The organism is Lysinibacillus sp. UBA5994, assembly GCF_002429725.1.
GTDB classification, from domain to species: domain Bacteria; phylum Bacillota; class Bacilli; order Bacillales_A; family Planococcaceae; genus Lysinibacillus; species Lysinibacillus capsici.
Window position 1 is genome coordinate 57,672 of the sequence record NZ_DJAU01000031.1, and the last position, 57,671, is coordinate 115,342.

Annotated in this window: 51 protein-coding genes and 1 riboswitch (2 of these 52 cut by a window edge); of the genes, 20 read left to right on the forward strand and 31 right to left on the reverse strand. The window is 38.0% G+C overall.

The window, feature by feature from the left end; translation table 11 throughout:
- Positions 1-114: the 5' end (the start) of an amino acid permease gene (locus B3D98_RS11035; protein WP_048393384.1), read on the reverse strand. 1,299 nt of this gene lie to the left of the window's left edge; 114 of the gene's 1,413 nt are visible here — the first part of the coding sequence; its start codon is at positions 112-114; the stop codon falls past the left edge of the window.
- Between the two features lie 233 nt (positions 115-347).
- On the opposite strand from B3D98_RS11035, the gene B3D98_RS11040 reads away from it, so the two are divergent.
- Entirely contained in the window at positions 348-1,916 is a 1,569-nt protein-coding gene (locus tag B3D98_RS11040) for a PucR family transcriptional regulator (protein ID WP_288582989.1), read from the forward strand.
- A gap of 52 nt (positions 1,917-1,968) precedes the next feature.
- Here the strand turns inward: B3D98_RS11040 and B3D98_RS11045 are convergent, their stop codons facing one another.
- Positions 1,969-2,763 carry a carbon-nitrogen family hydrolase gene (locus B3D98_RS11045; RefSeq protein ID WP_288582991.1) on the reverse strand — a complete coding sequence of 265 codons (795 nt, stop codon included), beginning with the start codon at positions 2,761-2,763 and terminating at the stop codon, positions 1,969-1,971.
- Between the two features lie 96 nt (positions 2,764-2,859).
- On the opposite strand from B3D98_RS11045, the gene B3D98_RS11050 reads away from it, so the two are divergent.
- Positions 2,860-4,029 carry a pyridoxal phosphate-dependent aminotransferase gene (locus B3D98_RS11050; protein ID WP_288582993.1) on the forward strand — a complete coding sequence of 390 codons (1,170 nt, stop codon included), beginning with the start codon at positions 2,860-2,862 and terminating at the stop codon, positions 4,027-4,029.
- Positions 4,030-4,071: 42 nt separating this feature from the next.
- On the opposite strand, the gene B3D98_RS11055 is transcribed toward B3D98_RS11050, so the two are convergent.
- A complete protein-coding gene (locus B3D98_RS11055; RefSeq protein WP_288582995.1) occupies positions 4,072-4,575 on the reverse strand; it encodes a PPC domain-containing DNA-binding protein in 504 nt (167 codons plus the stop codon).
- A gap of 122 nt (positions 4,576-4,697) precedes the next feature.
- A riboswitch (SAM riboswitch) is annotated at positions 4,698-4,802 on the forward strand.
- Positions 4,803-4,890: 88 nt separating this feature from the next.
- Between B3D98_RS11055 and B3D98_RS11060 the strand changes: the two genes are divergently transcribed.
- The 6 genes from B3D98_RS11060 (at position 4,891) to B3D98_RS11085 (ending at position 10,679) form a co-directional block, all read left to right on the forward strand.
- Complete coding sequence (locus B3D98_RS11060) at positions 4,891-5,721, forward strand: MetQ/NlpA family ABC transporter substrate-binding protein (protein ID WP_066037029.1); 831 nt, start codon at positions 4,891-4,893, stop codon at positions 5,719-5,721.
- 107 nt (positions 5,722-5,828) lie between these two features.
- Positions 5,829-6,854, forward strand: a complete 1,026-nt coding sequence (locus B3D98_RS11065; RefSeq protein WP_066037030.1) for a methionine ABC transporter ATP-binding protein — start codon at positions 5,829-5,831, stop codon at positions 6,852-6,854.
- Positions 6,847-7,518 (forward strand): methionine ABC transporter permease, encoded by a 672-nt coding sequence (locus B3D98_RS11070; RefSeq protein ID WP_048393370.1) that lies wholly within the window; start codon positions 6,847-6,849, stop codon positions 7,516-7,518. Before B3D98_RS11065 ends, B3D98_RS11070 begins: the two co-directional genes overlap by 8 nt.
- 13 nt (positions 7,519-7,531) lie before the next feature.
- Positions 7,532-8,311, forward strand: a complete 780-nt coding sequence (locus B3D98_RS11075) for an enoyl-CoA hydratase/isomerase family protein (RefSeq protein WP_054549103.1) — start codon at positions 7,532-7,534, stop codon at positions 8,309-8,311.
- Positions 8,312-8,325: 14 nt separating this feature from the next.
- Positions 8,326-9,486 (forward strand): alpha-hydroxy acid oxidase, encoded by a 1,161-nt coding sequence (locus B3D98_RS11080; protein WP_288582998.1) that lies wholly within the window; start codon positions 8,326-8,328, stop codon positions 9,484-9,486.
- A complete protein-coding gene (locus tag B3D98_RS11085; protein WP_048393363.1) occupies positions 9,483-10,679 on the forward strand; it encodes a CaiB/BaiF CoA transferase family protein in 1,197 nt (398 codons plus the stop codon). Before B3D98_RS11080 ends, B3D98_RS11085 begins: the two co-directional genes overlap by 4 nt.
- A gap of 133 nt (positions 10,680-10,812) precedes the next feature.
- Here B3D98_RS11085 and B3D98_RS11090 read toward each other — a convergent pair whose 3' ends face one another.
- The 14 genes from B3D98_RS11090 to B3D98_RS11155 form a co-directional block, all read right to left on the reverse strand.
- On the reverse strand, positions 10,813-12,012 hold the full coding sequence (locus B3D98_RS11090) for a glycine C-acetyltransferase (RefSeq protein ID WP_016992223.1): 1,200 nt from the start codon (positions 12,010-12,012) through the stop codon (positions 10,813-10,815).
- A 58-nt stretch (positions 12,013-12,070) separates the two neighbouring features.
- Entirely contained in the window at positions 12,071-13,147 is a 1,077-nt protein-coding gene (locus B3D98_RS11095) for a nucleotide kinase (RefSeq protein WP_288583000.1), read from the reverse strand.
- Positions 13,148-13,248: 101 nt separating this feature from the next.
- Positions 13,249-13,884 (reverse strand): YczE/YyaS/YitT family protein, encoded by a 636-nt coding sequence (locus B3D98_RS11100; RefSeq protein ID WP_288583001.1) that lies wholly within the window; start codon positions 13,882-13,884, stop codon positions 13,249-13,251.
- Between the two features lie 119 nt (positions 13,885-14,003).
- Entirely contained in the window at positions 14,004-14,498 is a 495-nt protein-coding gene (gene ybaK, locus B3D98_RS11105; protein WP_288583003.1) for a Cys-tRNA(Pro) deacylase, read from the reverse strand.
- Positions 14,499-14,522: 24 nt separating this feature from the next.
- Positions 14,523-15,248: a hypothetical protein gene (locus tag B3D98_RS11110; protein ID WP_288583005.1), complete on the reverse strand. Its 726-nt coding sequence runs from the start codon at positions 15,246-15,248 to the stop codon at positions 14,523-14,525.
- 325 nt (positions 15,249-15,573) lie between these two features.
- Entirely contained in the window at positions 15,574-16,227 is a 654-nt protein-coding gene (locus B3D98_RS11115) for a VanZ family protein (RefSeq protein WP_048393357.1), read from the reverse strand.
- A 45-nt stretch (positions 16,228-16,272) separates the two neighbouring features.
- Positions 16,273-17,811: an acyl-CoA carboxylase subunit beta gene (locus B3D98_RS11120; protein ID WP_004225528.1), complete on the reverse strand. Its 1,539-nt coding sequence runs from the start codon at positions 17,809-17,811 to the stop codon at positions 16,273-16,275.
- Between the two features lie 53 nt (positions 17,812-17,864).
- Complete coding sequence (locus B3D98_RS11125) at positions 17,865-18,647, reverse strand: enoyl-CoA hydratase (protein WP_066037037.1); 783 nt, start codon at positions 18,645-18,647, stop codon at positions 17,865-17,867.
- On the reverse strand, positions 18,644-19,561 hold the full coding sequence (locus B3D98_RS11130) for a hydroxymethylglutaryl-CoA lyase (protein WP_259949349.1): 918 nt from the start codon (positions 19,559-19,561) through the stop codon (positions 18,644-18,646). The genes B3D98_RS11125 and B3D98_RS11130 overlap by 4 nt, the downstream gene beginning before the upstream one ends.
- Positions 19,562-19,575: 14 nt before the next feature.
- On the reverse strand, positions 19,576-19,788 hold the full coding sequence (locus B3D98_RS11135; RefSeq protein WP_004225532.1) for an acetyl-CoA carboxylase biotin carboxyl carrier protein subunit: 213 nt from the start codon (positions 19,786-19,788) through the stop codon (positions 19,576-19,578).
- 67 nt (positions 19,789-19,855) lie between these two features.
- Positions 19,856-21,214: an acetyl-CoA carboxylase biotin carboxylase subunit gene (locus B3D98_RS11140; protein WP_115674313.1), complete on the reverse strand. Its 1,359-nt coding sequence runs from the start codon at positions 21,212-21,214 to the stop codon at positions 19,856-19,858.
- Between the two features lie 15 nt (positions 21,215-21,229).
- Positions 21,230-22,864, reverse strand: a complete 1,635-nt coding sequence (locus tag B3D98_RS11145) for an AMP-binding protein (protein WP_048393347.1) — start codon at positions 22,862-22,864, stop codon at positions 21,230-21,232.
- Positions 22,865-22,907: 43 nt separating this feature from the next.
- Positions 22,908-24,050 carry an acyl-CoA dehydrogenase gene (locus B3D98_RS11150; protein ID WP_036078132.1) on the reverse strand — a complete coding sequence of 381 codons (1,143 nt, stop codon included), beginning with the start codon at positions 24,048-24,050 and terminating at the stop codon, positions 22,908-22,910.
- 120 nt (positions 24,051-24,170) lie between these two features.
- Complete coding sequence (locus B3D98_RS11155; protein ID WP_036078131.1) at positions 24,171-24,788, reverse strand: TetR/AcrR family transcriptional regulator; 618 nt, start codon at positions 24,786-24,788, stop codon at positions 24,171-24,173.
- Positions 24,789-25,162: 374 nt separating this feature from the next.
- On the opposite strand from B3D98_RS11155, the gene B3D98_RS11160 reads away from it, so the two are divergent.
- Positions 25,163-27,352 carry a DNA topoisomerase III gene (locus tag B3D98_RS11160; RefSeq protein WP_288583016.1) on the forward strand — a complete coding sequence of 730 codons (2,190 nt, stop codon included), beginning with the start codon at positions 25,163-25,165 and terminating at the stop codon, positions 27,350-27,352.
- Between the two features lie 235 nt (positions 27,353-27,587).
- Here B3D98_RS11160 and B3D98_RS11165 read toward each other — a convergent pair whose 3' ends face one another.
- The 5 genes from B3D98_RS11165 to B3D98_RS11185 form a co-directional block, all read right to left on the reverse strand.
- Entirely contained in the window at positions 27,588-28,658 is a 1,071-nt protein-coding gene (locus tag B3D98_RS11165) for a glycosyltransferase family 2 protein (RefSeq protein WP_054549091.1), read from the reverse strand.
- 155 nt (positions 28,659-28,813) lie between these two features.
- Complete coding sequence (locus B3D98_RS11170) at positions 28,814-29,566, reverse strand: hypothetical protein (protein ID WP_115674308.1); 753 nt, start codon at positions 29,564-29,566, stop codon at positions 28,814-28,816.
- A gap of 1 nt (position 29,567) precedes the next feature.
- On the reverse strand, positions 29,568-33,350 hold the full coding sequence (locus B3D98_RS11175) for a DEAD/DEAH box helicase (protein ID WP_288583019.1): 3,783 nt from the start codon (positions 33,348-33,350) through the stop codon (positions 29,568-29,570).
- A 112-nt stretch (positions 33,351-33,462) separates the two neighbouring features.
- Positions 33,463-34,017 carry an NADPH-dependent FMN reductase gene (locus B3D98_RS11180; protein ID WP_054549088.1) on the reverse strand — a complete coding sequence of 185 codons (555 nt, stop codon included), beginning with the start codon at positions 34,015-34,017 and terminating at the stop codon, positions 33,463-33,465.
- Positions 34,018-34,145: 128 nt separating this feature from the next.
- Positions 34,146-34,976, reverse strand: a complete 831-nt coding sequence (locus B3D98_RS11185; protein WP_269897408.1) for an oxidoreductase — start codon at positions 34,974-34,976, stop codon at positions 34,146-34,148.
- Positions 34,977-35,292: 316 nt separating this feature from the next.
- Between B3D98_RS11185 and B3D98_RS11190 the strand changes: the two genes are divergently transcribed.
- The 5 genes from B3D98_RS11190 to B3D98_RS11210 all read left to right on the forward strand — a co-directional run bounded on the left by B3D98_RS11190 (position 35,293) and on the right by B3D98_RS11210 (position 39,638).
- Positions 35,293-36,339: a PseG/SpsG family protein gene (locus B3D98_RS11190; RefSeq protein WP_048393328.1), complete on the forward strand. Its 1,047-nt coding sequence runs from the start codon at positions 35,293-35,295 to the stop codon at positions 36,337-36,339.
- Positions 36,340-36,531: 192 nt separating this feature from the next.
- Positions 36,532-36,717 (forward strand): SE1832 family protein, encoded by a 186-nt coding sequence (locus B3D98_RS11195; RefSeq protein WP_004225556.1) that lies wholly within the window; start codon positions 36,532-36,534, stop codon positions 36,715-36,717.
- Positions 36,718-36,751: 34 nt separating this feature from the next.
- Positions 36,752-38,323: an ABC-F family ATP-binding cassette domain-containing protein gene (locus tag B3D98_RS11200; protein ID WP_054549086.1), complete on the forward strand. Its 1,572-nt coding sequence runs from the start codon at positions 36,752-36,754 to the stop codon at positions 38,321-38,323.
- 440 nt (positions 38,324-38,763) lie between these two features.
- On the forward strand, positions 38,764-39,168 hold the full coding sequence (spx, locus tag B3D98_RS11205) for a transcriptional regulator Spx (RefSeq protein WP_004225558.1): 405 nt from the start codon (positions 38,764-38,766) through the stop codon (positions 39,166-39,168).
- Between the two features lie 23 nt (positions 39,169-39,191).
- Complete coding sequence (locus B3D98_RS11210) at positions 39,192-39,638, forward strand: MarR family winged helix-turn-helix transcriptional regulator (protein ID WP_009371643.1); 447 nt, start codon at positions 39,192-39,194, stop codon at positions 39,636-39,638.
- Between the two features lie 106 nt (positions 39,639-39,744).
- On the opposite strand, the gene B3D98_RS11215 is transcribed toward B3D98_RS11210, so the two are convergent.
- Positions 39,745-40,293 carry an RNA polymerase sigma factor gene (locus tag B3D98_RS11215; protein WP_036078118.1) on the reverse strand — a complete coding sequence of 183 codons (549 nt, stop codon included), beginning with the start codon at positions 40,291-40,293 and terminating at the stop codon, positions 39,745-39,747.
- Between the two features lie 293 nt (positions 40,294-40,586).
- Entirely contained in the window at positions 40,587-41,717 is a 1,131-nt protein-coding gene (locus B3D98_RS11220; protein ID WP_288583026.1) for a LuxR C-terminal-related transcriptional regulator, read from the reverse strand.
- Between the two features lie 192 nt (positions 41,718-41,909).
- On the opposite strand from B3D98_RS11220, the gene B3D98_RS11225 reads away from it, so the two are divergent.
- From B3D98_RS11225 to B3D98_RS11235, 3 genes are all read left to right on the forward strand, one after another.
- Positions 41,910-42,665, forward strand: coding sequence for an SDR family NAD(P)-dependent oxidoreductase (locus tag B3D98_RS11225; RefSeq protein WP_048393320.1), 756 nt, complete (start codon positions 41,910-41,912; stop codon positions 42,663-42,665).
- A 20-nt stretch (positions 42,666-42,685) separates the two neighbouring features.
- Entirely contained in the window at positions 42,686-43,429 is a 744-nt protein-coding gene (locus B3D98_RS11230; protein WP_054549084.1) for an SDR family NAD(P)-dependent oxidoreductase, read from the forward strand.
- A 277-nt stretch (positions 43,430-43,706) separates the two neighbouring features.
- Positions 43,707-45,089, forward strand: a complete 1,383-nt coding sequence (locus tag B3D98_RS11235) for a dipeptidase (protein WP_054549083.1) — start codon at positions 43,707-43,709, stop codon at positions 45,087-45,089.
- A 57-nt stretch (positions 45,090-45,146) separates the two neighbouring features.
- Here the strand turns inward: B3D98_RS11235 and B3D98_RS11240 are convergent, their stop codons facing one another.
- Both B3D98_RS11240 and B3D98_RS11245 read right to left on the reverse strand, forming a co-directional pair.
- Positions 45,147-45,719, reverse strand: coding sequence for a nitroreductase family protein (locus B3D98_RS11240; protein ID WP_048393315.1), 573 nt, complete (start codon positions 45,717-45,719; stop codon positions 45,147-45,149).
- A gap of 97 nt (positions 45,720-45,816) precedes the next feature.
- Positions 45,817-46,311 carry an amidase domain-containing protein gene (locus B3D98_RS11245; protein WP_004229655.1) on the reverse strand — a complete coding sequence of 165 codons (495 nt, stop codon included), beginning with the start codon at positions 46,309-46,311 and terminating at the stop codon, positions 45,817-45,819.
- A 182-nt stretch (positions 46,312-46,493) separates the two neighbouring features.
- Here B3D98_RS11245 and B3D98_RS11250 point away from each other — a divergent pair, with 182 nt between their 5' ends.
- The gene (locus B3D98_RS11250; RefSeq protein ID WP_054549082.1) at positions 46,494-47,516 is read left to right on the forward strand and encodes a DUF2804 domain-containing protein; all 1,023 of its coding nucleotides are present in this window, start codon (positions 46,494-46,496) and stop codon (positions 47,514-47,516) included.
- 91 nt (positions 47,517-47,607) lie between these two features.
- On the opposite strand, the gene B3D98_RS11255 is transcribed toward B3D98_RS11250, so the two are convergent.
- A complete protein-coding gene (locus tag B3D98_RS11255) occupies positions 47,608-48,324 on the reverse strand; it encodes a glycerophosphodiester phosphodiesterase (protein WP_115674303.1) in 717 nt (238 codons plus the stop codon).
- 157 nt (positions 48,325-48,481) lie between these two features.
- Between B3D98_RS11255 and helD the strand changes: the two genes are divergently transcribed.
- Complete coding sequence (helD, locus tag B3D98_RS11260) at positions 48,482-50,707, forward strand: RNA polymerase recycling motor HelD (RefSeq protein ID WP_288583032.1); 2,226 nt, start codon at positions 48,482-48,484, stop codon at positions 50,705-50,707.
- A 266-nt stretch (positions 50,708-50,973) separates the two neighbouring features.
- On the opposite strand, the gene B3D98_RS11265 is transcribed toward helD, so the two are convergent.
- The 4 genes from B3D98_RS11265 to B3D98_RS11280 form a co-directional block, all read right to left on the reverse strand.
- Positions 50,974-51,843, reverse strand: coding sequence for a GNAT family N-acetyltransferase (locus tag B3D98_RS11265; protein WP_288583034.1), 870 nt, complete (start codon positions 51,841-51,843; stop codon positions 50,974-50,976).
- Between the two features lie 346 nt (positions 51,844-52,189).
- Positions 52,190-54,022, reverse strand: a complete 1,833-nt coding sequence (locus tag B3D98_RS11270; RefSeq protein ID WP_066038238.1) for an ABC transporter ATP-binding protein — start codon at positions 54,020-54,022, stop codon at positions 52,190-52,192.
- Entirely contained in the window at positions 54,022-55,743 is a 1,722-nt protein-coding gene (locus B3D98_RS11275) for an ABC transporter ATP-binding protein (RefSeq protein ID WP_288583037.1), read from the reverse strand. Before B3D98_RS11275 ends, B3D98_RS11270 begins: the two co-directional genes overlap by 1 nt.
- Before the next feature lie 66 nt (positions 55,744-55,809).
- Positions 55,810-56,706: a DMT family transporter gene (locus B3D98_RS11280; protein WP_048393305.1), complete on the reverse strand. Its 897-nt coding sequence runs from the start codon at positions 56,704-56,706 to the stop codon at positions 55,810-55,812.
- A gap of 186 nt (positions 56,707-56,892) precedes the next feature.
- Between B3D98_RS11280 and B3D98_RS11285 the strand changes: the two genes are divergently transcribed.
- On the forward strand, positions 56,893-57,671 hold the 5' portion of the coding sequence (locus tag B3D98_RS11285) for an EAL domain-containing protein (RefSeq protein WP_281217010.1). The gene runs 1,243 nt beyond the window's last position; 779 of the gene's 2,022 nt are visible here — the first part of the coding sequence; it begins with the start codon at positions 56,893-56,895; its stop codon lies off the right edge, out of view.

Genomic DNA, 57,671 nt, shown 5'->3' on the forward strand with positions numbered 1-57,671 from the left:
GTTAATGACCGAGCCACTCCCCATAAATAGTCCAGCACCGATTACACCGGCAATCGCAATCATCGTCATATGCCGCTTCTTTAATCCTCTTTGTAAATGCGTTTGTTGTCCCATATCTGTCACCCCTTTTAGTAGATTGCTTGATCGCTTACAAAAATCTTACATCTTTCATAACGTTGAAGTAATAGACAAACTGTAAAATTCTATACTTTTGTTTTATACATAATGTAAAATAGACTAAATATTCTTAAAATAATTTTTAAACGATTTTATGAGTAAATTTTTAGCACCAAGCAGAAATTATTGAATTCTAACCACAGACACGTATGTCAAAAGGAGGGGCAAAAATGAGCCCATTTCAACTAAAAGTACTAGACGTTTTACAGAATAAATATTTTCTAAATGCAGAGGTAGTTGCAGGTCATGAGGGATTAACAAGGAGCGTTAAATGGGTACATGTACTAGAAATCATACATGTTGATAATTTTTTAGTTGGTGAAGAGTTAGTATTAACTACAGGGCTTAGTCTCCAACATAGTATTGAGGACTTTGTATCCTTTATAGAAGCCATCATTCAAAAAAATTGTGCTGCCCTTTGTATTGAATATGGCACCTCTATTCAAGCAGTTCCTGAAGCGATTTTAACACTTGCCAACCGCCACCAGTTTCCTATTATTGTTTTCCATGAAGCAGTTCCTTTTGTTCGTATTACACAGGATTTACATAGTCAAATTATCAATCAGCAATATCTATTGATTTCTTCACTAGAAGCTTACTCACAAACATTGAACAAAAATGCAGTATTGGGACAAAATACGGACGATATTTTACAAAATATGTATAATGAATTGAAAATACAAATTATGTTTTCCATTAAGGGAAGAGAACCTGTCTTTTTCCCGAATATGGTTCATAAAAAGCGGCAGCAATTCCTAACATTGAATACATCGTCTCAGCAATTTAAACATGAGCCTATTTTTCTATTTGATCAACATTATGCCGATTTATCAATTTATCGAGAAGATGGGCTTTTCTCCGAATTTGAATTATTAATATTAGATCGCACGGCAACAGCGTTGGCACAGCTTTTAATGCGAGAGTTCTATATTGAGGAAAAAAAGAATATTGAGGATGCTTCGATTTTAGCTGATTGGATTGATCAAAAACTATCTAAGGAGGAAATCTATAAATTTATCGTTACACATTATACTAACTATACACAATCCAGTGGCACTGTCTTTATTTTGGCTTCTCCTAATACGTTGACAAAGGCACAGGAGGATGTAGTCTATAGTAAGCTTTATTATCGTAATCTCTTTGAGCAACATGGCTTTATTCCATTTTTATTTGAAAGAAAAAGCTATGTTATTTTTATTTTACTGCATACAAAAGATAGTAAAGCCATTCGTGATATGCTAAACAACATGTTTTCCTCTTTGGTCAAAACTGAATTTTATAAAAAGCAGCAGGCACAAGGTTATCAGATAGCTATTGGGAAGGTCGTTTGTGATGTAGATGAAATTCCTAAAAGTTATCAAACTGCACTAGAAACCTTATATATTTGTCGAAAAGTACAAACGTCCTCGTTCTTTTATGATGATCTGCATTTATATCATTTAATCTATAAATTACAAATGCAGGTGGATTTACAGGAAGTGATTTACGACTATTTACAGCCCGTTATTGAATACGATGAAAAATATAATAGTAAGCTTCTCGAAACATTGCAGGTGTATTTACAAACAAATGGCTCTAAACAGCAAACAGCGAATCAATTGTTTATTGTTCGTCAAACACTCTATCACCGCTTAAAAAAGCTTGAAAGTTTACTTGGTAAAAATTTTATGAACGGGCATAACCGCATTACACTTGAATTTATGCTACTAGCCAATTCATTGATCGAGGATAAGAGCTAGAAAAAAGTTGGCACGCTTAAAAGGCTATCTCCCCTCCTAAGCGTGCCCTTTATTACCCTTTCACAACTACATCGTGATACAATCCAGGTCTACGATCATCGTAAACAGGAATTCTTCTACGTACTTCATCGACAATAGAAAAGTCTACATCGATCACTGCTACTTCCTCGTCCTCAGCACCTACCCATAATACTTCTCCCCAAGGCTGAATAATCATAGACTGCCCATTAAAATTTTCTACCTTTTTCGAAATACGATTTACTGCAATCACAAAGCATTGATTTTCAATTGCACGAGCCTGTAGCAACGTTTTCCAATGGTCAATCCTCGGAGTTGGCCACTGCGCTGGTACAAATAATACCTTTGCTCCTTGTAATGCATGTGCACGTAACCATTCTGGAAAGCGAATATCATAGCAAATGACACCAGCAGCTTCAATATCATCTAAAGCAAAACGATTCATTTCATCCCCTGCTTCCAAGTAAAGATGCTCGTCCATTAAACGGAAAAGATGTGCCTTGCTATATTCCCCAACTAGTTCTCCATTACGATCAAAGGTATACATCGTATTATAAAATTTATCGCCTTTCTTTGTTGAAACAGAGCCCCCTACAATATGTACATCAAGTTCCTTAGCAAGTTTAGCCAAAAAGGCCTTTGTCCGCTCACCATTGATATCTGCTAGCTCAGGTAGTTTCTCTAAAGCATAGCCTGTATTCCACATTTCAGGTAACACTATGATTTCTGCCCCATTTTTTGCAGCTTCACGAATCTTATCCTCGGCACGTTCAAAATTTTCTTCAACTTTGTCAAAGCCAATATTTAATTGAATACAACCGATTTTCATCTCTATTCCTCCTCTAGACAATTAACAGAAAAAGTAATACTATTTGCTTCATATTCTTCAATAATAATTATTATATTCTGAAAAAGGTGATCATGCATGGAATTCTCTAAAAAACTACAGCAACTACCCACTCAATTTTTTGCAGCACTCGTTCAAAAAGTAAATTTGGCTCTAGAAGAAGGGCGTGATGTCATTAACCTTGGGCAAGGAAATCCCGATCAGCCAACGCCTATTCACATCATTCAAGCATTACAGGAAGCAGCTGAAAATCCTCACAACCACAAATATTCACCATTTAGAGGTCTCGCTGAATTACGCCAAGCTGCTGCGGACTTTTATCAACGTGAATATCAGGTAGAACTAAATCCAGATACAGAGGTAGCGATTCTTGGTGGAACAAAAATTGGTCTAGTTGAGCTACCTTTAGCTGTGTTAAACCCTGGTGACACGATGCTCTTACCAGATCCTGGATATCCAGATTACCTATCAGGTGTTGTACTAGGAGACGTCAATTTTGAAGTAATGCCCCTTTTTGCTGAAAATGATTTCTTACCTGATTATCATGCATTACCTGATGAAGTGAAAGAAAAAGCAAAGCTTCTTTACTTAAATTACCCGAACAACCCTACAGGTGGTACAGCATCACTTGCGTTTTTTGAAGAGACCGTTCGCTTTGCGAAGGAGCACAATATTATCGTATCACATGATTTTGCTTATGGGGCAATAGGATTTGACGGTAATAAACCAGTTAGCTTCCTTCAAGCAAAGGGTGCAAAAGAAGTAGGAGTTGAAATGTATACATTATCGAAAACCTATAATATGGCTGGCTGGCGTATAGGCTTCGCTGTAGGAAATGCTGAGATTATTGCTGCTATTAATCTAATTCAGGATCATCTGTTTTGTAGTCAATTCCCTGCCATTCAACAAGCTGCAGCAGTAGCACTGACGGCTTCCCAGCAATGTACGGATGAACTACGAGCTACTTATGAGCGTCGCCGCAATGTACTCATTGAAGAAGCTCGAAGAATTGGCTGGCATGTTACGGCTCCAAAAGGCTCCTTCTTCGCATGGCTCCCTGTACCACTAGGCTATACAAGTGAACAGTTTGCTGATCTTTTGCTCGAAAAAGCTGATATCGCTGTAGCAGCAGGTAATGGCTTCGGTCAATATGGTGAAGGCTATGTACGCGTAGGATTGCTGGTTAGTGAGGAGCGCTTACGTGAAGCAATCCATAGAATCGAGCAATTACAATTGTTTAAAAGATAATGACGCCGTATCCTGTAGCTATCACTAGCTACAGGATTATTACTATTTTTCAATTTTCCTTGGTTGCCCTAAACCATTTTCTAATGGATAAAATTGAACATGACCTGTTTCATCATCCCATTTTCGAATATGTTGAATTCCTTGTACCTCTGCCAACACGATGTCAGCAGTAATAACAGGGTTGCCCCCTTTTATTAAATGCCCACCTGATACAACACCCCATTGATCGCTCATAGAACCATGGATATGTGTCTCATATCCACCATCTCGTTTACACACCACACCTGAACCTTGAATAAATTCTAATGGTCCCTCTTTTTCAATCACATCACTAAAACGAACATGAATTTGAGCTGTTGCATCTGGCACTAAATAAACAAAGCTGCTTTTTTGAAAGCTGCCAATACAGCTTACAATTGTTGCTGACTCTATGCTATTCTCTTCGCAAAGCGCTTCAATCCCTTCAATGATATCTGTTCCCGTTAGAAAACGAGCACTAATAACCTTACCAAATGAACCTATACCATAATTAACTCTTATAGACATTGTAATCCCTCTTTTGCGTCGAAATATTATAATTATATAAAAAATTTAAAAATTATTTATTGACTTACTATACCCTATAAATTATATTAGTTCTATCGGAATTACAAAAAAATATTATAAATCTCTTATCAAGAGTAGCTGAGGGACTGGCCCTATGAAGCTCGGCAACCTCCTTTTTAAAGGAAGGTGCTAAATCCTGCAAACGAAATTCGTTTGATAGATAAGAGAGGACATCTTTTCATGAGCCTCTCTTAATTTGTAAGAGAGTTTTTTTATTTTCAAAAAACCGATAAAAACAATCTTGGAGGTATTATCATGAAAAAGAAAAATAAATTTTTAGTAGGATTAGCAAGTCTAACATTAGTAGCAGCTTTAGCAGGCTGTGGCTCTAAAGAAGATAGTAAAAGCCAAGCTGAAGGAATTGATGAAAAGAAAATCGTTGTAGGCGTCACTTCTGGTCCACACGAACAAATTGCAGAAGTAGCCGCTAAAGTAGCAAAAGAAAATGGGCTAGAAGTTGAACTAAAATCATTTTCTGACTATGTTTTACCTAATACATCCTTAGCTGAAGGTGATCTTGATGCGAACAGCTATCAACACGAGCCTTTCCTAGATACATTTAATAAAGACCATGATACAGATTTAGTACCAGTGGGCAAGACGATTTTAAATCCAATGGGTATCTACTCAGAAAAATATAAATCCTTTGATGACATTCCTGAAGGTGCAACGTTTGGCTTACCAAACGACCCAACGAATGGAGCGCGTGCCCTCTTTGTTTTACAGGAAGCTGGCTATATTAAGTTAAAAGAGGGTGCAGACTTAACAGCCTCGATCCGTGATGTAGAAGAAAACAAAAAGAATTTAAAATTCATTGAATTAGAGGCGGCTCAAATTCCTAAACAACTTAGTGAGGTAGATGTAGCAGCTATTAATACAAACTTTGCATTAGAAGCTGGTATTAATCCTAAAGATGACTCTATTTTATTGGAATCTACTGATTCTCCATACGTGAACTATATTGTTGTACGTGCTGAAAATGAAAATGATCCAACAATTAAAAAGTTCGTTGAGGCTTACCAATCTGACGAAGTGCGTCAATTCATCGAAGAGGAATTCAAAGGTTCTGTAATCCCTAGCTGGTAATATGTTCAGAAAGCTTCTATAAAGCCGAAGAATCTGCTGAAATTCCCCAATGGGAAGACGAGCAGATTCTTGCTTTTTAGAAGGTTGAGAAAGGAGCAAACAATTGCATGATTCAATTACAAAATATCTCAAAAGAATTTAAGTCGAAAAAAGGCATCATAAAAGCTGTGGATGGCATCAATCTTCACGTAAAAAAGGGACAAATTCATGGTGTAATAGGCTATAGTGGTGCTGGTAAAAGTACACTCATTCGTTGCGTTAATCTACTAGAACGTCCTACAGCAGGAAAAGTAGTGATAGACAATGTAGACATTACGACCCTTTCTCTTCACGAATTACGTCAAACACGCCAAAAAATCGGGATGATCTTCCAGCACTTTAATCTCTTAAAAACAGCAACAGTTTACAATAATATTGCAGTTCCCTTAAAGCTACTAGGCTATAAAGAGGCGGAAGTAAAAAACCGAGTAGCTAAGTATGCTGAAATTGTCGGTTTAACAGATAAACTAGATAGTTACCCAAATCAACTTTCAGGTGGTCAAAAACAGCGTGTGGCTATTGCACGTGCCTTAGCACAGGAACCAGAGATTTTACTTAGCGACGAAGCAACAAGTGCACTTGATCCAGAGACAACGGAAGCCATTCTTGAATTGTTGTTAAAAATTAATCGTGAATTAGGCATTACGATTCTGCTCATCACACATGAAATGAATGTAATTCAAAAAATTTGCGATGAGGTTTCTGTTCTAGAATCAGGGAAAGTTGTGGAATTTGGCACAGCGATTGAACTTTTTGCGAAACCGAAGCACCCTACAACGCGAAAGTTTTTGAATACAATTTCACAACGTAATTTATCCCCTTCTCTTATTGAGCAATTAAATGTTTCAGGAAGTGTAATCCGTTTAACATTCCTTGGTGAAAGTACTGGTAAGCCATTATTAGCAGAAGTCACTAAGGTATATGATGTGCAACCAAATATTTTAACAGCTAATATTATTGAATTAAAAAACGGTATTGTCGGCAATATTGTGGTGCATTTACATGGCGAAACGCAGATTGTCCAAAAGGCGTTAACGTATTTTTCAGAAAATGGCGTGGCAGTGGAAGAATTAGGAGGTGCGTTCAATGAGTAGTATCCAAAGCTTCTTTACAGATTGGTCAGATGTTATTGGCAAAGCAATTATCGAAACATTTCAAATGGTCGGAATTTCATTATTTTTCTCCATTCTGATTGGCATTCCATTAGGGCTATTAATCGTTTTAACACGACCAGGACAATCCTTTGAAAATAAATTTTTCTATCAGTTTTTTAATCTATTTATCAATATTGTTCGCTCTGTTCCATTTATCATTTTACTATTCTTCATCTTACCTTTTACCAAGTTAATTGTAGGTACAACAATTGGTGTTAAAGGTGTAATCGTTCCACTAGTTGTTTACACAGCTCCTTATATTGCACGACTGATGGAGTCTGCGCTTTTAGAAGTGGATTCCGGAGTAGTAGAAGCCTACACAGCCATGGGTATTAAACGTCGCCATATCATTTGGCATGTCCTATTACGTGAAGCGCGACCATCTATTATTTTAGGCTTAACAATTGCCACAATAGGATTAATTGGTGCAACAGCAATGGCAGGAATGGTTGGTGCTGGCGGTTTAGGTGACCTTGCCTATCGTTATGGTCATTTGCGCTATGAGGTTGATGTGATGTATGCAACTGTCTTTATCTTAATCATCCTTGTGCAGAGCATTCAATCCATTGGTAACCGCTTCGCCGCGAAGTTGAAAAAAGATTAAGAGGAGAATGAAGATGACAAACGAAATTTATGTAGAGAAAAGTGGCTATATTGCAACGTTAGTATTAAACCGCCCGGATAAACGGAATTCTTTATCAAGGGCAATGTTTCAAGCCATAGTAGACCAACTAGAGCTGCTCCGTATAGATTCTTCCATCAAACTTTTAATTGTTCGCGGTGTCAATGAAGTAGCCTTTTCTTCCGGTGCAGATATTAGCGAGTTTTTAGATGTTCGTTATGCTACAGACAATGCTAAAGCCTATAATGAATTGGCTCTAAAGGCGATCGATACTCTCTATAAATTTCCACACCCGACAATTGCTATGATTCAGGGCTTAGCAATTGGTGGTGGCTTAGAGTTAGCAAATGCTTGTGATTTTAGAATAGCAACGCCTAAGAGTAAGCTAGGCATTACCGCTGCAAACATAGGTATTGTCTATAATTTAGAAAGCACGAAACGTCTCATCAATATTGTTGGTGTCGCTAAGGCAAAGGAAATTTTGTACACAGCTACTATTTTTACAGCTGAAGAAGGAAAAAATATTGGTTTAATTACGGCCCTACACGAACCAGAGGAAATTGATGAGGCGACATTGCAATTCGCTGAACATTTATTAAGTAAATCATCCATTGCAAACGCAGGCATCAAAAAAATTATCCAAGCAATTGTTGATGGTGAAATTGAAGAAAACGATGAGCTGGCACAGTTAGTTTTGGATTCATTTAGTTCAGACGATTATAACGAAGGTATTCAAGCCTTTTTAAATAAAAGAAAGCCTATTTTCAATAAATAAGTGAGGTAGTAACGATGACAAACATAACTGATGGCGATCTACTCTTAAAAAATATAACTGCACAAGCCTCCTTCCCCATTTGCTTTGCAGATTTAGAAAAGGCCGTAGCGGAAAAAATCGAAGCTGGCCCTTTTGGCTACATCCGTTCAGGTGCTGGCGGTGAACAAACACTGCGCAATAATCGTGCAGCTTTTGAGAAGTATTCCATTGTTCCCCGATTTTTAAATGATGTGTCAAACGTTGATACATCGGTTCATTTGTTTGGTAAAACATATCCAACTCCTTTGCTTTTTGCTCCTGTGGGCATGAACGGAATGGTTCACGATGAAGGTGAGCTTGCCGTTGCACGTGCCGCCCAGTTTTTAAATATCCCTTATATACAAAGCACTGTGTCCACTTTTGCTCTTGAAGAAGTTGCTCAAGCTGCGCCTTCTGCAACAAAATGGTTTCAATTATATTGGTCTACTAATGAAGAAATTGCTTTTAGCATGGCTGCACGTGCGGAGGGAGCTGGATTTGAAGCGATCGTTTTAACTGTCGACACCGTAATGCTAGGCTGGCGTGAAGAAGATGTACGCAATCAATTTTCACCATTGAAGCTAGGCTATGCAAGAGGAAATTATATGAATGATCCCGTTTTTACAGCCACTTTACCTGATGATTCATTCGAGTCCTACGTACAAGGTGTCTTGCAAAATGTCTTCCACCCAACACTTAATTGGGAACATGTTCGAGAGCTAAAAAAACGTACCAACCTTCCTATATTATTGAAGGGAATTTTACATCCTGAAGATGCAAAACATGCTATCGACAATGGTATTGATGGCATTATTGTATCAAACCATGGTGGCCGTCAATTAGATGGTGTGATTGGTTCACTTGATGCCCTTCCTGCTATTGTGAAAGTTGTGAATGGACAAATTCCTATTATATTAGATAGTGGTGTATATCGTGGCATGGATGCCTTAAAAGCACTTGCTTTAGGAGCGAATGCAGTTGCAATTGGACGTCCTTTCGTCTATGGACTAGCCCTTGAGGGACAACAAGGTGTCGAAAAGGTGATGACCAATCTTTATGATGAATTAAAGGTTTCTATCGCATTAGCCGGTGCTACCTCTGTCAAAGGATTACGCAACATCACATTAGTCAAACAGGATGGGACTGAGGGTAAATGAAACAAGCATTACAAGGATTAAAGGTTATCGATTTATCACAAGTCTTAGCAGGTCCCTATTGCACCATGGTATTAGCAGATATGGGTGCAGAAGTTATCAAAATTGAAAAATACCCAAATGGAGACGATACCCGTACAATGGGTCCATTCGTTAATGAAGAAAGTCATATGTATATGATGGTTAATCGTAATAAAAAAGGTGTCTGCATCAATTTAAAAACGACTGAAGGACTGACTTTATTTAAAGAATTGATTCAATCTGTTGATGTACTTGTGGAAAATTATCGACCAGGTGTCACGAAAAAGCTTGGTATTGATTATGACACATTAAAAGCCATCAATCCTGGCCTAATTTACTGCTCTATTTCTGGTTATGGTCAAACAGGTCCTTATAGTCAAAAGGGTGGCTATGATATTATGGCTCAGGGTCTGAGTGGCTTAATGCATATGACAGGTGAAGCAGATGGACGACCTGTAAAAGTTGGCTTTGCGGTGAATGATATTGCTGCTGCACAAACAGCCTTACAATCGATTTTAATGGCCTATATTTATAAGCTTCGTAGTGGTGAAGGTCAATATATTGATGTGTCCTTAGTGGAGTCAGGTCTTGCGTGGACTGTTTGGGAGGCCGCTGCTTACTTCGGAAAGGGTGAGTTACCTGAGCGAACAGGAACCGCCCATCGTGTGTCTGCGCCCTATCAAGGTTTCAAAACACAGGATGACTATATTCTAGTAGGTGCTGGCAATCAAAAGCTATGGGAGATTTTTGCGGCAAAGGTTGTCAATCGACCTGATTGGTTAGACAATCCTCTCTTTGCTACCAACTATTCACGTGCCCAACATGTGAGGGAGCTGGAAGCAGAAATTGAAAGCGAGCTAATTAAGCATAAGGCTATCTACTGGCTCGAACTATTAGATAAGCATGGTGTACCATCTAGTCCAATCTATTCTTATGACCAAACATTGAATGACCCTCATATACTAGAGCGTGGCATGGTACTGTCCTATGAGCATCCGACTGCTGGACCAATGAGAACATTGGGCTTCCCAGCTAAGTTTTCACAAACACCTGGACAGCTAACAAGTGCAGCACCCACTTTAGGACAACATAATGAAGAAATTTTACAGGCATTAAATATTTCTGATCAAGCTATTCAACAGCTCAAGGCAGGCAAAATAATTGGGTCAAAATAAAGTGATTGTCTATTTTTAGATCGCCCTATCAGTTAGATTTAAGCTTCTATCGGTCACTTTTTTGATTCTATCCTTCACTTTTTCTTTTCTATCATGCAAAAAAGGCTTCCCCATTCATGAGGAAGCCTTTTTCTTATTGAATAACGCCTAATTCACGACCAACCTTCTCGTAAATCGCAATTGCATCATCAAGCATTTCTTTTGTATGTGCCGCTGTTGGCATATTCCGAACGCGACCTGTACCTTTTGGAACTGTTGGGAAGACAATTGATTTTGCATAAACGCCTTCTTCAAATAAACGTTTTGAAAATTCCTGTGTTAACTTTTCATCCCCAATGATGCATGGTGTAATTGGTGTCTCAGACGCACCAATATTAAAGCCAAGCTTCTCAAGCCCCGCTTTTAAATAATTTCCATTATCCCACAGCTTATCGTGTAGCTCTGTTGAATCAATCAGCATTTGCACGGCTGCTGTAATAGCGGCTACATCACCTGGTGGTAATGCTGTTGAGAATAGGAATGGGCGTGAGCGAACTTTTAGCCAATCAATTAAATTTTTCTTACCTGCTACATAGCCACCTACTACACCAATGGCTTTTGATAATGTACCAATTTGGAAATCAATTTCTTTTTCTAATCCAAAATGCTTCACAGTTCCTTTTCCTTTACCTGTTACACCCGAACCATGTGCATCATCCACATACGTGATTAAATCAAACTCTTTAGCTATTTCCACAATTTCAGGTAATTTAGCAATATCACCATCCATTGAGAAGACACCATCTGTGATAACCATGATTTTATTGTATAAACCTGATTCCTTTGCTGCCTTTGCCTTTGCACGTAAATCCTCCATATCAGAGTGATTAAACGCGATGATTTTTGCCTTTGATAAGCGACATCCATCAATAATAGAGGCATGGTTTAATTGATCAGATAGAATGGCATCATTTTTATCCATTACAGCCGAAATAGCTGCCATATTACAATTAAATCCAGATTGATAAGAAATAGCCGCTTCTGTTCCTTTAAATTCAGCAAGCTTTTCTTCTAATTTTACGTGCAAGTCAAGTGTCCCGTTGATTGTACGAACAGCACCTGCTCCAACACCGTATTTATCAATTGTCTCTTTGGCAATACGCTTTAATTCTTCATTTGTTGCTAAACCAAGATAGTTGTTAGAGGATAAGTTAACAAGATTTTTGCCACGGACCTGAATAATTGGGCCATTTGCTCCCTCTACTGGATCGATTTCATTGTATAAGCCCTGTTCATGTAAGGCTTGTAGGTTTTCATCTAAAAATGCATTCAATACTTTTGACAAGCGTATCATCCTTTCCTAGGAAAACTGTTCTCGCTCCTAGTTTAGCACATGCAAGCCATTAGCTACATTACTTTGTTAATCTTTCGAATAGTGGCGCTGTTTTTTCGCGCCATAAAGAAGCCGATAGACAATTATCTAATAAACGACGAACGGTATATTCAGCTTCTGCATATCGTTTGGAATGGCCCATCGCATCCTGTATAGCTTCTTTGTATTGTGCTCGCACTGCCTCGATCGCAGTTTCTGCTTCCTCTGACAGCGCACAATGTTGACCAATATCAAATATCTTATCTCCTAACCTACCATCCTCTGGATCAAAGATATGAGGCTCTGTGCTATCAAAAATACAGAAATTAAGCTCTGGGATAATGACCATATCTACAGATCCCGCATCTAAGCCACACCAAACAATTTGTGCATCAAGCCCTCTTGCATTTGCTTCATCGGCTAAGCTTTTCATTAGTGAAGATTTGCCTGTACCTGGCTTACCTTTAATCATGAAGCGAGTCGTGATACTTTTGGTGATACTATCCACTGTATTTTCCGCACCTCTAGGAGTTAGCGTTCCCAGTAAACGATGTGTCCGCATACCTGTTTTATTCAGAATAATAGATTGGAACACTTCCGACTTTAAATTTTCCACCTGTTCATTTAATGCCTGCCAGTTCATACAGCTTTGTGTGATAACCTCCCAGTCATCATGTAGCTTGATTGCTTGATCCAGTTTCGCTATGCATTTTTCACGCCATGTTGCACGCTCATGCATCGCCTCTGCAAGCTGTTCTCCAACCTTTTTAAGCTGTATGTCTTCTAAGCATTCATAGAAAGACATGACACGATGCTTTGTACCGAGTAAAGTTGGCTCGATATTCCACTCAGATGCCCATACAAAAAGTCTGTTACAGCCTTTTATATAAACGGCCTCAACAACCTCCTCTAATAAAGCATGCTTAAACCACTCGACAGCAAAGCCCTGTTTCACATAGAAGTATCCTAGTTCTTTTAACAGTTCTGAACCTTTAAATGTGGCAGGCCCTTGCAAAAAATAAACGAGAGACGCCTCTTCCATCATTTCTTTATATAAATGCTTCACACCTTGGCCAGTCAATGCGTGTCCAAAATAATACGTTACATTTCCGTTCAAATGTCGTTCCTCCTTTAGCTTGTGCCCTGCATTATATGAAAGAACGCTAAAAAAAATGAAAAGCTACTTCTATCCTTTACAGATATAAGTAGCTTCTTAGTTTAATAGAATGGCTTCATGCCCTCTATATTTCCAATACATTTCATCAATATTTTACGACAATACGGTAATGAATATTGCACAATATAGCCTGAAGTTAAGGCGATCAATACCGTCCCTACTCCAACTGGTCCTCCTAGAAGCCAGCCAACAATGGTTACAAGTACTTCAATTCCCATTCTTGCTGTTTTAATAGATCCACCAAACTTTTCGACAAGTATCATCATTAAGGTATCCCTTGGTCCTGCGCCCATATTCGGTGCAATATACATCCCACAGCCAAAGCTCAAAACAAATAAGCCAATAATAAAATATGTAATTTGTAAGCCATATACATCCGTTGAGGGCAACATCCAATTAAATACATCAATAAACGAGCCAATTAACAGCATATTGAGCCAAGTACCTAACTTTGGCCATTGACGCAATACAATGGATGTTGAACCAACTATAAAGAATCCTGTTACAATAGACCATGTGCCAATACTTAACCCAAAATTTTGAAATAGACCTATATGTAAAACATCCCATGGGCTTGTGCCAACAATTTTCCCCTTTATCGACATCGTGATGCCAAGTGACATCACCATTAAGCCACCAATAAAAAAGGTCCAACGCCACCCCATTATTCTACGCATATCTTATCCTTCTCTCTTTGAATAATATTGCTATTACTGTATCATACTTTCAACCAAAATTAAGCTATAGTGCTTAAACTAAACCGTTTATCTTACCACATAAAAAACTACCCATTCTCTCACTCATGGGTAGTTGTAATTGAGGCAAGTTGTGCCTTTGTTATATTCTTCAAATCTTCTATTTGTACATGAATTTGCATACCAATTTTCCCAGCACTAACGATTATACTACCTTGTTCTTGAGCAGATACATCGATGACCGTTGGATATAACTTCTTCATCCCTACTGGTGAACATCCACCACGAACATAACCAGTATGGCTAAGTAGATCTTTTACCGCTAACATTTCAATTTTCTTTTCCCCAACTACCTTCGCGGCTGCTTTTAAGTCCAGCTCTTCAGCTACTGGAATAACAAATACAAATAACCTTTGTGCACTTGCTTTTGCTACTAATGTTTTAAATACCCGAGCAACAGGCTGTCCTATTTTCTCAGCTACAGAAACACCATCAACTTGACCGTCCCCTGTTTCATATTCCATTACGTCAAAATGAATTTTTTGTTGTTCTAATAAACGAATCGCATTCGTTTTCGCATGCTTTGCCTTTGCCATGTCAACAATCTCCTATCTACAGCATCAGGCTATCAAAGAGAACATAGAATCCTTGTCTGGACGATAGCCATTTTTCGTCATTTGAACGTGAGCCGCATATCTTTCCGATGCCTGTTTAAATGCTCTTAACTTGAATGCAGTCTCATAGTTCTTACCGAAAATTGTATCTGCAAATGGGTCCAATTTCAATTCCTTCGAGTAACGTTCAGGAACCTTCACTTCAATGATGTCACGTACAAAAGATGGTTCGCTTTCATTTGTGGCAACCTCGTCAACATTTGAATTATTTAACATATGCTGTATTTGAGCATCAACGCTTTGCGCCACACGTAAATCTTGAGGAGAAGGCTCTGCTGATGACAATGCTGCATTACGTACCTGCTCTAAAATGTGCAGTGTGTCACTTAGTTCTGAATCGGATATATTCGAGGGATCAGCGTTATCATTCATTCCTACTTTATAGTTTTGCTCATGGGCCCGTACATTCTTTTCTGTTTGCTGTAAATCTTCCATAATGGCTTTCTGCTGAGGAGTTACTTCTTTTGACTCTTCTTGCTGCTGGTCATATAAATCTTGGTCAGTACGTCCTAATAATAAATTTTCAAGTTCAATCAATAATGGGTTTTTCTTTGGCTGAAAATACATCGCATTTTTTCTATAGGCATCTCCTGCCTCTTTACGCTGAAGTATTTTTTTACGATTATGCTGGGATGAAATTCTTTCTTGTTCCATTAAATTTGATATTTTCATAGTTTTCACCTCGCCCTTCTATCTACATATGCTAATAAGTTAATAGTTATGAACATTCTTCCTAACACTCTATCTATACCATTTTAATAGTTTCTGTACACTCATTATCGGAATTTTCACTATTAAATTCAAGCACTAATTACTACTAACCTCCTAAAGAGATACTAATTATTTTTTAAAATAGGTATAAAGAATCTCATACAACTAATATTTTCATATTCTTTTATTAGCTTCATACCCTTTTCAATAAATTTTATTACCATATACACTACACAAATGGTGTTAATCAACGTAAAAAAACAGCCCTTCATACTGGACTGTTTTCTTATTTTTTGGGTCTAATCAATATACCTTTATAGGCTAAGTAACCAAGCCATGCACCAATTGTATTCAAAATTAAATCATCAATATCCGCAGAACCAACGGTAAAAATAAATTGAACGGTTTCGACAGCAAGACTAGAAATAAAGCCTAAACAAATAATAACCCACGCTTTTCGGAATTTCTTCGATAGCAATGGCAGTAAAAAGCCCATGGGAGTAAAAATTAATAAGTTGCCAAGTAAGTTAACGATTATAATTTCCCAATTAAAATATTGAGAGTAGTTTATATAACGGAGAATCGTTTCGAAGGGAATAAAATTAGTAGTTAATCGCCAGCTACTATAATCAAACAATCCTAAGTCACCTATAGAATAATCTCCCCTTAATAAAATGACGACTACATCTACTAAGCGATCAATAACCAATTTATAAAAAGCCATAAATGAATAGATACTAAATAAAATCCAACCTGCGATCTTTAGCGGCAAATGATATGTATCAATGACATCCCGATATGGTAATGGGAGCTTGGCATTATTTTGAACATCCGCTATGTTGTTTTTAGACAAGCTTAACACCCACTTCCCTTTTATTCCTTCCCATATTTTAATATGCTCAACTATAGCTTGCAAGTAGCTGAAAAAATTATCATCCAAAAAGGCTGTCTCCTACCAGCAGAGACAGCCTTTTAATAAGTATGTTTAAACTGGGTTTACACCATGCTTACGTTGTGAGAATAATAAGTATTTTGACATATAAAGTTCTAAGCGATTTTCTAGTACCTTACGCAGCTCATTAGGCTCAATCACATCATCAATGATAAGCTCTGAAGCTAAGCGATACACATCAATTTCCTCTTGATATTCTTTACGTTTCTCGGCAATGAAGCTTGCTTGCTCTTCTTTTGGAAGTTCTGCAATTTTATTGGCATAGACGGCATTGACAGCAGCTTCTGGTCCCATTACGGCAATTTGTGCATTTGATAAGGCAATACAGCAGTCTGGTTCAAACGCAGGGCCAGCCATTGCATATAATCCTGCACCATACGCTTTACGCACAATGACCGTTAGCTTAGGAACAGTTGCCTCACTCATGGCAAAAATCATTTTAGCACCATGACGAATGATTCCTGCTTTTTCTACCTGAGTACCAATCATAAAGCCTGGAACGTCTGCTAGGAATAACAGTGGGATATTGAATGCATCACAAAGTGAAATAAATTTCGCCGCTTTATCAGCAGAATCGTGGAATAGCACGCCTCCCTTAACACGTGGTTGGTTAGCGATGATCCCAACGGATTGTCCATTAATTCGTGCAAGGCCTGTAATTAATTCTGGTGCAAATAATTTCTTAACCTCACAAAACGAATCTTCATCAATAATACGATCAATTAGCTTATACATATCAAATGGTACATTTTGATTTTGAGGAATTAATTCTTCAATAGATTTATCAAATGAAGCGGGTGGTTTAGGAGCCTCTACCTTGCTACGCTCTGCATAGTTATTCGGGAAATATCCTAAATATTTGCGCGCATAAGTAATAGCCTCCTGTTCGGATTTAACAAGCACATCTCCACAACCAGAAACGGAACAGTGCATTTTTGCGCCACCCATTGTTTCTAAATCTACTTTTTCACCGATAACCATTTCGGCCATTCGAGGAGATCCTAAATACATAGAAGCATTCCCTTCTACCATCACCACAATATCGCAAAATGCAGGAATATAGGCGCCACCCGCTGCGGAAGGACCAAATAATAAGCAAATTTGCGGAACTTTTCCTGACAGTTTGACTTGATTGTAGAAAATGCGTCCTGCACCTCGGCGTCCCGGGAACATTTCAAGCTGATCTGTAATACGCGCACCCGCAGAATCCACTAAATAAAGTAATGGACAATTCAACTTTTCAGCGGTTTCTTGAATGCGAATCATTTTTTCAACCGTGCGTTTTCCCCAAGAACCAGCTTTAATCGTTGAATCGTTCGCTAGCACACAAACTGTGCGACCATGGATTTTACCAATACCAGTGATAACTCCATCTGCTGGTAAATCCCCTGCTAAACAGTTCGCATAGAGCCCATCCTCTGATTGAAGACCATCATCAAGTAATAGTTCAAGACGCTCACGTACAAATAGCTTGCCTTGTTGTGCATTTTTGTCATGATATTTTGGTAATCCACCTGCTAAAATTTTATCTTTCATTGTAGGTGGTGTATTTTCTGTCGAGATATTGCTCATGTTTATTTCCTCCCTTTGCCCAATCGATTACACCAAAATTATTTCTTGGCGTTTTATTTCCCTGAATATTGTGGCGCTCGCTTCTCTTGGAAGGCAAGTAAGCCCTCTAATCGGTCTTCTGTTGGGATCAGTGCACTATATGCAAGTGATTCAATTTTTAACCCGGTAGCTAAATCTACCTCAACACCTTGATTGATCGCAACTTTGGCTTGCACTAGAGAGAGTGGTGCATTTTTTGCCATTTCCAGTGCAAGCTGTTGTGCCTTATCTAATACCTCATGTCCTTCATAAACATACTCGATAATGCCATACTTTTCAGCTTCTTTAGCACTGAGCCTACGTGCTGTATAAATTAATTCCTTTGCTTTACCAAGACCAATTAGACGTGGAAGTCGCTGTGTTCCCCCAGCTCCTGGAATAATACCGAGTGATGTTTCTGTTAAGCCAAGCTTTACATGTGTAGCCGCAATTCGTAAATCACAAGCTAGTGCCAACTCCAAGCCTCCACCAAAGGCAACACCATTTAGGACAGCAATGACAGGCTGTGCAAGCGTTTCAACTTTTGCCACAGTGGCACCAATCAGCTGCACGATCTGCTTCACTTGTCGATCAGACATTCCTTTACGTTCCTTTAAATCAGCACCTGCACAAAATGCCTTTTCGCCTGCACCTGTTAGAAGGACTACACGCACTGCTGGATCTCCATTGATTTGATCAAGTGTGTCAGACAGCTCATGCAGTAATTGAACCGACATAGCGTTAGCAGCTTCTGGTCTTGAAAGAGTAATAAGTCCAATACTACCCTCTAGTAATTCAAATCGAACGAGTTGTGTCATCCTTGATTTGCACTCCTTTCATTGCGGACAATAGCCATTTGCTTTGAGGCAACTGCTTTGCCTAACTTCTCTTCAATAAAGAGTGCTGCCTCTAGCACCTTTTGTCGATCTACGCCTGTTTCAATGCCCATCTCATCGAATAAATACAATAAATCTTCTGTGGCTACATTACCTGAGGCACCTTTCGCATATGGGCAGCCCCCTAGCCCACCAAGCGCACTATCAAACTTGGTAATACCCATCTCTAAGGACTTCATAATATTGGCTAATGCTGTCCCACGTGTATCATGAAAATGCATGGCAAATTTTTCAGCAGGATACCTTTTTAGCAATTCCTCTAAAAGAAACTCAACCTGCGTCGGTACACCAACACCAATTGTGTCACCAAGCGATATTTCAGTCACACCCATCTCCAATAATTTTTCCGTTACTCGTAATACCTTGTCAGGGTGTATATACCCCTCATAGGGACAACCAATAACCGTTGAGATATAACCTCGAACATGTTTTTTTGCAGCCTGAGCTCCTACTACAACTTCCTCTAATATGGGAAATGTATCTTCTATGGTTTTATTAATATTACTTTGGTTATGGCTTTCACTAGCAGACATAAAAATACTTACTTCATCTACTTCAGCCTGTAATGCGCGTTCTAAGCCCCTCATATTGGGTACAAGTGCCGCATAGGTAATATCCTTATGTCTTTTAATGGCTTGCAGAACCTCGACTGCATCTGCCAATTGAGGAATCCATTTGGGATGCACAAAAGATGTCACTTCAATATAATTTAATCCTGTTTGACCTAATAAATTTACTAATTGTACTTTATCAGCTGTTGAAATATGCATTTTTTCATTTTGTAAGCCATCACGGGGACCAACTTCTTTGATTGTGACTTGCTTAGGTAGCTGCATAAACAAGCCTCCTCTTATTCAATTTCTAAAATATCATCATCAACGTTAATAAAGTCCCCCTCATTGGCAATGATTTTCGTCACTACGCCATCCTCTTCTGCTGCAATTGGAATTTCCATTTTCATCGATTCTAAAATAGCTACATCTTGACCTGCTGTCACTTTCTCGCCCTCTGTTACGACGATTTTCCATACTGTTCCTGCCATGCTTGCTTTTACTGTTGCCATAATCATTCACTCCTATTTTTTTATCATGTATTCGTCCCTCTATAGAAGCACGAATACATGATAATTGTTATTTTGTTTCTGCTAATTGCGGTAAATAATATTGCTCTACAAATTTTGTTGTCGTATAGCCTTTTAAAAATTGCTCATGTGTGACGGTTTTTAACAGCATCGGGATATTCGTTTGAATCCCCTCCACTTTATACGCCTTTAGCGCTTGTGCTAATCTTTCACAGGCAATTTCTCTTGTTTCCCCCCACACCACCAATTTGCTAATCATTGGATCATAGAATGGTGTTACCACTGAACCAGACTCTACACCACACTCATGTCGAATTCCTTCACCTGTCGGTAATTCAAGAGTCGTAATGGTACCTGGAGACGGGAAAAACGTCGAAGGATTTTCAGCGTATACGCGCACTTCAATCGCGTGCCCTTCTTTAGTAATACTTTCTCTAGTAAACGTAAGAGGTTGTTTTGCCGCAATTTTTAATTGCTCTTCTACTAAATCAAGCTTCGTAATTTCCTCCGTAACTGGATGCTCTACCTGTAGTCTTGTATTCATTTCTAAAAAATAAAAGTTTTGATCTTCATCAACCAAGTATTCGATTGTTCCAGCATTGACATAACCAATATGCTTCGCCGCCTTAACTGACGCTTCTAGCATTTTTTCTCTTGTCTCTTGTGAGATAAACGGAGATGGTGCTTCTTCTACTACTTTTTGATTTCTTCGTTGAATAGAGCATTCTCGTTCAAATAATGGAACGACATTACCTTGATGATCAGCAATAATTTGCACTTCGACATGGTGAGGGTTAGCAATGAATCGCTCCATATACATCGTGCCATCACCAAAGAATGATTGTGCACGCTTTTGATTGCCCTCGAAAGCTTTGGCTAGTTCCTCAGCATTTTCAACTAGCTGCATACCGATACCGCCTCCGCCTGCCGATGCCTTTAACATAATTGGATAGCCTAAACGCTCCGCTATGGCAGTGGCTTCTTCTACATCCTTCACTGGCGCTTCTACACCCTCTACAATCGGTACACTAGCAGCTTTCATTGTTTTACGAGCCTCTAATTTACTGCCCATTGAAGCGATCACATCAGCACTTGGCCCGATAAACACTAAACCTGCCTCTGTACAACGTTTCGCAAAATTTGCATTCTCTGATAGTAAACCATAGCCAGGATGAATAGCCTCTGCGCCACTTTCTAGTGCAATTTCAAGAATGCGGTCGATGTTTAAATAGCTCTGTGCAACAGGTGACTTCCCTACACAGAAAGCCTCATCTGCATCTTTCACATGTAAGCTTTCAGCATCTGCCTCTGAATAGATAGCAACCGTATGAATATTTAGGCGCTTGCATGTTCTGATCACACGTCTAGCAATCTCCCCACGATTTGCAATTAATACCTTGTTGAACATATCCACTGCCCCTCCTTACTTTACGGTCATAACGAAATCTTCTCGTAATTTATATTTTTGAACTTTTCCAGATGCAGTCATTGGATAGTTATCAATAAAGAAAATATGTCGTGGAATTTTATGTCTTGAAATTTTATCCCGACAATAATCTCGGATTTCTTCCGTTGTGGCCTGCTCTCCTTCTTTTAAAACAATCCAAGCTGCCGCCTCCTCGCCATAAACAGGATCAGGGACACCTGCAACCTGAACATCTGAAATTTTCGGATGTGTATAAAGGAACTCCTCAATTTCACGAGGATATAGGTTTTCGCCACCACGGATAATCATATCCTTTAAACGACCTGTTACACGGACATAACCTGCTTCATCCATCGTTGCTAAATCACCTGTATGCAACCAACCATCCTCGTCAATCGCCAGATCTGTTTCCTCCTGGTTTTTATAATAGCCCTTCATCACATGATAGCCCCTTGTACACAGCTCTCCCTGTTCATTTGTCGGAGCTTCCTCGGTAGTTCCAGGAACAACAATCTTTACTTCTAGGTTAGGTAAAGCGCGGCCAACCGTCTCCACCTTTAACACTAGCGGGTCATCCGTTCTTGTCTGTGTAATAACAGGTGATGATTCTGTTTGACCGTAGCATATTGTTATATCTTTCATGCCCATCTTCTCAATGACCGCTTTCATAACCTCAATTGGACAGTTTGATCCTGCCATGACTCCTGTACGTAAAGTTGAAAGATCGAAAGATGCAAAATTCGATAAATTCAGTTCACTAATGAACATCGTTGGCACGCCATGTAATGCAGTGCATTTCTCTTGTTGAACGGTTCTTAGTACCTCTTCAGGTGAGAACTCCTGTACTGGCACCATTGTTCCACCACTTGTTGTAATGGCTAATGTTCCTATGACACAACCAAAGCAATGGAAGAATGGGACTGGGATACATAGACGATCCTCTGCCGTTAAACGCATACATTCTGCAATGTTAACAGCATTATTGACTAAGTTAAAATGCGTTAGCATTACTCCCTTAGGAAAGCCTGTTGTACCAGAAGTATATTGAATATTAATGACATCATCATAATGAAGAGACTGCTCTCTCTGATCTAACTGTTCCTCGGTTACTTGCTCGGCAGCAGTTAAAACGTCTGACCAATTAAGTACGCCGGGGTATTTGGTTTCACCGATTAAAATAACATTTTTTAATAAAGGTAGTCGCTTTGATTGCAAATTACCTGGTTCACAATGTTCAAGCTCTGGACATAACTCTTGCAGTGTATTGATAAAAGAATGGTCTCGATAATTTTCAATTAAAAAAATCGTTTTAGCATCAGATTGCTTCAATAAATACTCCAACTCACTCGCACGGTAATTCGTATTTACCGTTACAATTGGAGCACCCATCTTCCCTGTACCAAATTGAAGCTGTACCCACTCAGGAACATTCGTCGTCCATACTGCGATATGGTCTCCCTTTTCAATTCCTAGAGCCATTAAACCTCTCGCTACGTATCGTGCTTGACGATTTAGCTGTTCATAAGTCATGCGTAAATTTCTGTCAGCATAGACTAATGCTTCATTCTGCGGGTACTTTTTTGATTGTTCATCTAGCAATTGACCAATTGTTTGATACACAAGCTCTGCCATGAAGATCCCCCTTATTTATGCTATTTAACTTAACTGATGATGATTAACAGCCAATTAGACGAGAAATAACAAGACGTTGAATTTCAGATGTTCCTTCACCGATTTCCATTAATTTAATGTCACGTAAATGACGTTCTACATCATATTCTTTCATATATCCAGAACCACCATGAATTTGGATTGCTTGATTACATGTACGGAAGCCCATTTCAGAAGCAAATAGTTTAGCCATCGCAGCTTCTTTGCCAAATGGCTTCTTTTGATCTTTTAACCATGCCGCTTTATGTACTAGCGTACGAGCAAGCTCTATTTCCATCGCCATATCCGCTAATTTAAATTGGATCGCTTGTAGCTTCGAAATAGGTGCACCAAATTGCTCACGTTCCTTCGCGAATTTTAGTGCCTTTTCATAAGCAGCCTGGGCAATTCCAACAGAAAGAGCAGCGATGGAAATACGACCACCATCCAATGTATTTAAAAACTGGCTAAAGCCACGTTTTTCATCCCCTAATAGATTTGTTCTTGGGACACGGACATTTTCTAACACAATTTCACATGTATTGGAGCCACGTACACCCATTTTGTCATAATTACAGTTGATTGTTACGCCTGGTGTGTTTGTTGGCACAATAATAGAAGAAATAATCTTTTTACCATCCTCACGTTTACCTGTTACCGCCGTTACAATAATTTGTCGAGCATATCCTGCATTAGTGATCCAGCATTTCTCTCCATTAATAATGTAGTCATCACCATCAATAACAGCTGTAGTACGTGTGCCCCCTGCATCTGAACCTGCATTTGGCTCTGTTAAACCGAATGATCCTAATGTCTCACCCTTAGCTAATGGAACTAGCCACTCTTGCTTTTGCTCCTCTGTGCCGAAGTTGTAAATTGGTGAGGCTCCTAAGCTAACAGCAGCTGCATAGCTTAACCCTGTGCCCCCACATGCTCGACCAATCTCCTCTACAGCTAAAGCGTAGGACACCGTATCACCACCTGATCCACCATATTCCTCAGGAAACGGGATACCCAATAAGCCTAGTTCTGCCATTTTCTTAAAGCTCTCTATTCTCATTGTTGATGTCTCATCAACCTCACGAGCATACGGTTTAATCTCCTTCTCAGCAAAATCACGCACCATGTCTCGAATCATTTCTTGCTCTTTTGTTAATTCAAAATTCATCCCTAATCCCCCTATTGTTGAATTTGCCATAGTAGATGTAGCTCAAGAACAATTGCTTACAGTGAAATACCGACTAGTCGGTTTGTAAAAACAAATAATAAAACCAGTGTTTCCTACTGGCTACCCCTTTATTATAAATTGCTTCGCTTCTCCCATGGCTTGCTCTGTCACAATTGCCCGTAATACCATATCGGTAAAAACATCTGTGATTTGCTCCATCGTTAATGGTCCTGATTGCTTAAACCATTTGTACGTCCAGTTAATCATCCCGACAATTGCCATTGTTACAATTGTACAAGGTAATTCGGTACGAAAAACCTTTGCTTCCTGACCCTCTGCTATCACTCTTTGTAAAATATCACGATAGTGATCTCGCTTTTTATGGATGATGTCACTATATTCATCTGAGAGTGAACGACTTTCTTCATAAAAAATCGTAATATGTGCTTGATACATATCAAATACTTGTGTCAGTGTTTGCAGCATGGCACACAAACGTGTGATAGGTGTATCGAATTTGTCATATGCAGCTTGCGATTGTTGAATGACATATGAAATAAAGACATCATGAATTTCATACAACAGTTCATCTTTTGATTTAAAATTATGATAAAATCCACCCTTTGATGCCCCAATATATTCCACAATACGATCCACGGTTACATTGTGATAACCATCTTGTTGAAACAATTCAACTGAAGCGTCTACAATTCTTTGTTTTAACGTTTTCTTTACCATAGGCCCTATCATCCTTCATCTAGCTCTATACTTCATCACTCCTTATAATCAGGAAAAACCATTAAACCCATAAAGTATTCTATTTTTTCCTAATTATAAAAATACTATGACAACATAAATATAGCATTCTCAAAATTTGGTGTCTAGCAACAAAATAGATTTTTCGCAAAATTACGAGCAAAAATTTTACATAGAACAGAAATTAAAAAGCTAAAATCACATATACACCTTATGAAGTTTTTTTGCTTTTCATGACAAATTTTCTTCCCTTTCTTTTCTTTGCCTACTAAATGCATTTTACATTGCAGTTAAACTGCGAACCCACTCAACCTATGCTATATTTAAAACCATGGAACTATGAAAGGGTGTTAACAATGGCAAAGAGCATAGTAATTGCTGAAAAACCTTCTGTAGCACGTGATATTGCACGTGTGCTGAAGTGTAATAAAAAAGGAAATGGCTTCCTTGAAGGAGATAAATATATTGTGACTTGGGCGCTTGGACATCTTGTAACACTGGCTGACCCAGAAAGCTATGATGTGAAATATAAAACATGGAATCTTGAAGATCTCCCCATGTTACCTGAACGCTTAAAATTAACGGTTATAAAGCAAACTGGAAAGCAATTTAATGCGGTCAAAAGTCAGCTTACACGTAATGATGTTAATGAAATCATCATTGCTACAGATGCTGGACGTGAAGGTGAATTAGTAGCACGCTGGATACTTGATAAAGTGAAAATTAAAAAGCCTTTGAAACGCTTATGGATTTCCTCTGTTACAGATAAGGCAATAAAAGATGGGTTTGCCAATCTAAAGCCAGGCAATGCATATGATAATCTCTATGCCTCTGCTGTAGCTCGCTCAGAGGCAGATTGGTATATCGGGCTTAATGCTACTCGTGCTTTAACTACCCGCTTTAACGCACAGTTGAATTGCGGACGTGTACAAACACCAACAGTAGCAATAATTGCCGCACGTGAAGATGAAATTAAAAACTTTAAGGCACAAACTTATTATGGTATTGAAGCGCAAACAACTGATAACTTAAAGCTTACATGGCAAGACCAAAATGGTAATAGTCGTAGCTTTGATAAAGATAAAATCAATACACTGGTGAAAAAAATAGGAAATAACAATGCCATCGTTGCGGACATTGAAAAGAAACCTAAAAAATCATTTGCACCTGGTCTTTATGATTTAACTGAATTGCAGCGAGATGCCAATAAAATCTTCGGCTACTCAGCGAAAGAAACATTGAATATCATGCAAAAACTCTATGAGCAACATAAAGTGTTAACTTATCCACGTACGGATTCTCGCTTTATTTCACAGGATATCGTTGCTACACTACCAGAACGCTTAAAGGCCTGTGGTATTGGTGAATATCGCTCCATCGCCAATAAACTGCTTACTAAACCAATCAAGCCAACAAAGGCCTTTGTCGATGATAGTAAAGTATCAGATCATCATGCGATTATTCCAACAGAGGGCTATGTAAATTATTCAGCTTTCACAGATAAGGAACGTAAAATTTATGATCTTGTTGTAAAGCGTTTCCTAGCTGTTCTACTGCCTGCTTTTGAATATGAACAACTAACACTGCGTGCAAAAATTGGCGATGAAAGCTTTATTGCTCGTGGAAAAACGATTTTATCATCTGGCTGGAAGGAAGTTTATGAGCATCGCTTTGATGATGAGGACACAGCAGATGACGTAAAGGAACAAATACTACCACGCATTGATAAGGGCGATATGTTAAAAGTAAAGCTTATTGCCCAAACTTCTGGTCAAACAAAGCCACCTGCTCGATTTAATGAAGCTACTCTTTTATCAGCCATGGAAAACCCAACAAAATATATGGTAACGAATGATAAAAAATTAGCCGACACATTAAAATCTACGGGTGGTCTTGGCACAGTCGCTACACGTGCAGATATTATTGAAAAGCTTTTCAATTCATTCTTAATAGAAAAGCGTGGTGGCAAAGATATTTATATTACCTCTAAAGGTCGTCAACTACTCGACCTAGTGCCTGAGGAATTAAAATCCCCTGCCCTGACAGCAGATTGGGAGCAAAAGCTTGAGCTTATTGCAAAGGGCAAGCTAAAAAAAGATGTATTTATTAGCGAGATGAAAAATTACACTCAGGAAATTGTTACAGAGATTAAGGGTAGTGACAAAAAGTATAAGCATGATAATATCTCTACCAAATCATGTCCTGATTGCGGTAAACCAATGCTTGAAGTGAATGGCAAGAAAGGAAAAATGCTTGTCTGCCAAGATCGCGAATGTGGTCATCGTAAAAATGTCTCACGTACCACAAATGCACGTTGTCCACAATGTCATAAAAAATTAGAGCTTCGCGGAGAAGGTGATGGTCAAATTTTCGTTTGTAAATGTGGCTATCGTGAAAAATTATCTGCCTTTGAAGCAAGACGCAAAAAAGAAGGCGGAGGCAAGGTCGACAAGCGCTCCGTACAAAAGTACTTAAAGCAGCAAAACAATGAGGAGCCTGTGAACAATGCACTTGCTGAAGCATTGAAGGGGTTAAAGTTGGATTAATTAAAAGGGCAAATTCACTCTAAATGTGAATTTGCTCTTTTATTATGCATACTCACCCCATCTAAACATATCTTGAATTGACTGAATATTCTATATCGAGGGAGGTTTTTAATGGAAGCAAAAAATTTTAGGCCACGTAATGTAATTTTTATGACGGTTGTTGTAGGTGTCTCTGTGTTAATTGGCCAAGCTATTTATGTCTTGTTTATTGATGTACCTTTTCCATAAGAAAGATTTATATCTTTAATTGACTAAGTAAATATTTCCCATTATTGATTATTTCCTGATGATTCGGTTTCCATTTTTGTGCCTCTAGATTATGCTGATAGGCATTTTCAAATAACCGTAACTCCCTGTATAAAAGGCTTAATTGTAAATGAGGAATCCATGTTGAATAAGCACGCTTTTGGATAGTCATTGTATCGGCAGGAGCTTGTTGCAAGGCTTGAGAGTACCAGTAAATAGCCTCTTTATGTTTTAATTGCTCCATAAAAAATTGGCCCATTCGGCAACATGCTTCTGGCTTTGGTCGATCATATAAGAAAGATTGCAAAACAGCTTGCTGTGCTTGTTGATCATCATGTAAACGTCGATAGCATTCCCCTACATGTAAACAAGCCTCAATGCGATTATCTGTAGTGCCTAAGTTGCTATCCAAAAATAGGTTGTATTGATTAATAGCTTCTAGGTAACGGTGATGCAATTTTAGTTCATTGGCATAATGAAATTTCTCAATTGCTGAAAGAGAATGTCCATTCTTTATTAATCCCTCATAAATATTTATATTGCGATGAATATCTTTCGTTAACGGTAAATGTGTGACAGCTATATCACTATGAAAGAGCTGCCCTGACACCTTTAAATTCTCATGAACAGCACCCTCCCATTGAAAATGATTCGCCCTTTTTACTAGACGAAACTTTCGTTCACTACACTCCACTTCCCCATCACAATCAAGCGTCAAATAATAATCCATTGTTACAGCATCAATAGAAGGAAATAATGTTTGCTTTAGTTGGCTGAACTTGTGCTGATTTTCCTTTGTCATAATATCATCAGCATCAAGCCATAAAATATAGTCTTTTGTTGCCTGCTGAAAGGAAAAATTTCGTGCTTTGGCAAAATGATTACACCAGGAAAAGTCATAAATTCGAGAGGTAAAATTTTGAACAATCTCTTTTGTACGATCAGTTGAACCAGTATCAATAATATTAATCTCATCCACGAGGTGCTGAACCGAATCTAAGCATCTTTCAATCGTACATTGTGCATTTCTAACAATCATACATAAACTAATCGTTAACATCTGTCCCCTCCTTAGCAATGGTTTAATTTATGCTAATGTAGTATTTTATCGAAAAAATTTTTCGATTATCACCTAACTCTGTAAATTTATAATGTAAAACAAAAAAACGAACGCGATTTACGTTCGTTTTTTCTAGCAATTGAAATCCTATTGAATCAAGATAAATATTGCTCACGCCATGTTAATTGTTCTTTGTCTGTAAGCTGTTGCTCTAAATGATGATCCCATTGATTGAGTAATGTATTCCATACTCGTACAAATACTATATCCTGTTCCTTATCATAAAGAACAAACTCTAAACATGGGCTATCATTAATTTGTTGAGCTTCTGTTTGAACAATTTTTGCGATGACTTTCTGAGAGCTACCTTCCTCTTCTTCATCCGCTTTCTGCAAAGCTGCAATCACCATGGACTCCTCAAATTGTTCCTGTTGTTCTGCCTCTTTGTCAATATAACGATAAAGCTCTGGCAATTCATCATATTCATCATTCCTCGTATCGATAGTGAGAAACGATTGATGGCAAGGACTAAAGTAAAGCGTGGAGGTTTCTTCCTCTAGTTCTTCTTCAAAAATACCTCTTTCTAGCTGCCTCTGTCCTTTTTCAGTTAGCCTATAGAAATCATCTTCATTCCTCACAAGGTTTACTCGAATCATTAAAGAAACCAAGTCTTCAATAAATAACGGGTCTACAAGCAATAACTCGCTCAATTCCTGTGCGTTGCTAAAATCCGCCTCTTGAATACTAAGCAGAAGCATTGTCATTAAGACATCCATTGTTGAACGACGAACAGGCTCATAGGTCACATCAACTGTTCGAATGGGAATACACCATTCAGCCGTTTTGACAATCTTAATATTACGATTCTGCTGAAGCTCACGCATTAGTCGTTGTTGTAATTTTGACAATCTATATCACCAATCCTTCATGATTACGTAAGCCATCGTAGGATTTTACTGTTTTTAACAAATTCGCATACATCTCTCTTGTCTCTTGATGTTTTGCACGTTTTGCAAACATTTCTGCACTTCCAACAAGCAGTAGTAACTCACGGGCACGAGATAGCGCGACATTTAATCGACGATAATCTCTGGCAAAGCCAATATCCCCGCCTTTAGGTGTATTACGAACCATGCTCACTAAAATGACATCCATTTCCATCCCTTGGAATTTATCAACAGTCCCTGTTCTAAATTGCAGATGTGGTAGCTGTAATTCTTGCTGAAGAAGGCGATTAATTTTCTTTACCTGCTCACCATAGAAACTGATGACACCAACGCTTTTTTGAGCATCCTGCGGCATACGGCCTGCTTCTTTTGCTGCCTTCACAGCTTCATTGAGATCTAGTAAAATACGTCTAATTGTGAGCAATTCTCCTTCATTAAAACGACTCGTTCCCCCTTTTACTTGCTCCTCTAAATAAGGTTTTTCTGTTGGAATATCAATCCACAGTAAATGGTCATCACGTTTTATAAACTGCCCTTCTAAGCCATGATCTCTTGCTGCATCCGAATCTGGTAAGCCACATTGCAAGCCATTTTCTTCTTCCGCATAAAACGGTGTGATACTTTGCATGATTTTCTCATGCATGCGGTATTGCAATGCTAGCATTTGCTTATGTGTTGGTGGCAAATTATTAAATAAACGCTCAAATAATGATTCACGCAACAGATTTTTTAATTCCTGTGCGCCTTCAAAGTTTGGATTTTCTTCTAGCATTGCCTTTAATGTTTCCTCCAGCGTATCATCCCCAAGTAATGGTGGTAGCTGATGATGATCACCTACTAAAATAACTTTCTTCCCCTTTAGCATTGGTAAGAGCAATTCTGGTGGTGTTGCCTTTGAAACTTCATCAATAATAACCACATCAAAGGTCGGATAATTTTCCATAAACTCCTTACTGGCAGAAGCTACGCATGTTGTACCAATAACGTTCGCATGACGCACATACAATTTTCGAATTTCATCTAAATCATACTCTGTTGCGTTTTGTAATTTTTCACGCCATTGTTCTTGTAGTTTTTTGTGAAGAGGCAGCTGTTTTTCCTGACGTTGGAATGCTTCGATTGCTTGCTTTGCAGTTTGAATAGCTTCCTTCACCTCTTCAGCCGTTCGTTCTGGCATAGATTGTAAGAGCTTTGTATAGGTAGCTAGTTGCTTTTCTTTCTTCAATCCTGCTATATTAATATCTTTTATTTGTTCTTCTATAAGCGTTAGCTGCTGTTCTACTTCCTGCAAGTTTGTTTGGACAGTCTGTAAAGAGGCTTGTTTAGGAATGAGTTGTACTTTAGCCTGTTCCACTGCCTCCAGTTGCTGCTTTGCTTGTAGAAGAGACTCTCTAGCTTGTGAGGCAAGAATTTTTAAATATTCTACAGATTCTTCTGGTTCTTCAGTAATTTGAAAGGCGTTTGCTAATTGTTGTAACCGCTCAGTATGCTGTATAAATGGTTGGAGCTGCCGCTGGTAACTTTGCACATCGAAGCTAGTTATTGCACACTCCTGATGAATTAAAGTTACTAGATTTTTACGAAAAGTTTCGTATTCCTGATCTTTATGCTCTTGCTGTTGCTTTAGTGCTATTCCCTTTTGCCAAACAAAATCACGACGCATATATAGCCCGAGCAAATAACTTTCAATAACATCACTTGCTGGTGCTTGACCATCTTGAAAAGCCGTGTTTAATTGTGCAAATACACCAGTAAGGTTTTGCAAAGAAAACGATTGTACTGGTTGTAGTCTACTTTTAGCAAGGGCACGCTCCTTGACTTCATGCGTAACCAAAGCCTCTAGCTTCACAATTGCTTTTTGTAAACGAGCATTAATCGTTGACCATGCCTCTAAATCTTTCGCATCCTCTAAATGCTGCAAGCGACCTATTTGTTGCGAAAGTACATGAGAAGGGCGAATTTGATAATGTTGTAAAAAACGCTGAATAAGCTCAAATGAGGTTAAGGTGTATATATATTTTTGCGCTTCCTTCATGATTACTAGACGATTACTTTCGATTTCATATTTCTGCTGTATCTCTTCAAATTGCTGTGTTAACTGGTGCTTTTGTTCTTGTAGTTCTTTATATTGAGCAGCAGCCTCTAGATGTTTCACTTTTTCAGTAGTTTCCTCAATCGTACGCTGTAGTTGCTCGACTGAAGGGTAATCAGCAAGTGTCTGTTCAAGCTGCTGTACAATTGGCTCAATTTGTGCGAGCTGTTTTTCATAATGCTCTTTTTGAGTCTCACATGTTTGTTGCTCTGTTTTAGCAGCCTTCAATTCTTTTTTTAATGCTTGAATCTCTTGCTGTAAAATGGGTTCTTCCATAGCTGCCTGCTCTTTTGCAGCAATTTCCTGTGTTAATTGCTCTAGCCATTGCTCTAATTTCTCTAGCTCATCTTTTGCTTTTACAAGGTTTGCTTCTAGCTCTTGCTGACGTTCTGGAAATATTGTAATTGCTTCTTCAATCGCAGCAAGTGTCTGCTCACGCCATTGAAGCGCAACATTTTCCTCTATGAATTTTTTACCCTCTTCCTCAATACTTTCCGTTCTACCATAGCGTAAAATTCGAATTTCTTGATTGGACAGTAAGCGTCCTAATGCATTATCTACAGCTAAATTAGACTGTGAGGCAACAAGTGTTTTTAAGCCTGCTTTAACATTTTGCTGACAAATCTCTGAAATGACAGTTGTTTTCCCCGTACCAGGTGGACCCTGAATGACATACAAATCCTCAACAGATAGTGCACCTAAAACGGCTCGTCGTTGATATTCATTTAAATTATTATGAAACTCAATATCTTCGCGTAGCTTAGATGCCCGAACTACAGGACGCCGCTCAAACAGTATGGTTTCTAAATTAGGGTTTACTGCCTCACCCTTTTCTAGCTTTGTAAAACCATTACGTAGTCGTCGAATTTGGCTTAATGTTGCAAAATTACTAAAGCTCGCTTGTTTGGAACGAAGATTCAGCTGGTCCTTGCGAGCCAAATCCTGTATAAAAGGCTTTACATCAATTTCTACCGTTTGCTTTCCTGCATTAGCCTTAATAACCTGTCCTATCTCGCCTCGAATTCCTTGAATGCTAACACTTAACCCCTCTAGCTTTTTCCATTCTTTACTCTTTATGTAGGGACATACAATGGTTAAGCGTGTAAAGTCTTCATTGAAATAGCTTTGTTTAAATTCTGTATGAATATCATCAATGGTTGCATCTCGTTCTTGTATTTTTAAATAGCCTTCCCAGCTGGCTATACGTTTTTTTACATACTCTGTACGTTCCTCTGCAATCGGTAGCTGTCTTATTTTGGTGTGAAGCTCAAGTGGAATACCTGCTCCATTATTAGGCTTCGTCACAAATTGTAATGCGGCTGCTAAGCGACGATTTGTGTTAATAGGTCCACGCATATGGACAAATCGAATATTGGTTGCCAGCAATCCTTCCACCTTTAGCACACAATCCATAATAACCGTTTTCTCAGTAAGAATATCGATTAATTTTTCATTGTCCTCCGCATTAAAATAGATGGATAAAAAGGTTTCACCAACTGTTTTTGCTTTTCGTTTTTCAATATAGACAGTAAAAGATCTTTGTAACGCAAAAAAGGCATGCTCGTTTGCTGAGCATTCCTCTACCGCTTCCTTCGCCTTATTGGTCAAAATAAGATTACAGCGTTGTTTTTCTAGTAAAGCGATGTCCTGCATGAGCAGCCCTCCTTCCTGAGTCACTAAAGTTTTATTTTATCACATACTAAAACAATACTTACAAAGAAAAATCCCCTGCACAGTGATTTCTTACCACCGTACAAGGGCTATCTTAATGTTGGTCAATTGTTTCTTTGGGCAAGTTCTTGCTCATTTCACAGTATTGAACAAATACACGAGCTAATTCACGTAAACGACTATGAACGTCTGCATCTACAATAGTATTATTTGCATCGAAATGTGATGTATGTGTATACACATAATTTGGCGTAACAAGCGCTCGGAAGTAGTCTAAAATAGGTTTTAGCTGATTTTCGACTACAAGGTGATGCTGATATGTGCCTCCATTTGCAACAATGGATACGGGCTTATAGCGCATTGTTTTAGGGTGTAAGAAGTCAAAGGCATTTTTCAAAACGCCTGGAATAGACGCTTGGAAAATAGGCGTTGCAATAATGTAAGCGTCTGCCTCCTCAAATTGTTGAATCATTTTTTTCATATCATCATTTAATGGAGAACCATCCACAATTTGATGCTTATATTGACTAAAATGCATCATTTCTAACTCGAAACTAGCATCTAATTCTTTAATATATTGCTCTACTTGCTCTAAAATAGCACCAGTTTTACGACCAAACATCGTGCCATCTACGAGTAAAATTTTCATCTTTACTTTGCCTCCACATTCATCTTCTACAATAATATTGTAACAAATGAAAAGTGGCTCGGAAAGGATTGTCATGACAATTGATATAAATTCAGTCTTTAGACGGAACGACAAATTTAATCCCTAAATTAATTATCCTGATCACGTTGTTGGAAATGGACTTCCTTATCAATGACCGTTTCCTCAAGCTTATATTTATCTCGATTAATGACAACCTCACGATTAACTTTCTCGCCTTCATTCAGCTTATCCCAATTAAATAATATCTCTCTTGAAATGTCCTCTTCTGGTACTTCCGGATACTCTAATGTTGCTAACTCATCTGATGGATAAATAGTGACTGGCTGTTGTTTACCATATAGGGCAATGATAATCATAGCCTTTGCCACTTGTGTGGCTTCAATTGCTCTAGAACGTTTTAAAGGTCCAATTAATAAAGGCTGTGCAAGCTTTAATAATTTTTCTCCTGCCTTTTCTCCTAATCGAAATTCATCACGGTTCCCTACTAAGAGTGATGGGCGAATAATGGAAAGCCTTTGTAAGCCTAGTTCCTCTAAATCACGCTCAAGTTTACCTTTAACTCGATTATAGTAAAATGGAGAATTTTCATTAGCTCCCATTGCAGTAATCACAAGAAAATGAGGGATTCCCCGTTTTTTTGCTAAAGAGGCAATTGCTAACGGGTATTCAAAATCTACCTTTTCAAACATTTCACGAGAGCCTGCCTTTTTATTGGTTGTACCTAAGCAACAATACAATTCATGAGCAAATCCTATATCGTTTTCTTCTATTCTATCAAAATCACGAATTTTCACTTCTAACTTTGGATGCGTATAAGTTAGCTTTCTTCGTGCAATAACTGTTACTGAAATATACTCATCATGTTCACATAATTGTTCAACTAGAGCGGAGCCGGTTAAACCAGTCGCCCCTACAACAATCGCTGCACGCATACTCATTTTTTCTCCCGTCCTTCTACTTATTGATAGTATATCAATTACGCTTATCTTGACACATCGGATTTAAAAAACATCCCATCATCTCCATTTGTAGAGGGATTTTTCGAACCAAGATAAAGAACTTCCAATTGTTATGTATATTCCTACAATTCGCCTTACTATATATATCGACCATTTTTTTGATGTTTAAAACTGATTAAAGATAGCTATTTTAGAAGATACCGCTAGAGACAATCATGATCAAATCCTAAATTTTACACATACTTGCTCTTTCTTCGCCATAATTTAAAGAGACAGAGGAAAGGATGGGATACATTTGCAAAACGAAACACACGCAATTGAACCAAAAAAAACGATTGTTTTCATTATTGAAAGCTGTATTGATAAAGGGCTGTATCCTTTTGAACGGGTTTCAACATTAGCTAAACTACTTTCGAATGAGAAGGTTTTTATCTTTGTAAAGACTCCTTCAAATGACGGAATTCAAATTTTAATGAATGAAGGAGTTACGCCTATTCTATTTGATCACTTTAACGAATTACCTAAGCAAATCAAAGGACTTCAACCTGATTTAATTGTTAGAGATGGGCGAAATTCTGAAGGCTGGCAAGTAGAGGAATTACGACCTTTCTGCAAAACAATTATTCATTTTGATGATTTTGGTGAAGGTGGCCAAGCCTGTGATTGTGTATTACTAGCACTCTATCAAGAAGTGAAAGATTATTTACCATCGCATTATATTGGTGGAAGCTTTGTTTTTGCTCTTCCAGATGCCTATCAACATTTCGATAATATACCTGATAGTAAAACACCTGAAAATCCGCCTCATATCGTTGTCGCTTTTGAGGACGGGGACGAGCATAATTTAACGTATCGAACACTTCGACACCTAACTCAACTACAAATACCACTACAAATTACAGTTATGATTGACGACAGCTATCGCCATGCAACGGATGACTTGCAAATGATGGTACTTAGTCGTCGCAATACTGCTATTCTTCGAGATAAAGATGCACTCCTCAAACTACTACCTAAAGCAGATGTCATTATTTGTAATGCTAACTATACACCTTATAAAATTGCCTCTTATGGCGTGCCATGCATTACACTTGCGCAAACTGAAGCTGAGCTTTTACATGCTTTTCCTCGTGAGCATAATGGCTTTATCCATCTAGGACTTGGTCGTAAAATGAAGCAATCACAAATCCAAAATGCTGTCATGGAATTTCTTTTACACGAAGCTCGCAGTGAACGAGCAGTGAGAAAACAGCGACAGCTCAATCTTGCTGGTAATAATGAAACACTCCAAGCATTACTCTTAGATTTTGCTTATGATCGTCATAATATCGCTTCTACTTAGTGCTACTTCCAAGATGATTATGATACAATATATAAGAATTTTTCACTCCAACTCCTCTTATAGAAGTTGGGACATCAGTATATTCAACAGGTACCCGATTGATTTTAAAGAATAAGCGGTGGGGGATTCTTAAAACCTCCATCGCTTTTACACGCATTCACTATAAAAATATTCTCAAAAGGAGTAGTCTTCATGCCAACAAAAAGTGATATTGAATACCAAATTAGAGAGTTAAAAATGGACTATATGAATTTACAAGGTGATATAGAAAAGTTGGAGTCTACTGGACACAACGATCAAGTAGCTAAGGCAGAGCAACGTCTTGCGAATATGGAAGCTCAATTAGCAGAACTTAACAAGCAGCTTGCAGAACTATAAAATGTAAACAAGAAAGATAGTTGGAGGAACAGATATGGCAATATTAACAGTAGAAAATTTAGGTCATTCTTTCGGTGATCGTACACTCTTTAAAGATGTATCGTTTCGCTTAGTGGAGGGTGATCATATTGGACTCGTAGGGGCTAATGGTGTCGGTAAGTCTACATTAATGGGCATCATTACAGGTCAAACGATCCACGATACAGGAAAAGTTGAGTGGCTGCCTGGTACACACTATGGTTATCTAGACCAACATACCGTACTAACGGCTGGTAGAACAATGCGTGAAGTGTTACGCGATGCCTTTTTACCATTATATAAAAAAGAAGAAGAACTGAATGAAATTACAGGCAAGATGGCAGACGCAACGCCTGAAGAATTAGAAGTACTTTTAGAACAAATGGCAGAAGTGCAGGATGCATTAGATGCAGGAGATTTTTATTCATTAGATATGAAAATTGAAGAGGTGGCACGTGGACTTGGCTTGGATGCCATTGGCTTAGAACGTGATGTAGCTGCTCTTTCTGGTGGACAACGCACAAAAGTACTACTCGCTAAGCTTTTATTAGAAAAGCCAAAAGTACTTTTATTAGATGAGCCGACGAACTATCTTGATGAGGAACATATTACTTGGTTGAAAATTTATTTAAAGAACTATCCATATGCTTTCCTTCTAATCTCACATGATACAGAATTTATGAACGAAACAGTGGATGTCATCTTCCAATTGGAATTTTCTAAATTAACTCGTTATACTGCAACATACGAAAAATTCCTTGAACTTGCTGAAATCAATAAACGTCAGCATATTGAAGCCTATGAAAAGCAACAGGAGTTCATCAAGAAGCAAGAAGATTTTATAGCCAAAAACAAGGCTCGTTACTCCACTACTGGTCGTGCAAAATCACGCGCTAAGCAACTTGATCGTTTAGAGCGAATTGATCGCCCAGAAACAGCTGTAAAACCAGAATTCGGTTTTAAAGAAGCCCGTTCATCTAGCCGCTATGTTGTAGAGGCTGAGAACTTAGTGATTGGTTACGATAAAGACAAGCCATTACTTCCTCCACTTTCTTTTGCGATTGAACGAGGAGAAAAAATTGCTTTAGTCGGTATGAATGGTGTTGGTAAATCCACATTATTAAAAACAATGTTAGGTAAAATTAATGCACTTGGTGGGAAAGTAGTCCGTGGTGACTACCTATATCCTTCCTATTTTGAACAGGAAGTAAAAGCTGAGAAAATCACGCCAATTGATGATGTTTGGAATGCATTCCCTTCTATGGAACAAGCCCAAGTACGTGCAGCTTTAGCAAGAGCTGGCCTAAAAACTGACCATATTACACGTCCGCTTAATTCTTTATCTGGTGGCGAGCAAGCTAAAGTGCGTTTATGTAAATTAATGATGGAGGAAGCTAACTGGCTTCTCTTCGACGAACCGACAAACCATTTAGATGTAGATGCAAAAAATGAATTAAAACGTGCCATGAAAGAATTTAAAGGTACCATTGTGCTAGTAAGTCACGAACCTGATTTCTATGAAGGACTCGTAACAAAAGTCTGGAATGTTCAAGATTGGTTTACTTCTGGACAACAAGGCCAAGACTAATTATTTCAAGGGCAGCTCCAACATGTTATGGGGCTGCTCTTTTAAATTTTTTTAACTTCTATGTATAAATAGCCTCATTTAAACATACTATAATCAGTGGACTAACAATTTTACCCCTACTTCCAACTAACTCTCTCCTACGAGACAACTTAGAATTCTAGTAGTTCCTATTAATTCAACATGGATTTTATAGCTTAAAAAGACATTTTCTATAGAGTTAACATAAACTTACATCATTGTAAGCTGAATAAACGAAACTTTTTACGCTTATCTTCGTATATTTTAATATAACTGAAAAAATAATAATTCGATTGAGAAATTTTTTCAATTAACTATTGATTTATATATAGCTTACTAGTAAGATATATATATATAAACTATTAACTTACTAATAAGCTATTTGTAAAATATAATCTAAAAAAGAAAGCGAGGAATGAAGAATGACAGTTACAATTTACTCACAAGCGAGCTGTTCTTCATCCAGAAAAGCACTTAAATGGTTAAAAGATCACAACATAGAATATAAAGAAAAACGTATTACATCTCACCCACTTACACTTGCAGAATTCAAAGAAATTCTAAGTATGACTGAAGATGGCACAGATGAAATCATTGCAACAAACTCAAATGACTTTAAAAACTTAAATATCGACATCGACCAACTTTCTATTCAAGAGCTATTTGCTATCATTCAGGCACACCCAAGAATGTTGCGTAGCCCTATTATAATAGATGAAAAACGTATTCAAGTTGGTTACAATGAGATGGACATCCGTCGTTTTATCCCACGTAAAGTACGTGCTTACGAATTAAATGCGATGACAAGATTGGCACAAGAAAGTTAAAACAGTTTTGGAGATGACCTTCTATGGACCAAGAAAAACAAAAAGCCATTACCTCGTTGTTTGAAGTCGTTTCATCTATTGAGCGTAAGTGGGCAAACGAGTGGAATAATCATAATGTACTCGGCTTTTCAAAATCCCATATTTTAATTTTAGACTACTTATCGCAGGAGGGCCCAAAACGCCCTTCTGCTATTGCTGAGCGGTTAAAAGTAACTACTGGTGGTGTCACTGTTTTAACAACCAAGCTGATAAATGGTGGCTTTATTGAAAAAACACAGCATGCCACAGACCGCCGTGCTTCTCAACTAGTCATTACGGCTGACGGTGAAAACATATTAAAAGAATCTCGTCAACAAGTGAGCGAAATCATTAATAATATGTTTGGTATGCTAACAGCGGAGGAACTGCAAACCTTACGAACTATTTTCTCTAAATGTTTATTGGATGTGGAGACAAATCGACCAGATTAAAGCACAATAAAAAGATGCATTTGCAACTGTTTGCGAATGCATCTTTTTTGATTAGTCGACCAAATACTTCCGTCTAAGTACTGTGATGTGCGACCAATCTGCTTTATTACGCTGGTAGCACAGATTCCACAATAGCTGTATCTGACATGAGCATTTCTTTTAATCGAGCCTTTGCACGGAATAAACGAGATTTCACAGTACCAATGGAAACTTTCATAATTGTAGAGATTTCTGCAAGTGAGTATTGGTCTATGTAGAAATACCATAAAGTCTTTCTATAAATAGCATCTAATTGCTCCATTTTATCCTGGACTAGTTTTGTTACAATGTCCTTTTCAATTTTTTCTTCTGTAGAAATATCGTTATTGGGAACCAAATCTAGAATCGGCACGTCTAATGTTTCAGGTTGGTTCATCATATATTTGCTACGTCGTACTTTTTTACGATAGCGATCTCTAAATGTATTCATTGTAATAGTTGTCAGCCAAGCTTTAATATGCTCTACTTCAGCCACGCTATCTTCATAGCGTACAACCTTAACCCAAACTTCTTGCATTAAATCTTCAGCTTCTATATTATTGCGAGTTAGTTTTAAACATAAATGATATATATAACGATTGTATTCCTCGTATACGCCTTCTAATTTTTCATTCATTGTGTATGCCTCCGCTTCTTGTTCTTGCTTCTATACACATTCTCGCAAAATAATGTATTACACTCTATCGCATTGGCTTTCAATTTCATTACAATCGTGTAAGCTTAATCGCTTTCACTTGTAATATTCGTAAAAATTGTTTTACTACTATACTGCTTTCCCTCCAAAAAAGCTTTTGATGACAATAGTTACCTATTAATTAAACTATATTTTTAATAGTATTTATTGTCAGAATATTAATTAGCATTTGAAGAAACAAAAAATGCACTCCTAATAGAAGTGCATTGGGTGTTTTAGCTTAACAGTCCTAGACGAAAGGCTGAGGCAACGACCTGTGTTCGATTCTTTGCTTTGAGCTTTGTCATAAGACTGCTTACATAATCCCTGACAGTATGCTCACTTAAAAATAATAAACCAGCAATTTTTTTATTATCATATCCTTCGGCAAGCAGGCCAAGTATCATCGATTCCCTTTCAGTTAAATGAAGCACTGTATTCTTTTCTACCTTCTCGCCCTTACGTGATAAAAATAAACCTAAACGCTTCCCTACTTCCTCAAGGAGTGTTAATTCTTCCTTTGTACAATCAAACTCCTCCCCTAACTGATCAAATGTTAGCCATCCAAATAATTGCTCTTGACGCAAAATGGGAATAAAAATAATCGAGGATAAATTAAATAATTGGATATGCTCTTCTTTCAAGTAATTTTTAGGATTTTTTAAATAAATGGGTTTTCTTGAACTAAGTATTGTGTTTTCCCCAGTCAACTCCCCTTTCATGCTTTGCACCTTAGGAAGCTCTGCGCCAATAACTCCATAAAAATGATTGGACCATGGGACATATGCGTAAAATACACATCTTTTATAACTAAAATACTCTTCACATTTTTTTAAAATCAGCGCTAAATCCTGATAACCTGAGGAACTAATAAGCAATTTATCAAGCCTATCTAATAATTGTAAGTGCCTAATTTTCTGATTTTCGCTAGCTATGTTACTAGTTTGGTTATCTCCCTCACAGTCATAATAAAGCTCTACAAGTAACGTAAATGTCGATAATACATACATGAAGATGGCGTTCGTTCGACTACTCTTCTGTTGAATCATAAAAGTAATCAATGATTTCTCGAAAATTAATTGGAATAAATTAAAGCTCTTCCTATCAATAATGGACAACTGTGATTGAAGCCATGTGTTGAAAAAATTCTTCTCATCATTATTTAATTCATCGATATTTGCATGTGTCATTAAACGCAAAAATGAATCTAATAGCATTGCTGTTCTTTTTCGATCTGCCCCAGTTATAGAAGGTTCTAGATTAAGGTAAATAATTGTATTCTCTTCAATTTGCTGATGATGGATTTTAATAAACAACACAAACTCTTGAAGTGTTACTTCTTCAATTGATTGAAATGGATGCGTCATAGGAAATTCTTCTCCTTCACACTAAAAATACCCCTATAAATGGAGGATATTCACTCACTATATTATACAGCATCTTATAGGATAGTATTTCAAATTGAAAGGAGTAAGATGAAGGTATCGCTAAACAATGCGAATACTTTTGAATCCTAAGGCAACCATATAACCAGAAATAATGAAAGGTGCGTGCTTGAAATGAGATTAGAAAACAAAGTAGCCATTATTACAGGTGGAGGTACAGGAATCGGGAAAGAAACTGCACTATTATTTGCTAAAGAGGGAGCAAAAATAGTTATTACTGATATAAATGAACAATCTGGGAACGATACAGTCCGTGATATTCAAACTATCGGCGGTGAGGCAGTATTTATCCGCCACGATGTTAGTAATGAAGAAGACTGGAAAAAGGTTGCAGATGAATCAATAAAAACATTTAAGAAAGTGGATATTCTTTTCAATAATGCAGGTATCTATATCATAAAACCCCTTGCAGAAATCGAGCTTTCTGACTGGAACCGCTTAATGTCCATCAATGTGACAGGTGTGTTCTTAGGCATGAAACATATTATGCCGCTTATGGCTAAACAACATAATGGTTCTGTTATTAATGCTTCCTCTATTGCAGGCTTAACAGGTGCTGCTGGTCACGTATTATACGGCGCTAGTAAAGGGGCTGTTCGCATTATGACAAAAGATGCTGCTATGGAGTATGCTCCATACGGCGTACGTGTCAACTCCATTCATCCTGGCTACATTGATACAGGTATGGCAGACTATGCATCAGCAACAACAGGAAGCTCAAAAGATGAATTAGGCAAAAACTTATTCCCATTAGGACGTTTAGGCTCTGTAAAGGAAGTAGCGCAAACTGTATTGTTTTTAGCTTCTGATGAATCTTCCTTTTCAACAGGTGCAGAATTCGTTATTGATGGCGGAGCAACAGCAAAATAACATTAAAGGTGGTCATTTATATGAAACTAAAAGATAAAGTAGCAATTGTTACAGGTGGGGCTAGTGGTATCGGTGAAGCCACAGTTCGTCTCTTTGTAGAAGAAGGCGCTAAAGTCGTTATTGCCGATTTTTCTGATCGTGGACAAAGCATTTCTGAAGAATTAAATAACAATGGTTTTGATACACTTTTCGTAAAAACAGACGTAACAAATGAAGCGGACATTCAAAACATGATAAAGGAAACCGTTACTAAATACGGTAAACTTGATATTATGTATGCAAATGCAGGCGTAGCTGACGATGCACCAGCACACGAGCTTTCTTTTGAAAAATGGAAAAGAACAATTGATATTAATTTATCAGGTGTATTTCTATCGGATAAATATGCTATTGAACAATTCCTTGCCCAAGGAACAGGTGGCGTCATTGTTAACGCTGGTTCAATTCATAGCTTCGTTGCCTTACCAAACCCTACAGCCTACTCATCTGCAAAAGGTGGCGTTAAATTATTAACACAAAACCTATGTACTGCTTACGCTAAACAGGGTATTCGTGTAAATGCGGTGTGTCCTGGCTATATCGACACTCCTCTATTAGCTGAGGTCGATGCTCAGAAGAAAGAATATTTAGCATCCCTTCACCCACAAGGTCGACTTGGTAAACCAGAAGAAATCGCTAAAGCCGTTCTCTTTTTAGCAAGCGATGACGCAAGCTTTGTTAATGGTACAACGCTTCTTGTTGATGGTGGTTATACTGCTCACTAATGAGGCTTTGAATAGACTCGCCTGAAAGCTAGTGCATTTAATGATGCCATTCTAGCCGTTAAAAGTGCGAAGCGATCTAGCTGTTGTATCTGAACCCTTCACTGAAAAATGACGAATTTATAATCCACTCAAGTAAGACTCAACCACAATTGCTATTTAGCTCTTGTGGTTTATTTTGTAGGTGCTATGTGTAATCTTTCAATTCAATTTAAGATTCCTAAAAGCAAATTGTGCTATACTATTTCTATTATCGAAATATTAGAAAGAGGGATGCTTAATGACTAATTTACAGCAAATTGATGCTTATTTTGCAGAACACCGTGAGGCACATTTAAATGAATTGAATGAATTTTTACGAATTCCAAGTATCAGTTCTTTATCCGAGCATAAAGAGGATATTCAACATGCAGCTGAGTGGCTAGCCAGTGCGTTTGAAAAACTAAATCTTGAAAATATCTCCATTACACAAACAGCTGGGCACCCTGTTGTTTATGCAGACTGGCTACATGCAGAGGGTAAACCAACTATTTTATTTTATGGTCATTATGATGTTCAACCTGTTGATCCATTAAATTTATGGGACAGTGAGCCTTTTAATCCTACAATTCGAGACAATAAATTATTTGCTCGTGGTGCGAGTGATGATAAAGGACAAGTCTTTATGCACTTAAAAATGATTGAGGCATTGTTTGCTACAACAGGGACATTACCTGTCAATGTTAAGTTCATTTATGAAGGTGAAGAAGAAATTGGTAGTCCACATCTACCTGCCTATGTTGAACAATATAAAGAAAAACTAGCGGCAGATTTAATTTTAATTTCCGATACAGGTCTTTATGGTCCTGGGAAGCCTGCGGTATGCTATGGTTTACGGGGCTTAACGGGCATTCAAATTGATGTGCGTGGAGCTAAGGGAGATTTACACTCCGGTCTTTATGGTGGTGGCGTACAAAATGCTATTCACGCATTAGCTGAAATTTTAGCATCCTTCCGTGATGAGCATGGTACGATTCAAGTTGAAGGTTTCTACGACAAAGTGTTGCCATTAACAGAAGAGGAACGTGAGGCTTATCTTGCGCTTGGCTTCGATGAAGAGTCTGTTAAACAGGAAGTTGGCGTAAAAGAATTATTCGGTGAACAAGGGTATTCTTATTTAGAACGTACTTGGGCCCGCCCAACCCTAGAGGTTAACGGTGTATTTGGTGGTTTCTCAGGTGAAGGCATCAAAACAGTGCTGCCCGCTGAAGCTGGCGCTAAAATCACATGTCGTCTTGTACCAAATCAAGAGCCCGATGAAATTGTAGCACTTTTAAAAGCACATGTTGAAAAGCACAAACCTGCTGGTGTGGAAATCAACATTTCTGAATTCGATAAAGGCCGTCCATTCCTAACGCCTTTCGATCATCCATTTATCCAGGCTGCTGGACGCTCCTATGAAAAAGTGTATAATGTACCAACAGCATACACACGTGGCGGTGGATCCATCCCTATCGTCGCTGCGTTTGATGAAATTTTAGATTTACCTGTAGTGCTAATGGGCTTCGGTCTATCAAGTGAAAACTTCCATGCACCAAATGAACACTTCCATTTAGAAAACTTTGATAAAGGCTTACGTGTTCTTAGTGATTATTTATATGAGGTTTCAGGATTACAAAAGTAAATATCGATTAATTAAAAAATCCCCTCACTGTCAAAGTGAAGGGATTTTTTTATTTGATTACTCACCAAAAATCGTAACGATATCAGCTGCTTGTTTGCGCTCTTTACCTTTTGGCACTTCATCAAAATAACCAACTTGTAGCATAGCAATGACACGCTCACCTGGCTGTACCTTTAAAGCTTCACGGAATTTTGGATTATCTAGGAAGCCTGGTGTTTTCCAGCAAGAGCCTATGCCTCTATCCCATGCCAGTAACTGCATGTTTTGAATAAATGTACTTGCTGCTGCATAATCTTCTAAACGTTCTTTTTGACGCGCATCCTCTGGAACGATAACAAAGGCATAGCCACCTGGTAATGTAAATTTCAACATCTGCTTCGCTAAATCTTCGCTTGAAAGCTCCTGCCATTTAGGAATTGTTAAGTCACGTAATAGCTGGTGAAGATTTGTTAATTCCTTTCCACAGGCAACAACTAATCGCCATGGCTCACGATTACCATGATTGGGAGCCCATACTGCATCGTCAATAATAGCCATTAAATCCTCACGCTCTACAGGCTGGCCATTAAACTTTTTAATGGAACGACGTTGAATAATTGCATCTCTAACAGATAAAATTTGTTCGCTCATATATCAATTCTCCTTCTACCATAAGACAACATATTAGAGTTTATCTCTTCTATCTTTCACATTATCATATATTTGTATGCTTTAAAACTACCTGTTCCTAAGCAAAGCTGTCATCTATATGATAGAAAAAGTAGGTCATGCTTGGCGTATAGGCGGTGGAATCCTCATAAAAATAAGGTCGATTAATACTATCTGAGGTGTGGGCATTCACATAAGGAATACCATTTTGAATACTTGTAACAATAACGGAGTGGTCAATTCTACCATTCCCTTGAAAATCATAAAAAATGACATCTCCAAGCTCTAGTTCCTCTGCATATTGAACACGTCTACCCTTCAATCCTGTTGTAGATCCTTCTAAATACCATCGTAATGAATGGGCAACAGACCAGCTAAAGCTCCAATTCCCTTGCTGAATCCACCAGCCTTTCTCTCTACTTGGTGCACCTCGCATCGGTGCCCCTCCTGCAAGTAAACACTGAGATATATAGTTCGTGCAATCTACATCAAAATTTGGAAAAGCAGGATTGCGTCTGTTCCACCACAAATTAGCATATTGAACTGCAGCCTGCCTATTATACATTTTTGCCATACATAACCTCCTCATGCCATCATATGTCTATTTAAGCATTTCTATTAGTTAGGTCCTTCCTCATAATTCTTATTGAAATCCATTATATTCAGCATGTTCCTTTCCAATTTCAAGAACATTTTTGCTACAATAAGGATTAAAGATATGTCAATTTTATTTTATGACCAGAAGGGATGTTGAATGTGAGGCAGCATGCTGAAAAAGAGATTTTACAGCCAACTCTTTTATGCGATAAAAAAGGTAATTTAAATCCAGCAGCCATCGGATTTGCACGCAAACCACTTATTAATAGCAATTTAAGCGGCCATCTCATGCGCAAAAAGAAATGGAACTATTGGTGTGTCTACGGTGATGAAATCTTGTTTTCAGCTACGATTAGTCATCTAGATTACGCAGCAGTCTGCTTCGTTTATTTCCTTGAATATGAAACACAGCGCTATTTTGAAAAAACGATCACAATCCCCTTTGGTGGTAAACTAAAAATGCCTACACAGGTTTTAGAATCTGTTTCATTTAAAAATAGTGAAATGATGATTGATTTATTGTATATACAAAATGAAACACATCTATCTGTTTCCATACCAAACTTTGACGGAGATGTTTTACGAGCAAAGCTTATCATTCAGCACCCACCAGCGGACGAAACCTTAAATGTAGTCATTCCTTGGAATCGCAAAACATTTCAGTTCACAGGCAAGCATCACATATTGCCAACATCAGGTGTTGTCACAATTGGTACTCGGCGTTTTAATTTCTCAGCTGAGGAGAATTTTGCTGTGTTGGATTATGGACGAGGTGTATGGCCACGTGAAGCATTATGGAATTGGGGAATGGCCTCTCAACGAGTACGTGGACGACGCATCGGACTTAATTTAGGAGGTAAATGGACAGATGGCACAGGCATGACTGAAAATGCTGTTTTTGTTGATGGTAAAATGACAAAAATACATGAGGATTTATTATTTCAATATGATTCTGAAGATTACATGCAGCGTTGGAAAGTGAAAACAAAATTTTCTAATCAGGTCTCCTTAACCTTTTCACCCTTTTTTGAGCGTATAGCCCAAACGAATGCCAAACTAGTTAAATCAGAGGTACATCAACTATTTGGCTATTACGACGGTTCTATTTTACTCGACAATGGTGAAACACTGGTTATTCAACAAATGCTCGGATGTATTGAGGAACATCGTGCAAAATGGTAAAAACCCTCTAGAAGACGTTGCTTTCCGTGGGTATTTTGAAAATGCAAATGATTCCACGGAAGCTTTTGTCTCCTAACTGTCCACTTTTGCTCTAACTAAGGGCTCTTAATATTTTTTCTGGATCATCTGTAAATATCGCCTGTACACCGAGCTGTTGTAAACTTCGAGCATCGCGTTGTTCATTGACGGTATACACACGTACAGTTGCACCTTCAGCGAGAGCTAGTTTAACTGATTTACGGAAGGAAGTTGGCAAACTTACATGTAACGCCTTAGCTGGTATAAGAGCAATGTAAGTTGGGAAATCCACCAGCACCTCTGCAAACAATGCTGCACTTTCTATATAAGGCGCTATTTTTGATATTGTTTGCAATGATTCATGATTGAAAGATGAAATGATCACCCGCTCTGTCATTTGCTGTGCTGCTACTTCTTTGAGCACGAGCGCTTCGATTCCTTCATATGCAATAATGTCTGTTTTCAGTTCAATATTGATACGGTGATTGGTACCTGCAAATAACTCCAACACTTCCCCTAAGGTAGGAATTACTTCATCTCCGAACTCCCGTGAAAACCACGAGCCAAAATCAAATGTACGTAATTGTTGTAATGTAAAATCTTTTACATAGCCTGAGCCATTGGAGGTACGATCAATGGTCTCATCATGAATAACCACTACCTCTTTATCTGCGGTTAAATGAACGTCTAGCTCTATCCCTGCTATAGGAAGCTTTGATGCTGCTTGAAAGGCAGCCATCGTATTTTCTGGATAGTTTATCGAAACACCTCTATGTGCAAATATGTCCAAATTCAATAACCTCCTCTATTATTATTCAAAGAAAAACCTTCCAGCCCCATGTAATAGTAGCATAATTAACATTTTAGCTTTCACTTGCTGGTAAATATTATATATAGTAGTATGATAATCTACTTTGAAATTGTAAGTACCTAGGAGGTGCTAAAAAATGACTGTACAACATCCAGATTTTCAGGCTGAAGTAGAGCGGTTAGCGTATACCCAAGGCTATATGCAACAAATATTAGACGAATCACAACGAGATTTAAAATCTGCTCAAGAAAATATCCGCAAATCTATGGCCGATCTTGATTACTTAGATTCGAGTTTAAGTTATTTAAATATCTTAACAAATGCCAGATTTTTTGAAATGGCACGTAATCAAAAAGAAGGTCTAGAGGCCGTTCGCAAGAAGCCCTATTTCGCTAGAATCCATTTCCAAAAAACCGGTGACCCAGAAGAATTCCTTTATATTGGGAAAACATCACTATTTCATCGTGAAACCCATGAGCCCATTATTGTTGACTGGCGCTCACCCGTAGCTAATGTTTATTATGATGGACGTCTTGGTGACATGGAGTACGATGTCCGTGGTGAAGTTCATAAAGGACATCTCTTTGCTAAAAGGCAATACAAGATCGAAAATGGCGAATTACTCGATATACGAGATATTGATCTAACAACAAATGATGAACTACTACAAGAAGCATTAGCTGGAAAAGCTGATGTCCGTCTAACTGAAATTGTTTCAACAATTCAAAAGGAACAAAATGAAATTATTCGAGCACATCTTCGTCAACCAATTATTGTGCAAGGTGCTGCTGGTAGTGGAAAAACAACCATTGCTCTACACAGAATATCCTATTTCCTTTATACAATGGGTGAACATTTTAATCCTGAGCAGCTCATGATTTTAGCACCGAATAAGTTATTTATTGATTATATAGGCGATGTTTTACCAGAGCTTGGCGTCGATAAAATATGCCAAACTACTTTTACAGACTACGTTCTTTCTGCCACTAAATTAAAGCTTAAGCTTCAAAATCCAAATGAACAATTAGAATTGCTCGTTGCTGGAGGAAGTCAGCCTACTACCTGGATTGCTGAAATGAAAGGCTCACTTTACTATCGTGATGTCATCGAACGCTACGTACAAAAGCTGGAACAAAAGATCGCAGAGCAATTCGAAGATGTCTATATTGAAAAATACTGTATCATGCGTGCTTCCCACCTGAAGAAGCTGTTTTTATATGAATTCTCATATATGCCTATCGAAAAGCGACTTGAACATATTAAAAAGGTCTTAGCAAGCCATGTACGTCAAAAAAAACAGGCTGTTTTAGCTACACTCCATAAAAAGTATGATGAAGCATTGGGTAAAGCCTTAAATGGAATTCGAGATGATGAAAAACGGCGACGTGTTGTCACAAAATTCATTGATGAGCGTGATGAACGAATTCCTGCCATTGAAAAAGAAACGAAGACAACGGCATCAGCTTATATGCGTCGCTTTCCCAAACATAATATTAAAACACTCTATCGTACCCTTCTCACCGATGCAGAATTATTAGCAGAACTCGCCCCTGAATGGCATTACCTTGAACAGCAACAATTTTTGCAGGCATATCGTAAAGAACAATGGGCACTCGAAGATTTAGCTGCACTATACTATTTACAAGCACGTTTAAAAGGCATTGCAGATGAATGGAAGATGCGTGTTGTCTTTATCGATGAGGTCCAAGATTACAGTTTATTTCAGCTTGCTGCTTTAAAAGCAGGTCTTGATACAGATATGTTTACTATGGTCGGTGATTTAGCACAAGGTATCCATAGCTATCGCTCATTAACAGCCTGGGAGCCTGTCCAAAGCTTATTTCCTCGTGCAAGCTTCCGCACTTTGCAAAAAAGCTATCGAACAACAATTGAAATTATGGAAGTCGCGAATCAAATTCTAGCGCAAATGAATGAACAGCTACCTTTAGTAGAACCCGTTGTGCGTCACGGTAAAGTACCAAGTTTTATTCAAGCAGAGCAATTCGATGCCTTCAAAGTTAAAGAGATTTTTGAAGCTATTCGTCAAAATGGCCATCGATCCATCGCTTTAATTTGCAAAACTACTGCAGAAGCCATTACTATGCAACAGGCATTAAAAGACAATGATATTGCTTCACAACTACTAACGGAAAATGAATCTATTAATCAAGAAATGTTACTTGTTGTGCCAAGTCACTTAGCTAAGGGACTTGAATTTGATGCTGTCATTGTAGCTGCCTACGATACACCATTTTACGATACACCAATTGACCGAAAGCTACTTTATGTAGCTCTTACACGAGCCATGCACGAGCTATACTTAATCGGTCCATCCAAAAAGACATTTTTATTAGAAAATTAAAAAGTCGCTAAAAGGCGACTTTTTTCTTTGCATCATTAATTTCTTGGGGGTAATTTATAAAACTTCCCTTTGGATAAATAAGCTTTCACAACTTTCCACCATGAATTAGGGGCTTCCTTCGGAGGAGACTTCTTCTTTGGCAATGCTGGCATGCGCATGATCACGACTCCTTTCTTAAAGCTTATTAATATTATATGAAGATAGTAGGTGATTATGATAAAAAAGGGCGATGAGTTGATATTAAATACCTCTCATCACCCCTTTTTCTATTGTTTTACATAATAATCAATTTGCTGTGCTTTCATAAAGCCTGCTTTTTCATAGACAGAAAGTGCTTTTTTATTGTCTACTTCTACATCTAGCATGACAAACGCTGCACCAACCTTACTCGCATAATCCTTTGAAAAGGAAAGAAGGGCTGTCCCAATACCTTGTCCTTCACAATTTGGATGTACAGCAAGTGCAGTTACCCACTGGATTTCATTTTCCTTAGCTGTAGTCACTGTGCCAACAACTGCACCATCTCTGTAAGCAACCCAAAGCTCTCTTCCATTTGTTGATGTATTAAAAGCAATAAGCTCTTCTGATTCTTCGGGTAGATCTCCAAAAGCCTCACAATAAATAGTAATCAGTTCAGCTTGCTCTCCGTTATAGGCTTGAATATTTATATCACTTCGTAATGTAACGGGCTCTGCTTTTGTTTCTAGGGTCGTTTCTGAAAAACTATAGGTAAACCCTTTGTTTTCAATAAATGTATGCCCATAAGGGGAACCATCAATTACTACAGCTAATTGCCCCTCTGCCCCTCTTTCTTTTAGCCCTACTTGTATACCCTCAACTAAGGCAGTTCCAATACCCTTTTGTCGATATGCAGGTGTCACCACTAATGACCACTCATATGTATGAAGTCCCATTAAGTCGATAGCACTAGCAGCACCAACTAATAAATCCTTATTATCCTCATACGCTAGTACCATGAAGCCTTTATTCTCGAAAGAGCTAGCCATAGGTACATTCATAATGGTTTCATAGACTCGATAATCTTGAACTGTTGCTTCTTCACATAATAACTTTACTTCTTTCAATGTTTCTCCATCTAATGGAAAAGACACTGTCATCACTGAAATATTCATCATTTACTCCGTTCCTGTAACAGACTATTGCCCTATTGTAGCAAGAATGAAAATAAGCTGGCAACAAAATATATTAATACCCGCTATTAATCAGAATTTTACTTCAAATATTAGAAAAATAAAAGGATTTATACTATAAAAATTCAGTAAAATGACTGAAATTTACTAGAAATAATATACTAATTTTTCTAAAATAGAGATATTTATTCTTTCACAACCCATTACTTTTAAACTATCTACTGCTTCATATTTTAATAATGTTATATAATAATTATACCATTTATTCAAATTAATAACATTTTAATTCAATAAAAAAGAGCAACTTCAAATGAAATTGCTCTTTTTCCATCTATTCCTCAAGATGGTGTGAGGATGAATGCAGCATTTGTGCATAAAGACCACCTGATTCGATTAGCTTTTGCTGAGGTCCAGCCTCCACTAATTCCCCTTTTTGCATCACTAAGACCATATCGGCATTATGGACAGTATTTAAACGATGCGCGATCACAAAGCTCGTGCGCCCTTGCATTAACGTATCGAGTGCCTCTTGTATCGCCAGTTCTGTCACAGTATCGATACTGCTTGTCGCTTCATCCAATAGTAAAATTTTCGGATCAGCAATAAGTGCCCTTGCTATAGAAAGTAATTGCTTTTGGCCTTGGGAAATCTCGCGTCCATCCGCTGCAAGAATAGTATCATACCCATCCTTTAGTTTCATAATGAATTCATGTGCATTAGCTTGCTTGGCCGCTTCCTCAATCTCTGCATCACTCGCATCCAGTCTACCATATCGGATATTCTCGCGAACAGAAGCCTCAAACAAAAATGGATCCTGTAAGACAAAGGCCATTTGTGAACGAAGGGATTGTCGATCAATTTGCTGTACATTTATACCATCAAATAATACCTCTCCCTTTGAGACGTCATAAAATCTTGCAATAAGTTGAAGGATTGTCGTTTTACCAGCCCCAGTTGCACCAACAAGGGCTACCGTTTGACCAGGTTCCACTTTAAAGTCTACATTTTTTAGTGTGTACCCCTCTTCTTCTAGTTCATATTTGAAGTACACCTGCTTAAACGTTACATGTCCCAATAGCTGATGCTTTTGTGCTGACACATTTTCTGCCTCTGGTTGTTCATCAAGCAAGGAAAATACACGTTCTGCACCAGCAATGGCTGACAGTACCGTATTAAACTGGTTTGCTAAATCATTTAAAGGACGTGTAAATTGTCGTGCATATTCAGTGAATATAACAATTACCCCTATCGATACATGTCCATATAACGCAAGAACTCCTCCTACACCTGCTACAATGGTAAAGCTCATATTATTTAAGAAGTTCATAACTTTAGGAATATAACCTGAGTATGTCTGTGCCCAAAAACCAGTTCTTTTTAAGCGCAAACTTTTTTCACGAAATTCTGCTTTCATTCGCTCCTCTTGTGAAAATGCCTTCACAATCCGCTGTCCTGAAATTGTTTCTTCGATCATCCCGTTTAAGGCGCCAATAGCTACCTGCTGTTCTTTAAACAGTGGTGCTGTACGACGTGTAATCCATCGCATCGCCCAAAACATCAGTGGAATAATGATCATCGTCAGAACTGTCAGCAATGGGCTTAAACTGAGCATAATAATGACGGTTCCACCAAGCGTAAGAACACTTGAAAATACCTGAATAAAGGAACTGTTCAATGTTGAGCTGACAGCTTCAATATCATTCGTCATTCTACTCATCAATTCTCCATGCTGACGACGATCAAAGAATGCCACTGGCAGTCTTTGAAAATGAGTGAATACACTTGTCCTTAATCTATAGATCGTTTGCTGGGCGATGCCAATCATCCAATAGTTTTGTAGGAAAAGTGAAACGGCTAATAACACATAAATACCAATTAATAAGCCAATCCCTTTATCTAAGCCTGAAAGCTCGCCATGCATAACATAGTGATCAATCATTTGACCGATTACATAAGGACCAACTAAAGCTAATATGGAGCTAATCATCACTAATAAGAGCACCACAATAAGCAGTGCACGTTGTTCGTCGACAATTTTCCATAACCGCAGCAATGTACTTCTCCAATCAGCTGCACGTGGCCCCTTCTTTTTCTTCACACCCTGTTTCAGATCATCTTTTGTCAAAAGCGGTTCATAGCCAAAAGGTTTCTGGAAAAATCCCATTAATCCTCCACCTCCTGTTGAGAGATAGCTATTTTTTTATAAAGCGAGGAAGTCTCTAAAAGCTCTTCATGTGTGCCATAAGCAACTACTTTTCCAGCATCAATCAGTAAAATGCGATCTGCACCTTTAGCTGTACGTATTTTTTGCGTAACAACAAGCATCGTTGCTTTTTCTTCACTCAGTGCCGCCCACAAAGACTGTTCAGTTTTCACATCTAAAGCACTAGTACTATCATCAAGCATTAAAATATGTCCCTTTCTCAATAGAGCTCTAGCTATAGATAACCTCTGTTTTTGCCCCCCCGATAAATTGACACCTTTTTGCCCAACCTTGGTATCATAACCATTTGGAAAATCTTCAACAGATGCATGAATTTGCGCCTGCATTGTAGCCTGTAATACAGCATCCATTTCAGCCTGTGTATCTCCCCAACGCACATTATCTGCAATACTTCCTGTAAATAACAATGACTGCTGGGGGACATAGCCAATCACTTCCCGCAACTCTTGTAAATCCCAATGTTGCACATCCTGACCTTCCACAAGTATTCTGCCTTGCGTTACTTCATAGAACCGAGGAATGAGCTGTAATAATGTTGATTTTCCTGCACCAGTTGCCCCCATGATCGCTAGTTTCTCGCCAGACTTAACTTGAAAGCTCACATCTGACAGAACAGGAACATCTCCTCCTGGATAAGTAAAACTAACATGGTCAAAGGTTAATTCTCCATATTGTGTGGCATGACCTACTTCTTCTAAAAGAGATGTATCTTCAACCTCATTTTCAACGGAAAGGATTTCTGCCATACGTTCTGCAGATGCCTTTGCACGTGCGTAGAAGATAATAATAAAAGCGAACATTGAAAATGAGCCTGTCATACGCATTGCATAATTCACAATAGCCACAATATCACCAAGTGGCGTTGTTCCTGTAGCAATTTGTTTTGTACCAAACCATAAAACTGCGAGCAGGCTCATATTCATAATGAACAAAAGAACCGGCATAATATATTCCATTATGCGTAAGGCCTTCACAGTATCAACCTTTAACCGTGATGCAACTTCATCAAAGCGTGTAGCCTCATATGCCCCTCTTAAGTAAGCCTTTACTAATCGTATCGCCTGTAAATTCTCCTGTAAAACTCTGTTTAAACGATCGACCCTCTTTTGTACACGCCCAAAATAAGTCACACCTTTTGCCACCATAAAAAGAAGAAAAATAAAAATGATCGGTGCACCAATAACTAAAAATAAAGCTAATTTCGGATTTACGACAAAAGCCATAATAATGCTTCCTATCACAGCAAGTGGCGCTCGAAGCATAATACGTAAGCTCATAAACAGCACCGTTTGTACCTGTGTAACATCATTTGTTAATCGAGTAATAAGCGATGCAATGGAGAATTTTTGATAGGTTGCTAGCGTAAAGGATTGAATCCTATCAAACAGGGCATTTCGAAGGTCATACGAAAAGCTTTGAGCTGTATGTGAAGAAAAATAAGAATTGATAACGCCCGCCAGAAAGGCAACAAAAGATAGCCCAAGTAAAACAGCCCCCCATTGCAAAACCATTCCTTGATTTTGTGCCCTTACTCCCTCGTCGATTATTTTTGCCATAATGAGTGGCTGCACAAGCTCTACAAATAACTCTAAAAGCATTAAACATAAAGCAAAAATAGCTGTCCATTTATATGGCTTTACATAGGAAAAAACTTCTTTCATATTCTTTCCCCCTTGTTGGTAGATAAAATTTAATGATAGTTAAAAACTACTAACACTATAGTATATTTATGCTTTTTCTCCTGCTATAGAAAGCCAGGTTACACAAACAAGCATAACGAATACTCCTATTAATTGCCAAAAACCTAAAGAAGTACCGAAAATAATAACAGAGATCACCATTGCTGTTAATGGTTCAATACTAGAAAGAATGCTCGTTTCAACTGCCGTAATGTATTTCATACTACTTAAAAACAATATAAAAGCTACTGTTCCAAAAAATATTAAAGCAACTAATAACATTAAAATTTTAAAATCTACTAGAACAACCCATTGAGTGGACTGCTGCCAAACACGGCTTACTAAGCCCAAAGTGAAGCCACCCACCAGCATCCCCCAGCCCACTACTAAAAGCACACTCCACTCCTTCATTAAGCGTGCAGGATACAAGGTGTAAAATGCAAATGTTAAGCCTACTCCTATTCCCCATAACAAGGCTTTTGGACTAATAAGTAAACTTTCAAATGATGCATTCGTTAGTAACAGAAATAACCCTATAAGGGTACCAATAATACCTAACACTTGATATTTTGGTGGCCATTTCTTTAAACTAAGAGAGACATACGCGACAACAAATATTGGCGCTAAAAACTGTAGTAAGGTAGCAAGCACAGCATTACTTTCATTAATTGCAGCAACAAATGTAAATTGGACACCAAGCATACCTGCAATACCAAAAACTATGAGTTGCCTCCCCCATAGCTTGTGCTGCCAAATTCCAAAAATATTTTTTCCTGTTAACAATAAATATGTAAGTAGTAATATACCTGCAACCGATAAACGGATTGTTAACATAAAGGATACAGTCAAAGGTGTATGATTAAGCAACCACTCCATTAAAGGGCCAGTTGCTCCCCATAACATAGCACCCGAGACGATAAATATTATTCCTTTTAAACGTTTCATACCAATCCTGCTTCCTATATACGTACTAAAAATTGTTACTTTTCTTCAAATCTTTTCTTATATTTCACTAGAAAAGTCCTATTAATTTTTACTATCAAATATTTACAAATATATTCATAATGACTAATTCCCGATTATTATCTATAATATTAGTATATATTGATTACCCAAGGAGATCGAATAATCATGAGTCATATGCATAAATCATTTACGATTGATGAACATTATTTAAATTCACTTCCTTTTCCTGCAATTATCATTAATCAAGATGGACAAGCAACAGTCTGGGGAAAGAGTGCTGAACATCTGATTGGCTTATCAGCTAATGATATTAAAGGAAATACTACTCCATCTATACACGAAAATCTACTGCGTCAGCTTCCTGTCGAAACACTTCAATCTATTTTACAAAATGAGGACAGTACGTATCTAGAAAAAATTCAAGTACACACAACTTCAAATGCAGAAATAACAACAGCTCTGCTAGCTAAACCTTTTACAGATGAGGGAGAACGTTTTATTCTATTGATTTTTATGCTCCCAGAATTAATGACGCAGGCTATCTCTCAATGCAATACCTTTGTAAACCTTAAGCAAGGTTTAGATGCAACCTTTATGACTGTTACACTCGATCACGATGGATTTATCTTGGAATGTAATAATGAATTTCTAAAAACAAGCCAATGGACACCAAAGCGTGTTATCGGCAAAACCTTTTGGCAACTGTTCCCTGATAATGAAATGAGTGAAAAAATTACACATACGATCTGGCGTAATTTAAATAATGGTCATACATGGCAAGGAGAAGTTGAAAAAATTACAAAAACGGGGCAATCCTATTGGGTGCTACTAACGGCTATTCCCCTCGTTAATCTTGAAACAAATGAACAACAGTTTATCCTAATTGAAAAGGATGTAACAAAATCAAAAACGATTCAACACCAGCTTGAAAAAATTGCTTACAT

Coding starts and splice junctions, on each gene's coding strand:
- B3D98_RS11100 (WP_288583001.1), bottom strand. CDS start 13,884: ATGCGTAGAATAATGGGGTGGCGTTGGACCTTTTTTATTGGTGGCTTA.
- B3D98_RS11180 (WP_054549088.1), bottom strand. CDS start 34,017: ATGAAAATTTTACTCGTAGATGGCACGATGTTTGGTCGTAAAACTGGT.
- B3D98_RS11090 (WP_016992223.1), bottom strand. CDS start 12,012: ATGATACGCTTGTCAAAAGTATTGAATGCATTTTTAGATGAAAACCTA.
- spx (WP_004225558.1), top strand. CDS start 38,764: ATGACAGTTACAATTTACTCACAAGCGAGCTGTTCTTCATCCAGAAAA.
- B3D98_RS11120 (WP_004225528.1), bottom strand. CDS start 17,811: ATGAGCAATATCTCGACAGAAAATACACCACCTACAATGAAAGATAAA.
- B3D98_RS11245 (WP_004229655.1), bottom strand. CDS start 46,311: ATGGCAAAAATGTATAATAGGCAGGCTGCAGTTCAATATGCTAATTTG.
- B3D98_RS11145 (WP_048393347.1), bottom strand. CDS start 22,864: ATGGCAGAGCTTGTGTATCAAACAATTGGTCAATTGCTAGATGAACAA.
- B3D98_RS11175 (WP_288583019.1), bottom strand. CDS start 33,350: ATGCAGGACATCGCTTTACTAGAAAAACAACGCTGTAATCTTATTTTG.
- B3D98_RS11275 (WP_288583037.1), bottom strand. CDS start 55,743: ATGAAAGAAGTTTTTTCCTATGTAAAGCCATATAAATGGACAGCTATT.
- B3D98_RS11240 (WP_048393315.1), bottom strand. CDS start 45,719: ATGAGCGAACAAATTTTATCTGTTAGAGATGCAATTATTCAACGTCGT.
- B3D98_RS11220 (WP_288583026.1), bottom strand. CDS start 41,717: ATGACGCATCCATTTCAATCAATTGAAGAAGTAACACTTCAAGAGTTT.
- B3D98_RS11150 (WP_036078132.1), bottom strand. CDS start 24,050: ATGAATTTTGAATTAACAAAAGAGCAAGAAATGATTCGAGACATGGTG.
- helD (WP_288583032.1), top strand. CDS start 48,482: ATGACTGTACAACATCCAGATTTTCAGGCTGAAGTAGAGCGGTTAGCG.
- B3D98_RS11135 (WP_004225532.1), bottom strand. CDS start 19,788: ATGGCAACAGTAAAAGCAAGCATGGCAGGAACAGTATGGAAAATCGTC.
- B3D98_RS11060 (WP_066037029.1), top strand. CDS start 4,891: ATGAAAAAGAAAAATAAATTTTTAGTAGGATTAGCAAGTCTAACATTA.
- B3D98_RS11125 (WP_066037037.1), bottom strand. CDS start 18,647: ATGACACAACTCGTTCGATTTGAATTACTAGAGGGTAGTATTGGACTT.
- B3D98_RS11165 (WP_054549091.1), bottom strand. CDS start 28,658: ATGTTAACGATTAGTTTATGTATGATTGTTAGAAATGCACAATGTACG.
- B3D98_RS11085 (WP_048393363.1), top strand. CDS start 9,483: ATGAAACAAGCATTACAAGGATTAAAGGTTATCGATTTATCACAAGTC.
- B3D98_RS11055 (WP_288582995.1), bottom strand. CDS start 4,575: ATGTCTATAAGAGTTAATTATGGTATAGGTTCATTTGGTAAGGTTATT.
- B3D98_RS11210 (WP_009371643.1), top strand. CDS start 39,192: ATGGACCAAGAAAAACAAAAAGCCATTACCTCGTTGTTTGAAGTCGTT.
- B3D98_RS11075 (WP_054549103.1), top strand. CDS start 7,532: ATGACAAACGAAATTTATGTAGAGAAAAGTGGCTATATTGCAACGTTA.
- B3D98_RS11230 (WP_054549084.1), top strand. CDS start 42,686: ATGAAACTAAAAGATAAAGTAGCAATTGTTACAGGTGGGGCTAGTGGT.
- B3D98_RS11270 (WP_066038238.1), bottom strand. CDS start 54,022: ATGGGATTTTTCCAGAAACCTTTTGGCTATGAACCGCTTTTGACAAAA.
- B3D98_RS11110 (WP_288583005.1), bottom strand. CDS start 15,248: ATGAAAATATCAAATTTAATGGAACAAGAAAGAATTTCATCCCAGCAT.
- B3D98_RS11050 (WP_288582993.1), top strand. CDS start 2,860: ATGGAATTCTCTAAAAAACTACAGCAACTACCCACTCAATTTTTTGCA.
- B3D98_RS11130 (WP_259949349.1), bottom strand. CDS start 19,561: ATGCAGCTACCTAAGCAAGTCACAATCAAAGAAGTTGGTCCCCGTGAT.
- B3D98_RS11065 (WP_066037030.1), top strand. CDS start 5,829: ATGATTCAATTACAAAATATCTCAAAAGAATTTAAGTCGAAAAAAGGC.
- B3D98_RS11215 (WP_036078118.1), bottom strand. CDS start 40,293: ATGAATGAAAAATTAGAAGGCGTATACGAGGAATACAATCGTTATATA.
- ybaK (WP_288583003.1), bottom strand. CDS start 14,498: ATGGCAAAGGCAAAGCATGCGAAAACGAATGCGATTCGTTTATTAGAA.
- B3D98_RS11280 (WP_048393305.1), bottom strand. CDS start 56,706: ATGAAACGTTTAAAAGGAATAATATTTATCGTCTCGGGTGCTATGTTA.
- B3D98_RS11070 (WP_048393370.1), top strand. CDS start 6,847: ATGAGTAGTATCCAAAGCTTCTTTACAGATTGGTCAGATGTTATTGGC.
- B3D98_RS11140 (WP_115674313.1), bottom strand. CDS start 21,214: ATGTTCAACAAGGTATTAATTGCAAATCGTGGGGAGATTGCTAGACGT.
- B3D98_RS11200 (WP_054549086.1), top strand. CDS start 36,752: ATGGCAATATTAACAGTAGAAAATTTAGGTCATTCTTTCGGTGATCGT.
- B3D98_RS11185 (WP_269897408.1), bottom strand. CDS start 34,976: ATGAGTATGCGTGCAGCGATTGTTGTAGGGGCGACTGGTTTAACCGGC.
- B3D98_RS11080 (WP_288582998.1), top strand. CDS start 8,326: ATGACAAACATAACTGATGGCGATCTACTCTTAAAAAATATAACTGCA.
- B3D98_RS11160 (WP_288583016.1), top strand. CDS start 25,163: ATGGCAAAGAGCATAGTAATTGCTGAAAAACCTTCTGTAGCACGTGAT.
- B3D98_RS11155 (WP_036078131.1), bottom strand. CDS start 24,788: ATGGTAAAGAAAACGTTAAAACAAAGAATTGTAGACGCTTCAGTTGAA.
- B3D98_RS11225 (WP_048393320.1), top strand. CDS start 41,910: ATGAGATTAGAAAACAAAGTAGCCATTATTACAGGTGGAGGTACAGGA.
- B3D98_RS11235 (WP_054549083.1), top strand. CDS start 43,707: ATGACTAATTTACAGCAAATTGATGCTTATTTTGCAGAACACCGTGAG.
- B3D98_RS11045 (WP_288582991.1), bottom strand. CDS start 2,763: ATGAAAATCGGTTGTATTCAATTAAATATTGGCTTTGACAAAGTTGAA.
- B3D98_RS11040 (WP_288582989.1), top strand. CDS start 348: ATGAGCCCATTTCAACTAAAAGTACTAGACGTTTTACAGAATAAATAT.
- B3D98_RS11195 (WP_004225556.1), top strand. CDS start 36,532: ATGCCAACAAAAAGTGATATTGAATACCAAATTAGAGAGTTAAAAATG.
- B3D98_RS11265 (WP_288583034.1), bottom strand. CDS start 51,843: ATGATGAATATTTCAGTGATGACAGTGTCTTTTCCATTAGATGGAGAA.